This is a genomic window from Autumnicola edwardsiae, from assembly GCF_031846505.1.
Classification (GTDB): domain Bacteria; phylum Bacteroidota; class Bacteroidia; order Flavobacteriales; family Flavobacteriaceae; genus Autumnicola; species Autumnicola edwardsiae.
Genome location: NZ_JAVRHP010000002.1, coordinates 1 through 57,671, shown reverse-complemented (window position 1 = coordinate 57,671; position 57,671 = coordinate 1). Strand labels below are relative to the sequence as shown.

The window sequence follows — 57,671 nt, the reverse complement described above, 5'->3', positions numbered from 1 at the left end:
TGATCTCATGCTCCTCGCAAATCTTAGAGAATTTGGCGTTTTCGGATAAAAATCCATAACCTGGATGGATTGCGTCTGCATTGGTTATCTCTGCAGCGGCAATAATATTTGAAATCTTTAAATAAGATAAATTACTTGGGGGAGGGCCAATACATACGGCTTCATCTGCAAACCTTACATGGAGACTTTCGGCATCGGCAGTAGAATACACGGCCACGGTCTTTATCCCCATTTCTTTGCACGTACGGATAATTCGCAGGGCAATTTCTCCTCTATTGGCAATCAATATTTTTTTAAACATACCTATTGTTTTTTTCTTCTGAAGAAGATTTTTCTTCAGATAAATGGGCAGTAATTATGAAGGATCTACTAAAAATAATGGCTGGTCGAACTCTACAGGAGAGGAATCGTCTACCAGTACTTTTACAATTTTACCGGATACTTCGCTTTCAATTTCGTTGAAAAGCTTCATTGCTTCAATCACACAAAGCACATCCCCTTCTTTAATACTATCTCCTACCTCAACAAAAACAGATTTGTCTGGTGAAGGTTTTCTATAGAAGGTCCCGATAATTGGTGATTTAACCGTAATGTAGTTTGAATTGTCTTCTGACGCTGATTCTTTTTTATCTGAAGAAGATGAACCAGACTGCTGTGCAGGTTCGGGTGCAGGCGAAGGAGCCTGTTGCTGTACCGGCATTTGCTGCGGCATCTGTCCCGCCATAGGTACATGTTGCACTATAGTTTCTTTATCATCTGAGCCGGTTTTGATAGTGATTTTTACATCTCCCGTTTCCAGTTTTACCTCACTGGCACCAGACTTGGCTACAAACTTTATCAGATTCTGAATTTCTTTTAAATCCATAATATTAAAGTGTTGGTTTTTTTAAGAATTATAAGCCCATTTAAGGTAAGCAGCACCCCAGGTGAAGCCACCTCCAAATGAGGCAAAAATAAGGTTATCCCCTTTTTTAAACTTTTTTTCGTAATCACTCAATAATAAGGGCAAAGTTGCCGAAGTTGTATTTCCATACCGCTGAATGTTCATAAGGACTTTATCGTCTTCCAGATTCATCCTGCCGGCAGTAGCTCCAACTATTCTCTTGTTGGCCTGGTGTGCTATTAGCCAGTCTACATCTTCGTTGCTGAGGTTGTTCTGTTTCATTATCTGTTCGCTTACCGCCGCCATGTTAGATACTGCAAACTTAAATACTGTTTTACCATCCTGCCGTACATAATGAAGTTTTTTCGCCACAGTTTCTTCTGTAGGCGGCATTAAAGATCCACCGGCTTCTATTCTTAAAGAATCTCTTCCAATCGAATCGCTACGAAGAATTTCATCTTGTAGCCCAAAACCTTCTTCATTGGGTTCCATAAGCACTGCACCGGCTCCATCTCCAAAAATAATACAGGTTGTTCTATCTGTATAATCGATTATGGAAGACATCTTATCTGCCCCTACCACAAGTACCTTTTTGTACCTGCCGGATTCAATATAAGCTGCACCCGTAGACATTGCATATAAAAACCCTGAGCAGGCTGCCTGTATATCGTAAGCAAAAGCATTAGTGGCTCCTATTTGTGTTGCCACATGAACACTAGTTGCCGCAACAGGTAAATCTGGCGTTACCGTGGCGACCAGTACCAGGTCTATTTCCTGCGGATCAAGATTTCTTTTTTGTAGTAGGTCTTTGGACGCTTCTATAGCCAGAAACGAGGTTCCCTTATTAGGATCTTTTAAAATTCTGCGCTCCTTTATGCCTGTTCTTGAGGTTATCCACTCATCATTGGTATCCACCATTTCCTCCAACATTTTGTTGGTCAAAACATCGTCGGGAACGTATGCACCCACAGCTGTAATTGCTGCTGTGATTTTATTCATAGAATCAATTTTAAAACACCAGTGTGCATGCCGCTGCACATATTAGTCCATTAACAGGAATGTACTAATTTTTCTTTTAAATGTGGTGCAAATTAAGGTCTTTTTAGGACTTATTCAACTAAAAACAAAAAACTCCCACGGCGTGAGAGTTTTCTTAATTTATTGAAGCTCTAAGACATTAAGCCTCTACTTCTTCTGTATTATCAATTAATACCTGACCGCGGTAATATAATTTACCTTCGTGCCAATGTGCTCTATGGTACAAATGTGCTTCGCCTGTTGTAGGATCGGTAGCTATTTTTGGTACCGAGGCCTTATAATGTGTCCTTCTTTTATCTCTTCTGGTTTTAGAGATTTTTCTCTTTGGATGTGCCATGGCTTGCTATTATTTAATCGTTTAGTAAATTCTTAAGTTTATCCCATCGAGGATCTATTTCATCCTCCTTATTTTTTTCTTTTTTGTCGATGCTAAGTTCTTCCAGTTTATCCAGCACGTCAGATTTTAAAGTACCATCTTCTACCCCGGGATGCACCCTCTTAATTGGTAGAGACAACACTATAAGCTCATAGATATATTGTTGTACGTTTACCTCAAACTCTCCATGCGGAATGATAAGTAAATCCTCATCTTCATCATTATACTCATCCCCAAACTTAATCACCAGAAACAGACTGCTGTCTATTGGTTGATCGTAGGGTTCGTTTGTAATGTCGCAATTTACATTTACCGTCCCCGAAGCTTTAAAGGTAAGCTCCATCATGGTGTTTTTCTTTTCAAACAGCAGGTCGATCTTTACATCTACACTGTTGAATTCATCGTACTCAAAATGATCAAAGAACTCATTATCAATATCGTACTCAAACTGGTGCTTCCCTAGCTTTAATCCCACAAAGGGGATTGTATATGCTGCTAATCTCCTCATCTCATACTCAGTTTCGAGCCCCGTGCCGTTAGGCTTAGGCGGGTGCAAAGATAAAAAATATAATTAATTAATTATCTTTTGTAAACAATTTTTTGTTAGTATCTTTTCTACCCTGCTTCTTTAAAGCATTCTGGGTAAGTTTCCTGTATTCCTTTCTGCATTTATAGATCTCAATAGCTTTGAAGACAGCTTCTTTAAAGGAGTTTATATTGGCTGAATTGGTACCGGCAATTTCGAAAGCTGTTCCATGATCTGGTGAGGTTCTCACCTTATTTAAGCCTGCCGTAAAATTCACTCCGTTGCCAAAAGAAAGGGTTTTAAAAGGAATAAGCCCCTGGTCATGGTAGGAAGCAACCACCGCATCAAAATTCTTATAATTCTTGGAACCAAAAAAGCTATCTGCAGAATAAGGACCGTAAACCAGCTTTCCTTTTTCCCTTATTTTATGTAAAGTAGGTTTTAGGATTTCTTCATCTTCTTTTCCTATTACTCCGTTATCTCCGCTATGGGGATTAATGCCCAAAACGGCAATTTTCGGCTTCTGAATTCTAAAATCCTGTTTCAGGGTTTCATGAATGATGTCGATTTTCTTCTGAATTAATTCCGGAGTAATCACGCTGGCAATATCTTTTAAAGCAACGTGATCTGTAAGAAGTCCGATTTTAAGAGTATCGGTGATCATAAACATTAGGCTTTCCCCTTCAAGTTCGCGGGCTAAATAATCGGTGTGCCCCGGAAAATTAAAGTTTTCGCTCTGGATACTGCTTTTATTTATGGGAGCAGTGACCAAAACATCAATATCATCATTTTTTAAAGCAGCGGTAGCCGCTTCTAAAGAAAGAAAAGCGTATTTACCCACTTCGGGATCTTCTTCACCAAAATTGATATTCACATTCTCCTTCCACACGTTCATCACGTTAATTTTTCCGTCTATTGCTTTGGAAGGATCATCTATTCCCTGGAAATTAAGGGACAGTTTATATTGCTTTTTCAGAAACGTTATAATCTTTGCTGAAGCAAAAATAACTGGGGTACAAAAATCCAACATCCGGGAATCGTCAAAGGTTTTAAGTACAATCTCGCTCCCTATACCATTAAGATCCCCTATACTAATTCCCAATTTTATCTTTTGAACTTGTTTCATAAAATTCCCGATATTTTATTTCTATTTTTACAACACAAATGTAACTAATATAATATAATCCATGTTTACGGGGATCATTGAAGAAGTGGGGGAAATCGTTTCGCTACAAAAAGAAGAAGAGAATTTACACATTAAAGTAAAGGCTACATTCACTCCCGAACTTAAAATTGATCAAAGTGTTGCTCATAACGGAGTTTGTCTCACAGTGGTTTCTATTGAAGATGATACTTATAAGGTAACTGCAATTAAAGAAACCCTTCAGAAAACAAACTTTGGGCATCTTAAAAAAGGAAGCTTTGTTAACCTGGAACGCGGAATGAAACTTGGTGACAGGCTGGATGGCCATATCGTGCAGGGACATGTAGACCAAACCGCAATTTGCACAAAAACTGAAGATGCGGGAGGAAGCTGGAATTTTACTTTTGAATATGATCCCGAAATGCAAAACATTACAATTGAAAAGGGATCTATTACTGTAAACGGGGTGAGTCTTACCGTGGTAAATTCAGAAAAAAACCGCTTCAGCGTTTCCGTAATACCTTATACCTATAAACATACCACCTTTGAAGACTTAAAAGAAGGAGATAAAGTAAACCTGGAATTTGACGTAATTGGAAAATATGTAAAGCGAATAAACGAGTTGCGTTAATCTTCTTTTTTCTTCCGAAGATGATAACCACCCAAAAGAAGCCCCGAAGCAATTAATGCTGAAATCCCAAAATCTATAGGAAGACCCGGTGGCGGCGGAACACCAGGTCCGCAATTTCTTGGTGACACACATTGACCATTACAAAGCCGAGTACCATCAGGACACGGCTCTGGAGGGTCTTGAGAAAATCCCTGAAATCCGGAAAAAAACAACACGGCACATAAAAGGAAAGTCCGTAATATTTTAAATTGTTTATTTCGTTCTATCATAATTTTCAAAACCTGCTTTGCAATATTAAGCAATAAAATTTTCTTAAACCGTCTTATTGACGTAAACAGGAGTTCAACTACACAAGTTAATATTCTCTGTTTCATTTATCTAAAGAAAATTCCGACGTTTTAGTTTGCTCTCAAGTACTTCAAAACAGAGGACTAATCTTTATGCAAAAATATTATTCTTAAAGTTTTCGCCAAGATAGCTCTTTCCGAACAAGCTTTGGGCCAAAGACATGATTTCGTAAAGAAACTTAGTCACGCAACCGATTGTTGCATTATCATTTTTAATTATCTTAACAACTTCAACCTAATTCTTAAATGATGAACCCTAAATTATTCCTTTCCTTTTTTGCACTCTGTTTGTGGTTTTTGCCAACAACTGCACAACAGCAAGATTATTTTCAAAACCCGATCCTGGCTGGATTTTATCCCGACCCCGCGATCACAGATGATGGAAATGGCAACTATTACATGGTACATTCCACTTTTGCATTCTATCCGGGCATTCCCATTTTCCACAGTACAGATCTGGTAAACTGGAAGCAAATAGGAAACGTTCTGGACCGGCCTGAACAACTGGAGCTGGAAGGATTTGGAGTTTCACGGGCCGTTTTTGCTCCGGACATCAGTTTTAATAATGGTACCTTTTATGTTACCTGCACCATTGTGGATGGTAAAGGAAATTTTGTAGTAACTGCAAAAGATCCGGCTGGCCCCTGGTCCAACCCCGTTTGGCTTCCCGAAGTACAGGGAATAGATCCCGGATTGTTCTTTGATGAGGAAAAATCTTATATAGTTTACAACGGAGACGCACCAAACAATGAGCCCTTGTATGACGGGCACCGCACCATCCGTATGTTTGAATTTGATAAAGAAAACCTGAAAGTAAAAGGAGAAAACCGTATCCTGGTAAATGGCGGAGTGGATATTTCGCAAGAGCCGGTTTGGGCTGAAGGACCACGAATTTACAAAGAAAACGGATATTACTACCTTATGACTGCAGAAGGTGGTACAGCCGTAAATCATACCGAGGTAGTTTACAGAAACAGGAATATTGATGATGATTTTGTTCCTTACAAAAACAACCCTGTCCTTACGCAGAGACATTTAGATCCTGAAAGGAAGAATCCCATTACCTCCGCCGGACATGCAGATATTGTAGTTGGACCGGATGATAAGTGGTATGGAGTTTTTCTAGCCGTGAGACCTTATGAAGGTGATTATTATAATACCGGAAGAGAAACATTCCTGGCACCGGTAAAATGGGTGAACGACTGGCCTGTATTTGATCTGGGAGGTGAAGAAATTAAATATCAGTATCCTTTACCTGAAGGAGTGGAAATTAATGAAGATATTTTTCCTCTAAATGGAAATTTCTCCTTTACCAAAGACTTCAATAACGAAGAACTTGATTTTCACTGGCTATTCCTTAGAACTGTCAAAAACAAGTGGTACAGTTTAAACGAAAGAAAAGGTTTTCTGGTTATGGAAACCCGGCCCGAGACTGTATCCGGCACTTCTAATCCCAGCTTTGTAGCCCACAGGCAGCAGCATCTTACCGGAGAGGCTTCTGTATCTGTAGATTTTACTACAGAAAAAAGCAATGAAAAAGCCGGTTTATTAGCTTTTCAAAATGAAACACATTATTATTTTATCTGCAAATCTTTTGCTGAAGGCAAAGAGGTAATCGAGCTCTATAAAGGATCTGAAAATGAAGAAGTTTTACTTGCATCCGCTAACCTTGATGCTCCTGAAGCCATAGTAGAATTTAAAGTTGAATTTAATGAGGACAACTACAGGTTTTCTTATAAAACTGAAACTGAATGGAAGAATCTGGGAGGTGATTTAGACGGAAAATATTTAAGTACCCGCGTTGCCGGTGGCTTTGTGGGAGCAGTTTTAGGAATGTACTCCACTTCTAACGGAGCAGATTCTCAGAATAAAGCTGCTTTCGACTGGTTTAAATATACCGGAGAAGATGAGGTTTATAAAAACTAATTTTCGTTAAGGAAAAAGGTGATCTAAGCCTGGCAAAATTTTCAGCTCTTCAGGGTTTAACTGATTTTTTCAGCTAAAGCTCTCTCTACAGCACGAAAATTGCCATTTTTAGATCACCTCTTTATTTCTTATTCAGAAGTAATTTATTTCTCCCACTCGTCTGTTCTAAAAGGAGAAGCGGGAAAGCCTTCTTTATTATAAAGATTTGCTCCTTCAGGGTTATCTGCCCATGCATAACGCACAGCAACGGGATTTTTCACCTCAGGACTTGAAACAATCACCTTGTTACCCTTAATTTCGGCTTTAGCCCAGTAAAATTTCTTATCCTTACCGGCTATCGCAAACTGTTTAAGCTTTTTATCTTCACCTGTGGTTAAACCCTGCCCGGTGTTTTTGAAGGAGATGATAATAGAATCCCCTTTTTTGGCAAATGAAGTGTAAAGCGGCCCTCCGGGAACCACATCTTCATCGTAGGCCACATTTCTTGCTGCCTGCGCTAACCTCTCTCCTACAGATTTTTTATTTAGTGGATGAATATCATTCCACTCTCCTACATCTATTGCTCCCGCCATGCCGGTTTCAGGAACAGCTAGGGTTTCTGTTTGCGCCTCCCTTAAGCGGGCCCAGTTACTGTCTCCAGGCTGGTCCTTGCTTTCCATAAAATTTGTGAGTTGAACATAAAGGAATGGGAAATTTCCCTGATCCCATTTTTTCCTCCAATCTTCTATAAGCGCAGTAAATAACTCCTGGTACTCATCGTAGGAATCGGTATTGGATTCTCCCTGGTACCAGATTGCACCTTTAACCCTGTAATTTGTTAATGGATTTATCATGGCATTATATAAGCCAAGTGGTTTCCAGCGTATAAAAGTTTGACCGCGCAGCGTTGGCATTTCAGCGCCCAGTTTGTACTTCCAGGTTCCGGTGAGATCAATTTCCTCTTCACCTAACACCAATTTATAAGGTTTATCTGGCACAAAACCACCCCTGCCAGATTCGTTAATAACGCGGATACTTATTAAATTCTCTCCGTCTTCCAATACTCCGGCTGGAATTTCATAGCGCCTGGGCGGATACTGATAAGTTGTGTTACCAACAAAAGTTCCGTTAACAAAAACAGAATCGGCGTCCACAATTCTTCCCATTAATAGTTTTACGTCCTTTTCAGTCCAATTTTCAGGAATTTCTATCTTCTTCTGAAACCAAACCGCGCCGTTCTTCTGTCCCAGCTCTTCATCTGCCCAATAGCCCGGAATTTGCATTTCGTTCCACGAGTCGTCCTTTCCTGGCACTGCTTTCCAGTTCATAGAAATACCGGAATCCTTTTTATTCAGTTCACTGTACCATCCCCGGATACGAGCCTGATCGTCTTGTTCAATACTGTCTCTAAGCCGGCTGCTTTTAAATTTTTCTGCTTCTTCAAAATGTTCCGGAAATTTTTTCAAGGATTCTTCGCTAATCCAGGCTTCTACAGGTGAACCTCCCAAACTGGCATTTATTATACCCACAGGAATATTATACCGCTCATAAAGATCTTTTGCGAAAAAATAAGCTACCGCAGAAAAACTTCGGATATTCTGTTGAGATACCGCTTGCCACTCTCCTCCCTCTAAATCTTCATTTGCTTTACTAAAATCATAGGTCTTCGGAACCTGAAAAAAGCGCAAAGCATCATTAGAAGCACTGGCAATTTCTTCAGTATATAAAGGCTCCACACGACCCATAGGAAGTTCCATATTGGATTGTCCTGAAGCCAACCAAACATCGCCTACATAAATATCCTTCAGCTCAATTTCATTATTCGCACTAAGGTTCATTTTGTAAGGACCACCAGGTTTTAAACCTGAAACAGTGACAGACCATTCTCCTTCGGAATTTGCCGTTGTTTTGTATTCTTTTCCCTGGAATGAAATAAGAATGGGCTCCTCTTTAGAAGCCCATCCCCATATTTTTACATCTGCATCACGCTGAAGTACCATTCCGTCATTGATCAGTTGAGGTAAATGTACCTGAGCAAATACAGAATTATATAATCCTGCGAAAAACAGAACTGCAATAAAAAGATATTTCATAAAATTTTCACTTATTCTGCTGTAGCATCCTGTGCGGTTTCCTCTCCAGATTCAACCATAGCATTAATGGTTTGGATGCTTCCGTCTTCATTATAGTTAAGCTCCGTCATTTTAACGCTTCTTAAGTACGTTTTGCCTTCAGAAAGGGAACTATCATGATAAAATAAATACCATTTCCCTTCATATTCAACTATGGAATGGTGGTTTGTCCAGCCTAATACGGGCTCCAAAATCACGCCCCGGTAAGTAAAAGGACCATAAGGATTGTCACCGGTTGCATAAGCTATGTTGTGGGTGTCTCCTGTAGAGTAGGAGAAATAATAGGTGTCATTATATTTATGTACCCAGGCAGCCTCAAAAAATCTTCTCTCGTTTTCCCCGGTAAGAAGCGGCTCTCCATCTTCATCAAGAAGTTGTATTTCTTTTGGCTCTTCTGCAAAGCTGAGCATATCTTCACTCATTCTGGCAATCATTGGTGAAAGTGCAGGTTCGTCATCAGCCGGATAAATGTCTTCTTCTCCCTGATACTCATTGTTGCGGTAATCCTGAAGCTGTCCTCCCCAGATTCCTCCAAAATACATATAATACTCCCCATCTGTATCTTCGTATACCGCAGGGTCTATACTGTAACTGTTTTCGATAGGCTCCTGTTCCGGATTAAAAGGCCCTGCTGGATTATCTGCAGTCGCCACGCCAATTCTGAAAATATCATTTTCGTCCTTGGCTGGAAAATAAAAATAATATTTCCCATCTTTTTCTGCAGCATCTGGCGCCCACATTTGCCTTGAAGCCCACGGCACATCTTCAACATCCAGGACCACCCCGTGATCTTCAACCTCCCCACCTATGCTTTCCATTGAATAAACGTGGTAATCTTTCATATTGAAATGGGCACCTGTATCATCTTCCGGAATTCCGGAATCCCAGTCATGGGAAGGATAAATATAGATTTTGCCTTCAAAAACGTGAGCTGATGGATCTGCAGTATAATTATCAGTCACCAAAGGTTCTGAGGCAGACCTTCTAACGTTGTCTTGTGTTGCAACAGAATCCTCCTGTACAGCATTTTCTTCAGCATCAGTGTCTTTTTTTCCGTCGCCACAGCTCATTATTACAAGGGAACTGAGGATTGGAAGTGTGGAACGTAAAAAGTTCTTATTCATAATTTTTAAAGTTTTAACTTCTTATTAAGTTGGTTTTTAGTGAATATAACAAAAGCTAAATTATGAAAAACTTTACTCAATCGTATTCGCAATATTACATAATTTATTAAAAAACTGTTTTACAGCAATTTATACACTGTATTTTTCTCGTGGAATGTTAAAATTTAAAAAATTCTTCATTTTATCACGCAACCGATTGCGTTAAAACAATATTTATGTATATTTATCAAATCAAAAAATTTTAAGTGTTTATTTACATATATGAAACTTTTTATTACTAATAATTAGAAATACCACATCATGATCAAAAAAAGAGTATTAAAGGGAAAGCAAAATCCTTTAAAAAAAATGGTCTTCCTTTTTATGTCACTACTCAGTATAGCGGTAAGTGCTCAGGAAGTAACAGTATCGGGTACTGTATCTGATGCTATGGGGCCTTTACCAGGTGTCTCCGTTATACTTGAAGGCACCAATCGAGGAGTAGTTACAGATTTTGATGGTAATTACAGTATTACCAGTGTTCCGCCTACCGGAACCCTGACATTTAGTTTTGTAGGTTTTAGAAGTTCAAGTATCCCTATAGAAGGGAGATCTGTTATTAATGTAACTATGCAAGAAGATACTCAATCCCTTGACGAAATCGTTGTCGTTGGGTATGGTACCCAACGTCGTAGTGATGTTACAGGATCTATAGTTTCAACATCTAGTGAAGAACTAAGGGAAGTCCCTGCCGCCAATATCCAGCAACAACTGCAGGGTCGCCTCGCGGGAGTCGAAATACAACCTGTTGGTAACAGACCGGGAGCAGATGCAAGAATCAGGATTCGCGGGAACAGATCTATTACAGGAGATAATAGCCCTCTCGTGGTGGTAGATGGAATTCCATACCAGGGAAGTCTTACAGACATAAGTCCAAATTCCATTGAAACAATTGATGTATTAAAGGATGCTTCGGCCACAGTTATTTATGGTTCCAGGGGCGCAAACGGAGTTATTCTTATTACTACTAAAGATGGTGTAGTAGGAGAAACTACTGTTAACCTTGATACCTATACAGGAATTAATACAGTGGCTAGAAAATACAATGTCTATAGTGCAGAAGAATATCGCGCCTTACGTGATATTTCACCATTTCGCGAAGGTTACAGACCTAGGGAAATTGAAGGTATTGCGCAGGGAAGAGATACAGACTGGCAGGATTTGGTATATCAGGACGGTATAATTACAGATCATAATTTAAATATTTCTGGTGGTAGTGAAACTGCCCGCTTCTCTACCGGGTTAGGATATTTTAAAGAGACTACTGTTTTACCACTACAAGATTTTGAGCGTTACTCATTAAGAGCTAATGGGGATTTTAATGTAGGGGAAAAAGTAAGCATAGGAATTAGTACCCTTAATAATCTAACGATTACCAACGGTTCTCAATTCGGTTTGAACGTATTTCCTCTTTTAACCCTTAGTCCCTTAATGCCTCCGTATGATGAAAATGGAGATATCCTTGTAACTCCAGCCGGAAACATTGATGATCAGGAATCTACTTATAGCCCACTTTTAATAAGGGAATATGAAGGAAGCTGGGATGACAGAGTACGGACTCTTTATACCTTTAATACCGGATATTTTGAATGGGAAATTATTGATGGCTTAGCCTATAGATTAAATGCCGGAGGTTATTATAGGCAGACACAAAATGCACAATTCCAACCTCAGGACATTCCTGCACAACCCTCTTATTTTAGACCCAACCAGGGAAATACAGCATATGTAGGAAATTCGGAATCCTTCGGTTATACCTTGGAAAATTTAATTACTTACAAAAAAACAATTGCAGAGAAACATAGAATAGATGCCACTCTTTTGTACAGTGCACAGGAAGATCAAAATTACAGTACTAATGTCCGGAAAGATTCTATAACAGCCGATTTTGTAAGATTTTACAATCTGGGAATATCTTCCCCTTCCCCAACTGCAGAACTGGGAGGAGGTGAATCTTCCTGGCAACTGGAATCACAAATGGTACGTTTAAATTATGCATATGATGATCGATACCTTCTAACAGTATCCGGTCGTAGGGATGGCTCTTCCAGACTGGGAGAGGGTAATGAATTCCATTCCTATGGTGCATTTTCTTTAGGTTGGAACCTTCACAACGAAGCTTTCATGGAGAATGTTGACTTTATAAATAATTTTAAATTCCGGGGAGGCTTTGGAGAAACTTCCAATCAGGCCATTGCCCCGTATTCTACTTTGGGGGGGGTTAGTAATACTATTAGCGGAGTTCCTGTAAGGTATAACTACGGTCAATCCATAGTACAGGGATTTTATATTCTTAACATCCCGGATCCAAACCTGGACTGGGAATATACCCGGACACTCAACCTCGCAGTTGACTTTGGCTTATTTCAAAATAGACTTTCAGGAAGTGTAGATTGGTACAATGCCCGCACTCACAACATTTTATACGGCCAACAATTACCTGCATCCTCAGGAGCAGTCGGTAGCTTTGTTACAAACGTTGGTGAAATGACCAACCGCGGTTTGGAAGTAACACTTTCCGGAGATATACTTAGACCTTCAGATCCAGATGGTTTTTCTTGGGAAGCCGATATTAACTGGTTTTATAACAGAAATGAACTGGAAAAATTAACGAGTGGTTTTCAACGAGACATAAATGCTGGTCTCCACATAGGAGAACCAATAAGTGCAATTTTTGATTACAATAAATTAGGAATATGGCAACTGGATGAGGCTCAGGAGGCAGCAGATTATGGAGCTGTTCCGGGGCAACTAAAATTGGAAGATATTAATAATGATGGTGTAATTGACCAAAGCGATAAATCTGTTATTGGAAGTGCAGAAGCAGATTGGCAAGGAGGTATCACTAATCGTTTTACCTGGAAAGGCTTTGATCTTTCTGTAGTAACTTATGCAAGAATAGGAGGCACGTTAATAAGTCAGCCTCACCAGACATTATCCAGTTATTTAACAGTTAATGACGGAAGAAGAAATCAAATTAAAGTTGATTACTGGACGCCAAATAACCCTACTAACTTTTTTCCTCAACCTGCAGAGCAAATAAGCCCGCAATCTGATGCCTGGACTACTCTTGGGTATTTTGATGCCTCCTTTGTAAAAATTAGAAGTATTAACTTTGGTTATACATTAAGCCCTGAAGCTCTTGAGAACACCTTTGTAAAAAGTCTCCGTTTATACGTGACCTCTCAAAATCCTTTCTTACTCTATTCTCCCTATGTAGATAAAGGCGGGGTAGATCCCGAACCTACAAGCACTTTTAATAATAGTCAAGGTGTATCCAGTCCGGGGAATTTAAGCGGAAGTGCACTTGTAATTTCAGCCGGAACTCCACCAACAAAATCTTTAATTTTCGGTCTTAATTTTAAATTTTAAAAAAATAATAACATGAAATTGAATTTTAAACTAACTGGAATAGGTTTACTCCTTATAACCTTGTTCACAACAAGTTGCGAGGAGGATTTCTTACAGGAGGAGCCTTATACAAGTTTTACTCCTGAATATTTTAGAACCCAGGTTGGCCTGGAAGATGCTATTAATGCTATATATGCAGGTTTAAGATATGATTTTGGCCCCAACGGAGCCCTGGCCATTACCACAGTAGGTACTGATGAATGGACCTATGGAGATCAGCCCGCTACAGGTCAGGACGGTGATGTATTAAGATTGGGAACATATACGCTAGACGCAAATAATGGTGCTATTCTAACACCCTGGAATCGTAACTTCTCCAACATAAACTTGGCAAATGCCGTACTGGAATTTGCTCCTGAAGTCAATATGTCGGAAAACACCCGGACCCGTATTATGGCCGAAGCACGTTTTCTTAGAGCGCAATATTATATCCTACTCGTTCAACAGTTTGGAGCGGTTCCGGTAAACCTGGGAGCAGGAGATCTGGAGTACAATAACAGCCCTACAAACGAATTCTATCGCCTACCTACAGATGAAGTTCTGGTTAAAGATTATGAAGCGATGATAAGTGACTTAATCTATGCAAGTGAAAACCTACCCGACCAACGTCCCTCCAATGCATTCCGCGTTTCCAAGGCTGCAGCATTACACTTACTGTCTAAGGTTTACTTATTTAGAGGCTATTCTTCTGTAAGCCAATCTGGTGATTTTGAAAATTCTCTTGCAGCATCCGAAGATCTAATTAATAATAGTGGTGCATATGGAACGGGATTATTAGAGGATTTTGGAATGGTACATCAGGAAGGTAATGACTATAACAGAGAAATTTTATTTTCTGTTGAACGTTTACCGCTTAATGACAATGCTAATGAGGTTGCTAATCCCGGCAGTGACTTTTCAAATAAAGTTAATATTGCAAATAATATGTTTAATGCAAACTACACCGCCACTATACCAAGTAACTATCCTAACAGTGCGCTTGCAGGCCAGCAATTAATAGATAGCAGGCCCTTTCAATATGGACGACCTTTGAGAAGATATGCTCCGCTTCCTTATGTTTACGAAGTAGCATTTGCCGACAAAGTTAACGACAGTCGCTATAATAATTCCTTCCGAACTGTATGGTATGCAAGCACGGTAAACGAACAAGGTACAGATGCCTATAACACCTATGCTGAAAGAATAGCTGAATTAGGTCTGGAAGTAGGAGACACCGCTATATATTTGGCGCCTACAGATGCTGAAGCAGACAGATTAAAACCCGTTAAAAACTATTGGGTATTAGGCCCGAGTGACTACTATACCAATCAAAATCCGGCGATACAAGTATATCCTAACTTAAAAAAATATGATGACACACAACGAGCAGCCTTTAATGATGTATCAGGCAGGCCGTTTATTGTAAGTAAGTTTTCCGAAGCCTACCTCCTGGCGGCAGAAGCAGCATTCCAGTTGGGACAGCTAAACAAAGCTGCAGATTATCTGAACGTAATAAGGGAGAGGGCAGCATTTAGACCCGAATTGACTTCAGAAGAGGTAGAGGAACGGAGAGAAGAAATGAGAATCACCTCCTCTAATGTTACCATGGATTTTATCCTTAATGAAAGAACAAGAGAATTGGTTGGAGAAAGTATGAGATGGCCCGATTTAGCCATGAGAGGTATGCTGGTAGAAAGGGTTAGAGAATATAATCCAGATGCAGCACCCAACATTGAGCCATACCATAGGTTACGGCCAATTCCTCAATCTCAGTTAAACAGTATCTCAGATCCAAATGGTGAAGAATACCAAAACCCAGGCTATTAATAAAAATTATTAACAATGAAAAATATTAAATATATTCCAATTATAATGGTATCTCTTTTTACAGGCTTCACCTCCTGTACAGATGATTACGAAGTGAATGTCCTAGATACTGGTGATTACGACGAAACAGAAGGGCAGCTACAGGAAACTGCTGAATTCCCTGTTGGATTTGCTATAAACTATTCCAGTTTTGCGAACAACCCTGAAATTCTTGAAGTAGTAAGTCAGGAGGCAGATAATGTTACCTTGGAATACAATATGAAGCACGGAGCTATTGTAGATAATAATGGCAATTTCAATTTCTCAAGGGCAGATGAAATGGTGGCAGCAGCAAAAAATGCTGGTCTCAATATTTTTGGCCATACCCTGGGATGGCATTCTAATCAAAACGCCATCTACTTGAACAGCCTTGTTGAACAATCCGGTGGTGGTGGTGGCAATAATATTGATAACTTATTGTTAAATCCCGGCTTTGAAGAAGGAGAAGGAGATGAATTCACTAACTGGGGAAAATATAATGGAGGAAGTCTTCTGGTTGCTGCAACAGAACCCGATAACGTTAGAACCGGTGATAGGGCATTGCAGGCCACCGGGGAAGGACAGGATGCCTGGAGAACACAGTTCGTAAGCGACGCCGTAGCCACCACTGATGGAACTACTTATACCTTTAGTATTTGGGCAAAAGCAGAATCTTCAGGAGGAAATATAAGATTTTCCACTACTTCTTCTGTAGGTGCTCAGTATTCAGGAGATTATGAAGTAGGCACAGATTGGTCTCTCCTAAGCTGGACATTTACGGCAAACTCTGCAGAAACCGGTATTGCCTTAGATTTAGGAGCTTCAGCCATGACTTATTATCTCGATGATGCACAATTTTATGATCCTAATGCAGAACCTGAGGAAACTGAAGGTTCTGATACATATCCGGTAAACGGAGGACTTGAAGAAGGGGAAGGAGATGAATTCACTGGCTGGGGTAAATACAATGGAGCCAGCCTCCTTGTGCAAACTACAGATCCAGAAAATGTAAGATCAGGCGATAGGGCACTACAAGCTACAGGAGAAGGTCAAAACGCCTATAGCACTCAATTTGTTAGTGATCCTATTCCTACTACTGTAGGTGAAGAATATACCATGTCTGCGTGGATAAAAGCTGAATCTTCAGGAGGAAATATAAGATACTCCACAAATGCAGCGGCAGGAGCTCAGTATTCAGGAGATTTTGAAATTGGTACAGAATGGACCAGATATACCTGGACATTTCCTGCAAATGACTCTTCCACAAGAATTGTTTTCGATATGGGAGCCTCAAGTATGACTTATTACGTAGACGACATAATGTTTGTTGAAGCAGGCTCTGAAGGAGGTTCTGAAGGAGGTGATGCAGCACAGGTAGTAGACGAAGCATTGAAAAATTTTATCACTGAAACAGTAAATCACTTTGAAGATGATGTAAATGCCTGGGACGTTGTTAACGAACCTATGGCTGATGGCGGGAGCGGTTTACGTACAAGCCTAAACACCACTGTAAATAGTGAGGCCACAGATGTCTTTTTCTGGTCTGACCATCTTGGCAGAGACTGGGCTTTAAAGGCATTTCAATATGCTGAAGAGGCCGATCCTGAGGCCGATTTATTTATTAATGATTATAACCTGGAATCAAATCCCGCTAAGGTAGATTCTCTAGTTGCTTATGTTCAGGAACTAAGAGAAAAAGGAGCAAAGATCGATGGTATTGGAACACAAATGCATATCGGAATCAACACCTCTCAGTCAGGTATTGATGATATGTTTCAAAAACTTGCTGCAACTGGATTACAAATTAAAGTTTCTGAACTGGATGTGAAAATCAATCCTTTTGAAAAACAAGGATTTACTCCTACCCCTCAGCTTTATGGATACCAGGCGGCCATGTATGAATACGTGATTAACTCTTACCAAAGAAATGTACCCGCAGAACAACAATACGGCGTTACCTTCTGGGGAGTATCAGATAAAGATAGTTGGTTAATCTCTGATGGTCGGGCAGAATTCCCTCTACTCTTTGATGAAAATTATGAAAAGAAAGCGGCTTACTCAGGAGTCTTACAAGCATTGAGCGAATAAAATAACTGTGTTTATTAATTACTAGTAAAAGAAAGCCGTCTCATTTATAACGGTGAGGCGGTTTTATTGGCGACAATGTGAGATAGAATTATGCTCTAATTAGAGCAATAATTGAAGGAGCTATTTAAGGATTAATAAAAATGAAGTTTAAGTAGAAAGTAGTTAGTTAGAGTTGAGTAATAGTTATCTCGTGATGAGAGCTGCAAACCGTCTTCCTTAATTGTGGAGGCGGTTTTTAGTTTTATATTCCTATTTAAACATGAAAGAAATTTTATATTTGCAAAAATTTGTACTACATGTCCCTTATTTTCAGAACAATACTTTTTATCTGCTTAATTTTTATCGCAGGTTGTGGCCGGGATGAAGTAAAAAGAAAGACTTCAGACGCAGAAACCCTGTTTACCGAGCTTGACCAATCCAAAACAAATATAGAATTCACTAATACGGTAAAGCAGGATTCCGCGTTTAACTATATCAATTATCCTTATGCTTTCACAGGCGGAGGTGTTGCTGTTGGTGATATAAACAACGACGGTCTTCAGGATGTTTATTTCACTTCCAATCAAAATTCCAATAAGCTCTACTTAAATACCGGCGATTTTAAATTTGAAGATGTAACGGCAGAAGCCGGAGTAGAAGACAGTAATGGCTGGACCAGCGGAGTTACTATGATAGACATTAATAACGATGGCTGGATGGATATCTACGTATGTAAATCTGCCTCTATTGAAAATAGTGTTCTTCGGAAGAACAAGTTGTTTATCAATCAAAAAGACGGAACTTTTAAAGATGAAGCCGAAAAGTGGGGGCTGGATCATAACGGATTCTCTATTCAGGCTTACTTTTTTGATTTTGACAAAGATGGTGACCTGGACATGTACCTGGTAAACCACCGGCCTGATTTTGGGAACACAAACAAAATTGAGTCTACAGGTGAAAAGCAATATTTCCCTGAAACCTCAGATCACCTGTTTAGGAACGACGGTGGAAATTTTACCAATATCACACTACAGGCAGGTATTATCAACAAGGAATGGGGACTTAGTGCTTCTATTGGTGATTTTAATAACGACGACTGGCCAGATGTTTATGTGGCTAACGATTATATTGGCCCGGATTTTCTTTATATCAACAACAAGAACGGAACGTTTTCCAACCAGATCAACACCCGTTTAAAGCACATTTCCTATAACAGCATGGGCTCTGATTATGCTGATATAAATAATGATTTCTTACCCGATCTCCTGGTTCTGGACATGCTCGCAGAAGATCATCAGCGGGGAAAACAAAATATGGCGAGCATGAATACTGAAGGTTTCCGGACTATGGTAAATTCCGGTTACCACTACGCGTATATGTCTAATGTACTACAACTAAACAATGGCAACGGTTCCTTTAGCGACATTGGGCAGTTGGCGGGTATTTCAAAAACCGACTGGAGCTGGGCACCTTTAATTGCCGATTTTGATAATGATGGATTTAAGGATATTTTCATTTCAAACGGAATAGAACGGGAACTCGGGAATCAGGATTACAGGACAAGGGTAAGAGAACTTCAGCAAGAACAGGAAAATGTTACCTTTTCTGAAATGATGGAAATTATGCCTTCTGATGAACTTTCTAACTACGCCTTTAAAAACAACGGCGATTTAACTTTTGAAAATAGCACCACTAACTGGGGATTGGATAAAAAAATAAATACAAACGGAGTTGCTTATGCCGATTTTGATAGTGACGGTGACCTGGATCTGGTTCTTAACAATTCTTCTGGAAATGCAGCTGTCTACAAGAACAATTCTGTAGGTAATTTTATTAATATAAAGCTCACAGGAAGTGAAAATAATATTAATGGTATTGGTACAAAAGTAAAAGTGTACACCCCTGAAAATCAACAATATCAGGTTCTTTATACCTCCAGGGGGTACCAATCCTCAGTAAGTAACATCCTGAATTTTGGGATAGGTGAAGAAACAGAAATTGACAGGATTGAGGTAATTTGGGGAGACAATTCGGTCCTGGCCGCAGAAAATATAGAGCCAAATCAAACAATTACCTTCAGCAAAAAGCAATATAAAGGTGACAAAGAGCAACCCTTAAAGTCCGCTCAAAATTTCACTCCTGTAGATCCGCAAAGGCTTGGGATTAACTTTAAACATGAAGAAAACACATTTAATGATTTTTCGAGGCAGGCTTTACTCCCTCAAAAACTTTCAGAACAAGGCCCTGCACTTCAGGTTGCAGATATTAATAACGACGGACTTGAAGATTTCTTTATTGGTGGTGCAGCAGGACAGCCTGCCCAAATGTATATTCAGCATAAAATAGGTAGATTTGAAAGTATAAATCGGCAATTTTGGGAAAAAGAGAAAGATTTTGAAGATAATGCCGCTCTTTTCTTTGATGCAGATGGTGATGAGGATCTCGATTTGTATGTCACCAGCGGCGGTTATGAACTAGACGAGAATGATCCCCTTCTACAGGACAGACTCTATATTAATGATGGCAACGGAAACTTTACTGTAAGCCAAAAATTGCCGAAAATGAGCACTAGTTCAAAAACCGTACGCGCAACAGATTTTGACAACGACGGAGACCTGGATCTCTCCATTGGAGGCCATCATATCCCCGGAAAGTATCCTTTGGCGCCAAGATCTTACCTCCTGGAGAACGAAAATGGGCATTTTAAGGATATCACCCAGGAAATCGCTCCGGAATTACTGGAAATAGGTATAGTAAACGACCTTATTTTTTCAGATTATGACAATGACGATGATGAGGACCTTATTGTTGTTGGGGAATGGTTTCCAATAAGCATTCTGGAGAACAGAAATGGCAAATTTGCACTTAAATCCATACCAGATTTTGAAAAAACTGAAGGCTGGTGGAATACTGTAAAGGAAGTTGATATTGACAGAGATGGAGATATGGATTATTTAGTAGGTAACCTGGGAGAGAACAACAAATTTCATCCTTCTGAAGAAAAACCACTCCATATCTACGGAAATAATTTCGACAACAATAACACCTACGATATGGTATTGAGCAAGGTTTACCAGGGTAAATTAGTGCCAGTACGGGGAAAGGAATGTTCTACAGTACAAAACCCCTTTGTTAGTGAAAAAATACCGACTTATGAAGAATTTGCATCTTCATCACTACAAGACATTTATGGGGAAGAAGAAATTTCCAACTCCTATCATAAGGAAGTATACACCTTCAGTTCTATTATTGTAATAAACAATGGAGATGGCAGCTTTACGAAAAAGGAGTTACCCACTAAAGCCCAAATTGGCCCTACAATGGATTTTCAGATAACAGACATAAACGACGATGGTTTTCCCGATGTTATTGGTGTTGGAGGAATTTTTGAGGCTGAAGTAGAGACTATAAGGTACGATTCTAACACAGGCTATATTTTAGTTTCAGATTCCGAAGGGAATTTACAACCTGAGAGGGATATAAGTTTCTATAACGGATATAATGTAAAGGGAATGGCAGGTATTAAGATAAGAGAAGAAGCCCACTACATAATGGCCAACAACAACGGTCCACTTACCATCTTTAAAAGGAAATAGGTAAACAGAAAATCTTATCTAAGACCAAAAAATCCTGCCGCCCGCAGGATTTTTTAGTTTGATAACATAGGAACTTTAGGTCTTACAAGCTTGTAATAACCTGTTTTTGCAAAGAGAACAGAAGTCCCAAAAAAATCAAATTGTAATTTTAACCATAGCTTACCGACTTATACTTCAATACTTTAAAATCATAGATGAATATTTGACTGAAATACCTGGAAGTGAAATTTGGCAGATAAACAGCAAATTTATTTTTCATTATATTAGTAAAATTGTTAAGCATGCTTTCGTAACAAATCCATTTAGCTTGAGGTTAAATTAAAACAACCTCCTGATTCCTACGAATCTTATTTGTCCTAATAGTTTTTCAATAAAACCATTAATAGATTTATATTGGAAAAACTTAAATCCATAAAACTTGAATAGTAAAATAAAGATATTCCCGCTTTTTCCTGTTTTGCTTCTTCTATCTTTTGCTTCGGTTTTTGGACAGGAAAAACCATTACACGAATATCACTTTGAAGCGCTAAAGAGCATACCCACACAACGGGCTGTAGCAAGTATTTCTCAGGACCGCCAGGGGTTTATATGGATGGGCACAAATGGTTTAGGGCTTAATAAGTTTAACGGTTTGGATTACACCTCTTACCATTTCAAGGAAGGGGATAGCAGCAGTCTAAGTAATTCCCTTATCCACACTACATATATAGATAAGAAGAACAGGTTATGGATAGGTACCGAAACAGGTCTTGATCTTTACAACAGAGATCAGGACAACTTTTTGCATATTAACCTCCCGGGAAGATCTACCCGTACCAGCGTCGCAGTTCACGCCATTCTTGAAAACAAGAACGGTGATATTTTAGTCGGGACACATCAGTATGGGCTATTTAAGATTAATTCTTCCACCCTGGTGGTTTCAAAAGTGCAAATAAAGGGTATTAGCGAGATCAGGAATTTTCTAATAAACAGCATCGCTCTTTTCGACAACAGGATCGTTTTAGGAACAGATAAAGGCGTCTTTGAATATCATAGAGAGGACGATATTATGGCTCCACTGAGTTTTATTACTTCCAAGGGTAAAGAAAAGATAACCACCCACATTAAAACCACACAAGTAGACAGCAAAGGAACCATCTGGTTGGGTAGCACCACACAAGGCTTATTTAAAGTTGACGGCAATGAAAACGGCCGGTATGTAATCGAGCACTTTCCTATTACCTCCAAAAGAATCCTCTCCCTGTTGGATACCCCGCGTGAGACCATTTTATGTGGAACAGAAAACGACGGTATGTTTGAGATAGATCGAAAAGGAAAAGTTTTAAATCATTATCTCAACAACAAATTTGACGATAATGGTATAAAATCGAATTCCGTTTGGTCCTTATTTCTCGATAATCAGGAACGCATATGGATTGGGTATTACAACAATGGTATAGGCGTTTATGATGAATTATACGACAAGTTTGCTGATCTTGAAAGCAAGCCGAATAATCCCAATTCTTTACAATCAAGTTCTGTCACCGGTATCGTAAAAGATGAAAAAGGCCGGCTGTGGATTGGTATGGATGGTGGTGGTATAGATGTTTACGATCCAGGTTCAGATTCGTTTACACATCTGCTAAACAATAAAAACAAGGTTGCAAATGGCCTGGATTCTCCAGATGTTCAAACCCTTTTTATGGACAGCAAAGGAAACATTTGGGTAGGCACCTGGGACTATGGGATTTATTATTTAGAAAAAGGATCAGATTCGTTTATAAATTATTCTGTTCAAAATACCAACGGAGAAATTGCTACAAATCGCATTTTAAGTTTTTCTGAAGATTCCAAAGGCATCATTTGGATCGGCACATTTTCCAGGGGAATTCATTCTTTTGATCCTGCTTCTAAGAAATTCAACATTTATAATCAGGAGCCTTTTATCAGACAAAGAATAAGCTATAGTGATGTAAGAAGGGTTTATGTAGATAGCCAGGACCACATCTGGATAGGTGGAAATGCGGGTCTTTTCAGGTTAAAAATTACTAATGGTGATTTTGACCTGGAGGTAATGTCACCCAGGTTTTATAAACACCCCGGCAGCCAGTTTCACAATAATCAGATACTGGACATCTATGAAGATTCTGCTAAGAACATCTGGATAGGAACAGATGGTTCTGGCTTATGCCAGTATGATATGAAAAATGATACCTTTTCCTGGATGAAATCTAAGATTGGGTTTAGTAAAGTCACCGTTTCATCTATTATACAGGATGACAATGGCGCCATTTGGACAGCGGGCAATAACGGATTGGCAAAAATTGACAGAAATGAGAACACTATCAGAAATTTTTCGATTAATGACGGTTTGCTGAGTGATGATTTTAATAACAATACGGCCTATAAAGATAATAACGGAACCCTCTATTTTGGATCATATGAAGGAGTCAATTATTTTGATCCGGAGAAACTAACCACTACTAAAAATACGTCCTCAGTTTATCTAACAGATTTAAAGATTTTTAATCAGCCGGTTTCTCCCGGACAGGAAGGGTCGCCACTGGAAAAAGTAATTTCTCAGACTAACAGCATCACGCTTCACCATTCACATTCGGTATTCACCATAGATTATGCTTCTATAGATTTTACAAGACCTGAAAAAATTCAGTTTGCTTATTATTTAGAAGGTTTTGAAGATGACTGGAATTATGTACAAAATACAAGGAGCGCTACCTATACCAATTTACCCGCAGGAAATTACACTTTTAGGGTAAAGGCGACAAACAGTGACGGGATTTGGGAAGATGATCCAAAGACTTTGAACATACAGATACTAAGACCCTGGTGGTTTACCAATATTGCTATTTTATTTTATATAACAGTTTTTCTGGTAATATGTTATGTTTCCTTTCGGTTTATTGATTCCCGTGTTAAATCTAAACGTGCTATAGAACAGGAACGGGCAAGACACCTTCACGAAGAAGCTCTTAACGACAAAAAAATCCAGTTTTTCACGAATATTTCGCATGAATTCAGAACTCCTTTAACGCTTATCCTTAATCCGCTTGAAGATATTTTGAAAGAAGAAAAGCTTCCGGATAAAATTAATGGAAAACTGAATATTATCAATAAAAACACTATAAGGCTAAAGCGCCTGATTGATGAGTTAATGGATTTTAGAAAACTACAGTTTGATAACATCCCCCTGAATATCTCCTGCTTTAACATTGGTGAGCTTTTATCTGAAAGTATTGATTACTTCAGGGAAGAGGCTCAGCAACGAAATATTGTCCTGTCACTGGAAATAGAAGAGGGTATTCCATCTGTATGGGCCGACAGAGGGAAGCTCGAAAAAATTCTTTTCAACATTTTTTCAAACGCATTTAAAAGCACTACTAACAACGGGATAATAACAGCGCTGGTAGCCACAAAGCAGGAACATCTTTTTAAACTGATAGACACCACGACTCCCCTGGAAGCACTCGAAATAAGTATTGAAGATACCGGAAAAGGGATACACCCTAATGAACTTAATAAAATATTTGATCGATTTTATCAAATAAAGGAACGCAATGAACAATATTACAGTGGAACGGGCATAGGGCTGGAGGTTGTAAAAAGTTTTGTGGCGCTACATAGGGGAGATATCCATGTGGAAAGTGAGAGAGGAGTTGGAACAAAATTTCGGATATTCCTTCCTATGGACAAAAATCAGTATAACCCTACAGATATTTCAAATTCAGAAACGATTAAGAAGATCCAGCCAGAAGAGAGAAAGGAAGCTGCTGAACCAGTAGTGACAGACCTTCAAAAGAAAACAATTTTAATTGTAGAAGATAATCTCGAGTTGCGAACCTATATAAAAGAAGAGTTGAATTCTGAATATAAAACAGTAGTTGCAGAAAATGGTGAGGAAGGTTTAGAAAAAGCACGAAAATATATGCCTGATGTTGTAATTACTGATGTAATTATGCCAAAAATTAATGGTTATCAATTTTGTTCATTATTAAAGAAGGATTTGAAAACAAGCCATATTCCTGTACTAATGCTCACAGCCAAAGCAATGACAGATGACTGGGTGGAAGGACTGGAAGCAGGAGCAGACGTTTACTTAAATAAGCCCTTTGAGATGAAAATTATGCGATCTCATCTTAAACAACTCATTACTAACAGGGATCTGTTGTTTTCTAAATACATGGGAAGTTTTAATAAAACAGAAATAGAACCAAACTCCACGTCGCTGGATCAGCAATTTATTTTAGACATTATAAAGCATACCAAGGAAAATATAAAAGAGCCAAATTTAAATGTAGAAAAACTGGCAGATGAATTTAACCTTAGCAGAAGCCAGCTCTACAGGAAAATAAAAGCATTAACAGGTCTTACAGCGAATGAGCTTATACGCAAAATACGTCTTGAACGGGCTAAGGAGCTCCTTGAAGAAAATGGTGTAGCTTCTGTTAGTGAAATAAGTTACAATGTGGGCTTTTCCTCTCCCTCCTACTTTTCTAAATGCTTTAAAGCACATTTTGGGGTGCTTCCTAAAGAAGTTAAAGATGAATGACAGACTTTCTTCCAAAACTCAAATTTCTTACCTTCAAAATTCCGGTTTTCAGCCTATAGTGTTGAAGAGTTAGGAGTGATAAACAGAGTTTTTAAGCCTACCTTCAAAAATCTCAGTTTTCGGTCTTCAGTAGAGGAGTGAATACATCCTGATTCTTCAATAAGATCATTTTATGGGTGTCTGGGATCCATCATTTAAACGTACAAAATGGTGGAGATAAAATTGAAAATAAAAAAACCGGGTATAAAAACCCGGTTCTACCACTTCAAAAAACTGTTAATTAATTCAAAGCTCTAAATTTATTCCAGTTCTCCTGTAAAATCTTCACTTACATCGCGACCGGCTAGACCATCAGCCACTCCTTTGTAAGCATGCTTTCTCTCGTAATTGGCGTCCCATACGTTGGGTGACTCCTCCGGCAACCAAAACTCATGCTCATTTTCGTTATCTGAGATATTCCAAAGTGTTACACCGTACCGTTGAGCAGCAGGAACATGCTCACTATAAGCGTCAAAAATAAATTGATACATATCTGCCTGATCTGCCAACTGCTCAGAGGTTGGTGCCGCTGTTCCAAGTCTCACATCAAGCTCAGAGATTTTGATCAATTTTCCGGTAGCTGCCATTTTTTGAAACATTTCTACAATATTTTCTCTGCTTGTAGTTAAAGAAACATGCATTTGAGTGCCAATACCGTCTACAGTAGCCCCCTCATTTTCTATATATTCAACATAATCAATTAAACCATCTAATTTTGCCATACTGGCTTCCAGATTGTAATCATTGATAAAAAGTACATCTGACGGTTCAGCATACTCACGCGCCAGATTAAAGGCGGTCACAGCATAATCTTTACCAAGGTATTTTTGCCAATAGAAGTCATCGCTTGCCAGATCTGTTACATTCCCGTCACGAAGGGTTCCACCTTCTCTCATTGGCTCATTAACCACATCCCAGGCAGTTACTTCACTTGTATAATGAGTAACCATTCCCACAATCCAGTCTTCCATAGCATCACCTATAACTTCAGCTTTCTCTTCATCTGACATTTCAATAATTACCGGACCGGTTCCTGTGGCTACTTCTCCATCGGTAAACACAACATTGTCTATATAGAAGGTAGCTGCAGAAGCACCAAAATCAAAAATAAATTTTCCACGGTCATCAGCAGTAACCTCTATAGTGCGCTCTACCTTTGCCCAAGTTGTTCCTACTTCAATAGCACCAGAATAATCAGCCGAGTAATCCGGGCTCTGTAATTCTACCTCTAAAGCAGAAGGAACATCAGCTTTAATGAAAAAAGACATAGTATATTCCGTTCCCTGCACCAGAGGCTCGTCAAAAGCATAAACCTGTTGTGCTTCGTAAGATTGCGCTTCAGTAGGATTTGTCAAAACCATGGCATAACCGGTATCACCATATCCTTCTCCTTCAGCTGTTACCGCTCTGGTAGATTCATTTCCATTTCCATTGCCATCCCAGCCATCAAGATTGCCTCCTTCAAAATCTCCATTTGCGATGAAATTCACCATTTCGCTTTCAGCATTCAGATCTACAACGCTCATATTACTTACATCAATGTAATAGGTAACGCCGGGTACATATCCCAGGTCAAAAGATAAATTAAAACTTGTACCGGTAAAGTCACTAACTGTGAATTTCACCTGCTGCCATTGTGAAGTAGTTTCAAAAGCTTCTGTAAAATCTCCTCCTGTGCCGTACCAATCCTGATAAGGATAATTATTCTCTAAGCCACCAAAAGAAATACGCCCCTGTCCAGGTTGATCTGACCTAATATAAAAGGAAACCTCATACTCATGACCTTCTATAACAGGAATTTGAGGTGTTGCCAATTGCAAATCATAGGGTTGTGCTGAGCCAGAACCTGCTATAAGCTCAATAGCTTGTGAATCTTCCGTTAAGCCTTCTCCCTCGACAACTGTAATACCGTCACCGGGATTGTTCTTTGCCCAACCATTAAATGATCCATCCTCTAATCCAGAGATATCCAATGCACTGGCTCCACTAGACCCAGGAATAACAGTAGGCGCTATTAAACTATTTAAATAACTTGCATTTTGATTTGCATGCCATACCAACGTATGACCATAAACATCTACTTCTGCCTGATTGGTTTGCGCAATGAAATCATCAATAGGCTCAAAATTTATCTCCCCTTCGGAATTTACCATGGCACCGTGTTTCATGGCATAACCTACAGTAACTTCATCAAAATTTTCGTCTACAATAGATCGATAAGTTTCATTATTCATATAAAGATCCAGCACAATACCGGCCCCAAGAACATAGTCTGAATAATTATTAAGTGGCTCATACCTACTTATCTTTTCTTCCAGTTCTAAAGGAAGCTCCGCTGTTGTTACCCTCTCATCTTCAGGTCTCTCTTCCCATTCCATAATTTCTTCTTCACAAGATGTAAAAATCATAGAAGAAAGAAATAGGACGGATAAAATTTTTATATTTTTCATCTTTTTTATTTTTAATTAGTTATTCCGGAAAATCAGTAACAATAGGCGCTTCTAAAGAAACGATTCTCCAATTATCTGTATATACCTGAACGGAGGTTTCTGAAGATGGGAATTCAACATCATCATTATATTCAGGAAGATCGCTGAGATTAAAATCAGAATTTTCAAAGAATATTCCAAAGTTCTTATAAGTAGCTGATTCACGATATTGCAGAAGATCTTCAAAGGTATAATCTCCACCATCGTTGAATAAATAAAAGTCTGTAAAAGGAACTGTAACCGTAGTCCATCCTTCTGTCTCAAAAGGAACTGCTTCTCCATCAACGATCCACGGAACGTAATTATAGACTCCACCGCTCCATTCACCTCCATTGAAGTTGTTGATCAACAGGATTTTTAAATATCCGCTGCCTACCCATGGTTCAGGAACATAAATATCGAATTGAAAAGCCACGTCTTCCAACGATGTTGTAGCCGGAATGAAAGGGGTAAATTGTGAGCGCCAGTTCTCATTACCTGAAGTAAATACTTCTGCTACACGATTTCTTCCGGCAGCAAATGAGGCAATGGTATCATTACGAAGAGGCAAATAGTTTCCCTGAGAAACATTTCCTTCACCAATAGGTTCCGATTTTAATTGCCCCTGACGAATTGTATTTCCGAATTCACCAAGTTCCCCCATTCCGTCAAAATTTAGGACGACACCTCTTTCTACATTGAAAAAAGCCGGAGAATAAGCCGCTCCGTTTGCAGATTCTATATACAAAGAGCCTCCTTCGTCCGAAACACCTTCAGGTACGGTAACCGTGAAAAATTCACCATCTTCTTCGTCAAAGGTAATTCCCTCTGTTACCTCTATATCCCCCGGAAATACTACTTTACTTACTTCAATTAAACCTGAACCATAAACCGTAACTTCTTCTCCCGCATTTGGTAAAGTGTGGGAAACATCATTAATGGATGGCGCTGCAGCCCGGATTTCAAAATCAATAACTGTTTCAGAGTTATCCTTTTCAAGACGAATAGTGTTCCGCACATCTTCTTCAGCCTCTATGGTAGGTGTATCTCCCGAAACACGAATCAACATCGAATTATCAGAAACATATACCGGGTTGATCGTTGTTTGATATCCGTTAATGTAAGCTCTTCTGACCCCTGTAAATCCAGAACCTTCGAGACGTAACAGCTGACCTATACGTACAAATGTAACTTCCCTATCGGGAACGTCAGAATTTACATCTTCCAAATATACTGCATCAATTGTTATGGGTTCTCCACTAGCCGCATCATCATCATCTGAACAAGCTGTAAACAACAAGCCGAAAATTATCATCCCTACAAGAGAAATATAGCCCCGGCTTTTCTTAAAAATATTTTCCTTCATCTTAGTTTATTTTATTCATTATCAATTTAATCATTGGAATAATTCGTCAGTTATTCGTTCTTCAGTGAATTCATAAGGTACAGGACCCTCTCTTAATAAGGGATTTTGAACGACCTCAGGTTCTGGATAAGGCAAAAAGAAGATACTCTCATCTGCATTTCCTACAGCGCGCGTGGTTACATCTCTTGTATCATCAATGGAAACGGCATTATTTTCAGCGTCATAAGTAAATGGAGTTATGACAGCTCTTTCCTGATTATCAATGTAATTTATTACTTCTTGTTGCTCATAATATGACCATCTCACCAAATCATACCAAAACTGTCCTTCCATCGCTAGCTCAACCCTTCTCTCATGTAAAATATCTTCAAAAGTAAGACTTGTTTTTGGCGCCAGGCCAGCTCTGTCCCGAAGCTCATTTACATACATTAAAGCCGTTGGATCGCTTGTAGAGCCATCATTGCCCAACACTGCTTCGGCATAATTTAAATAAACCTCACCCAATCTTAACATATAAGTATTTAAACCGGAATTTTGTCTTGTAATATCCGGATTATCTTTATTAGAACCTACTACCCCTTTTTTTACGTTAACGTATGTATTTTCGTGATCAACCAGGTAGCCTCCGTTTGCCTGATTAATTTCCGGGTAAAAATCTCCATCGGCCATCCATGTAGCTTCACGGCGTACATCGTTTCTTTCATATTCCTGCAGGACATCATAAGAAGCCCGGGTGTAATAACCATATGCAGCATTGTCACCTGTGATTTCTGATCCCAGCGCAAAATACGACTGATGTGTATTATTAACTCCATATTCTCCGTTAGGCACCCACTGAAGTGCGAACATAGACTCAGCGTTATTTTTATTTTCTATCATAAATAATTCGGCATAATCACTTAACAGTGCATAGGGCCCATCATTTATAGCCGTCGCTGCGGCCATTTTAGCTAAATTAAGAAGTTCCTGATTTCTTGTACCGCTATTTGGGTTATCGCTTAGTCCGGAATAAGATAAATAAAGACGCGACAGCATTCCATAGGCGGAATATTTAGTTATACGCCCAGCCTGCCCAGCCTGCTCCGGTAAATATTTTGCTGCATATTCTACATCACGTATGGCAAACTCAAAAACATCAGTGCGAGGACTTTTATTTATGATTGGATTATTTATTATTTCTGCCTGGCTTGTAGTAATTATTGCATCTCCCCATAGTGACGCTATGTACCAGTAAGCAACGCCCCTCATAAATCTGGCTTCAGCTATATACTGGCTTTTAAGTTCGTCTTCTACGCTGCTGTCCATTATCGAATTAATAGTGTTGTTTGACTGCTGAATGACGATGTAGAAAGATCTCCATGCCTCTACCAGGGGACCGGTTAAACCGGTTTCTGCCAGATCACTGAAAGGATACACGTAATCAGAAAATGGAGCATAGAGGTTATAGGAACGTCCATCTCCCAACCCAAAATAAAATTTGTCGTTAAAAGAAAACCACACCCTGTTATAGAGAGGTGCCGTTGCCGCCTGAAAATCTTCTTCAGATTGAAAGAAATTTTCTTTGGCAATCCGATCGTTAGGTTCTATCTCCAAATCGTCACTACAGCTATAGGAACCAAAGATTAAGGTTGCCAATAGCAGTTTAAAAAGAATTTTATTCGTATTCATATTATTTTTTTTAAAAGTTAACATTCACACCCAAAGTATAGATGCGAGGAGAAGGATATCTCCCATTGTCTATACCTGATAAAAGAACATTCTGATTAATTGCCCCTACCTCCGGATCAAATCCAGAGTAATTTGTAAAAGTATATACATTCTGTAAGTTCGTATATAATTTTAGATTAAGAAGCCCAAATTTCTCAACAAAATCCCGTGGAAAATTATATCCAAAAGAAATATTCTGAATTCGCAAATACGAACCATCTTCCAGGAATCTATCACTATATCTAAAATTGGAGGTAGAAGCTGCCGAAGAAGCTGCTATCCTTGGCATATATTGATCCCCGTCTACTATTTGAACATTACGATAATCATTTGGCCCGTTGGGATCAATAAGGCCTAGCTCAGCATAACCAAGAGCCGATTGTAATAAGTTCGTATTTTCCCGGGGGTTTTCTAAAAAACGTCTTTGGTAATTCACCACTTCGTTGCCATATAATCCGGAAAGCTGGACATTAAGGTCAAAGCCTTTGTATTTGAAGGTATTTCCGATACCGTAACTAAAATCTGGATGAGGATTACCAATATAGTCCCGATCCTGTTCATTAATTACACCATCTTCATTTACATCATCAAATATATAATCACCAATCCAAACACCGTTTTCACCAATCTCCATGCCTTCAGGTAAAGCGGTAGGTACTACTTCATCATTCTCATTTCTGTAGTAAAAATCTGTGGCCTCTTCAAAACGGCCGATCACTTTATAACCGTAGAACTGACCAATAGGCTGACCAACTGCAGTTCTTGTAACGATAGTTACATCTGAACCCTGCTGTAGTGTCTCGTTTAAAATTCCGGTATCTGTCGCTAATGCCAGAACTTCATTCCTGTTAAGTGTAAATACAAGGTTTGTTCTCCAGGAAAAGTCACCTGTATCTACGTTTACCGTATTTAGGGTTAATTCAAGCCCCTTATTTTCAAGAGACCCTATATTCACAAAAGGTGCAGTAGTGGCCCCTACACCAGTAGTTCCGGAATAATCAGGATATGGAGCACGCAATAATAAATTATCTGTTTTCTTGTAGTATACATCTGCAATAAACTCCAGACGGTTATTAAACATGTTAAGATCCAGACCAATATTACCTGAATATGTTGTTTCCCATTCTAAATCTTCGTTTGCAGTATTGGTAGCTAAAAGTCCCGCTCCAAAAGGAGTAGCTGATGCTCCATATATTGAAGTATAGGCAAAATTAGGAACATATTGGTTACCCACAGCTCCGTAACCCAATCGAAGTTTTAGATTATTAATATACTCATTGTCCTGAAGAAATTCTTCATTGGAAATTTTCCACGCTAATGCAGCAGAAGGGAACCATCCCCAGCGGTTACTCTCGGCAAATTTTGAAGACCCGTCATATCTTAAAGTTGCGGTTAATAAGTATTTATCATCAAATGAATAAAACGTCCTTGCAAAATAAGAACTTAAAGCACTTTCGACACTGGTGTTCCCATTTCTTGCAGTTGATGGATCACCTGCATCTAAATCTGTAGCTCCATTTGTTAAATACCCGGAACGATATCCGTACAGGTTTTCCCAATACGTTTGCTGGTATTCCTGACCAAGTATAGCATTAATACCGTGATCACCAAAAGAACGGTCATAAGTCAAGACGTTTCGGAAATTATAGTATTTATTGTAACTTTTTGTCCTGGAGCCTTCCCTGGTAGAATTTATAATAGCTCCAAATTGATAAGAGGGATTGAAAGTGTAATTATTAGAAACTCCGTAGTCTATAGAATATTCCGATCTTAATTTCAATCCTTCCACAAATTCAATTTCGGCAAATGTATTTGCCCTAATCCCAGCGCTCTCACTTCGGTTCTCCCTGATACTTGCCAGACCTACTGGATTATTTTGAGTAAACTCATCATCAACGGGACCATCAAACGTACCTTCCGCATTACGCACAGCAACGTTAGGTGTTTGTCTTAATGCAGTTAAAATTAAGGACTGCTCAGAAAAAGTTGTTGTTTGATTTATGGTGTTAAACGCAAAAGTTATTCCGGTCTTGAGATAATCTTTTACCTGAGAATCAAAAGTCCCTCTTAAATTGAGCCGGTCAAAATCTGATCCCAGGGCTATTCCCTCCTGGTCTAAATATCCGATACTTAAAGCATAATTCGTTTTCTCATTCCCACCAGATACTGATAGATTATGACTTTGCATCATAGCCCTCGTGAACATTTCATCCTGCCAGTCAGTCCCTTCACCCAACAGTTCGGGACGTATAAAGAAAGGATCTTGCTGAACTATATCCAGCTCTGCTCTCGTATTCTTGTGTATCGCATATTCCCGGAGAGTAAGCATGTCCAATTGATTGGGCAACTCCTGAAAACCTACATAACTATTAAGATTAATAGTAGCTTCACCATTCTGACCTCTTTTAGTCGTAATAAGAATAACTCCGTTTGCCGCCCTGGATCCATAAATAGCAGTAGCAGAAGCATCTTTGAGAATATCTATGGAAACAATATCAGACGGATTAATAGATGCAAACGCATTTTGACCAGTTGAACCAGTCTCACTTTCGACGATTACCCCGTCGATCACGAAAATTGGTTCATTAGTTCCAGTTACTGAACTTATACCCCTAATACGAATGGAGGAACTGGCTCCTGGTGCACCACTATTTTGCTGAATCTGTACCCCGGCAGCACGACCTTGCAAAACCTGATCTACTGTTGTGGGAATAGACTCTTCAATCGCCTCTTCCGAAACCGAAACAACTGCTCCCGTAACATCACTCCTTTTCATGGTGCCGTAACCAACAACAACAACTTCATCTAAGGAAGACACGTCTGTTTCTAAACTTGTATTAATTTCGCTTTGGCCATTAACCGGTTCCTCTTTAGTTTGGAAACCTACAAAACTGAAAACAAGCACCCCATCTGAGGGAACATTATTAATGGCATAATTACCATCAAAATCTGTAACAACTCCGTTGCTGGTTCCCTTTACCATAACAGTTACTCCCGGTACTGGTCCGTTTTCATCGGTAACTGTTCCTGTAATTGTATTTTGTGCAAACGCTGTAAAACTGATCAGACTCATTACAACGAAGAGATGAAAACCTCGAATTTTTGAGCTTAATTCACTAAGTAAAAGATTTGTCATTGTAGAATTTATTTTATTAACGAGTTTTAGATGATTGTGAGAAAAATTAAAATATTTGATGATTTTTGCTATGGATGCCCTTTTTTTTGAAGCCAACATTACGTTGTCCTACGAAATCGATTGATTAAAAATTTTAGTTAAAAACTCTTAATGATTTAATAACAAATATATCTGGCCTCGTCCAATTGCAGTAACAATTTTGTTGCAACTCTCGATAAATTTTGAAGCATTTCCCATCAATACTGCAGTTTGGAAGGTTTTTTTTGAAAACATTTGTGTTTAAAAGTTAGATTAAATAATCTGTTACTCCCGTTCTTCTTTCAGAGCATTTAATCTAGCTCAAAAAGGAAGGTCTTAAATAATAATGCTTATAAAAGGGTTTTCTTCAAACCTCAAAATCTTAAAGAAACCAAGTCTGCAATTAACTCATTTGCGAGATACCAATAGATTACCACGGTTAGCTATGCTAAATTCCTTAAAAATTAAGATTTAAATGTTGTAAATCCTCTCATTAATATTTTCTCCTTTGGAGCAGACTCTTATTTTGTGCAAAGTCTACTTCATAAATATTAAGCTAATAGCATAAGGAAAAGTTGTTTCCGCCTGGTTAACACACAACTGGTATTAAACAACAAGAGCTATATCAGAACATATTATAAAAGTTAAAATTCGATTGTGTAAATGGAACTACAGCAGAAGTTCTTAAATAGAAGTAAAACCTGCGAACGGCTGGATCTTAATTTGCGATCTCATCCAGGAAGAGAAAATAGCTTAATCAATTTTACTGATGCAAAGGCCAACATAACCTGCAGACAATTTAGGTTTAGCTTAAAAGAGGCCGACAAAGAATGTCAGCCTCCTCCTTCAATGTTTCCAACATATGTTCCCTCTCCTATTAATAGGAATTAGCAACAATTTGCTCAAACAATTCCTGTTTTCCACTTATTTGCTGAGGCTCTCCAGCTTCCCTTGCAATTTTACTAAGGTCTTCGAGTGATAAATCCCCTTTTTCAAACTTAGATCCGTTTCCACTGTCAAAAGATGAGTAGCGATCTTTTCGAAGCTTTTTATACTGGGAATTTTGCAAAATGTTATCAGCACAAATCAGTCCTCTTGCAAAAATATCCATTCCGGCAACGTGGGCTATAAATTTATCTTCAAGATCGGTTGAATTACGTCTGACTTTAGCATCAAAGTTAATTCCCCCACCCTGGATTCCACCTCCTTCAAGGATGATAAGCATAGCCTGAGTGATCTCGTATAGATCTATAGGAAACTGATCTGTATCCCAACCATTCTGGTAATCTCCTCTGTTAGCATCTATACTTCCCAACATACCGGCATCAACAGCAACCTGAAGTTCATGTTCAAATGTGTGCCCAGCAAGAGTTCCATGATTTACTTCAAGATTTAATTTAAAATCGTTTTCCAGTCCGTATTGATTAATAAAACGCAAAGAAGTAGCCGCATCATAATCATATTGATGTTTAGTAGGCTCCATTGGTTTTGGTTCGATAAAGAATGTACCTTTAAAACCTTGTTGCCTTGCATAATCTTTACAGGTATTAAGAAAGCGACCCAGGTGCTCCTGTTCTCTCTTCATATCTGTATTTAGAAGGCTCATATAACCTTCACGACCTCCCCAGAACACATAGTTTTCTCCTCCAAGTGCAATTGTAGCATCAATCGCAATTTTAGCCTGTGCACCGGCATAAGCAAGAACATCAAAATTGGGATTGGTCGCTGCGCCATTCATATAACGGGGGTTACTAAATAAATTAGATGTTCCCCATAATAATTTTATTCCGCTTTCCTCCTGCTTTTGCTTGGCATATTCCACCATGGTCTGCAGCCTTTTCTCAAACTCAGCAAGACTTGGAGCTTCATCTACAACATCCACATCGTGAAAGCAGTAATACGGTGTACCCAGCTTTGTCATAAATTCGAAAGCCGCGTCCATTTTATCCTTTGCACGGGTAATGGGATCATCACTTTTATCCCACTCAAAAGTCTCTGTACCAGGACCAAAAGGATCACTACCGGTATTATTAAATGTGTGCCAGTATGCTGTGGCAAACCTCATATGTTCTTTCAGGGTCTTTCCTGCTACAACTTTATTTTCATCATAATATTTAAAAGCTAAAGGATTATCACTTTCCCTGCCTTCATATTTGATTTGATCTACGTTTTTAAAAAATTTACTTTCTGTGTTCATAATTTATTCTTTTTCTATTTTAATATTTTCTTTCCACTGCGCATAAATTTCCTGATATTGAGACGAAAGTTCATGGTTGGGCTCTATTCGCTCTACTATTTCCAAGCCGCCAAAGGCTTCTTCAAGACTACTGAAATAGCCGTAACCATAGGCTGCACCCCGCGCTGCTCCTTCTGCACCAGAAGTGTTGTAAAGCTCAAGTTTGGCTTGCGTAGTATTACAAAAAATTTCTCTAAAGACCGGACTCAAAAATAGATTTCCCTTTCCCGCGCGAACCACTTCTCCAGAAGTTCCCATAGATTTTATAACATCAAAACCATAGTTCATGGCAAACACAATTCCTTCGCAGGCAGCACGTATAAGATGTGGGGGTTGGTGAATATTAAAGTTAAGGTTTTCAATTCCCGAATTAACCCGTTTATTGTTAAAAATTCGTTCCGCTCCATTTCCAAAAGGATAGAATCGCAATCCTTCACTTCCCGCAGCCACTTTCGCAGCCTCGCGGTTAAGCAACTCGTAGGAAATAAGCTCATCATTTCCTAAAGAAATTGTCTTCCGCAGCCATTGATAAAGAATTCCGGAACCATTAATAATTCCCAAAATACCATTGCGCTTCTTTTCTTCACTGTTATTTACATGTAAGAATGTATTTACCCTGTTTTCTTTATCATAGGTATCACTATCAGTCACAGCGTATATAACCGCGGAAGTACCCGCAGTAGTAGCAATCTCACCGGGATTTAATACATTTAAAGACAACGCATTGTTAGGCTGGTCTCCGGCACGGTAGGTAATCATTGCATTAGGATTTAGTCCTAATTCAGTGGCTACCTCTTTATTCATTTTTGCCTGCCGTCCAAAACTCGGAACAATCTCCGGAATATAATCCTTGGACAAACCCATATTCTCCAATACCTCTGTAGCCAACGTGCCTTTTGGGAAATCCCACAGAGCAGCTTCAGATAAGCCGGAAGTAGTAGTCTGCGGAATACCGGAGAGCTTTGCCGCTATATAGTCTCCCGGAAGCATCATGTATTTTGCTTTGGCGTATACTTCAGGTTCATTCTGCTTTACCCACTTTAACTTTGAAGCAGTAAAGTTCCCGGGGCTCCCCAGTATTTGTCTCTGGCAATTCTCTTTTCCAATAGCATCATAAGCTTCATTACCAATTTCTACCGCCCTGCTGTCACACCAGATAATAGAAGGCCTTACCGGTTCCAGGTTCTCATCTGTAAGAACAAGACCATGCATCTGGTATGCTATTCCAATTCCATTTACCTCTTTGAGGTCGATATTGTGCTTTTTCGACACCTCATTAAGTCCCTCTTTTACATAACCCCACCAGACTTCCGGGTTTTGTTCTGCCCAGTCAAACTTTGGTGCCAAAATTTCCATCTCAGACTCCGGAACTGTGACCGCACAAATTATCTTACCCTTTTCAGCATCTAAAACCGACACCTTTATTGAGGAACTTCCTAAATCTATTCCTAAGAAATACATATTTATATTTTAATTACTTTTTTTTCGAATCCATAAATTTTCCATGTCTTCCAAGGTTCTTCCTTTGGTCTCCGGCACAAATTTCCAGATGAATAAACCAGATAGGATAGCCATTATTCCGTATATCCAGTACGAGAATCCATGATGAAAACTCTCCACAAGCGCTTCATTCTTATCCATCATTGGGAATGTCCAGGAGACAATAAGGTTGGCCAGCCATTGGACTGCTACCGCTACAGCCATCACTCCCCTGATCTTGTTTGGAAAAATTTCAGACAACAGCACCCAGGTTACAGGTCCCCATGACATTGCAAAAGCAGCAATATAAAGAAGCATAAGAAGTAACGCAGGCAAACCTTCAACCTGTAAATAAAGCGCGAATCCAAGCCCTATCATACTCACGGCCATTACTGCACTTCCTATCATCATTAATTTCTTCCTTCCAAATTTATCAACCGTCATAATTGCCAAAACAGTAAAGAGCATATTTATCGCTCCCACAATTATTGTTTGCAACATGGACGCATCAGTCTCCATTCCCATTCCCTCAAAAATTTGCGGAGCGTAGTAGAGTACCACGTTAATTCCTACAAATTGCTGAAAAACGGAAAGCACAATCCCTACAATCACTACCGTCCATCCAAAAGAAAGCCAGTGAGATTTAGTACGACTAAAAGATGCTTTAATCTCTGCCAGAATTTGTGATGCTTTATCCGGACCATTCAGCTTTGTAAGAACCTCCATAGCATCCTTCTCATTTCCTTTCATTGTCTGGAAACGAGGTGTTTTGGGAACAAAAAACAAGAAAAGCAAAAACAGGAGAGCCGGGATACTTTCCGATAAAAACATATACCGCCATCCCGTCTGGTTAATCCAGTCTTCCGTCTGTCCACTTACGATAAAATAGTTAACAAAGTATACGACCAGCATACCTGTAACGATTGCGAACTGGTTAAAAGAAACAAGTTTCCCACGAATTCCCGCAGGTGCCATTTCAGCAATATAAACCGGTGCCAGCATACTGGCGAGCCCCACTCCTATTCCTCCAACAATACGGTAAATGATGAATGATGTTAGATCATTACCGGGAAAAATATTCATAATTTCTGGGTAAGAAGAACCGCAAGCGGATAGAAGGAAAAGAAGCGCAGATATAATAAGTCCGTTTCGTCGTCCTATAGAATTTGCAGCATTATCTCCCATAGAGGCACCAATAATACAACCTACAAGAGCACTACTCACCATGAATCCCAAAATTGAATTCCTTAGATTCTCTGTGAGCACTCCCGGCAATGTCAAAAACTGGAAATAATAGATAGCACCACCCAACAAAAGGATGCCCGCTATAATGATATAAGCAGTACTGCGCTTAAAAAACTTTAAAATAAAAGATGCAAATAATAATCCTATGGCCAGGATACATAAACTAATAATAACCTTAAACTGAAAAATACTATTTTCTGCCAAGGTTGTATTGTTTTCCAAAGAAGTAATAAAGGAACTTTCCAAAGCACCTACCGCCCCAGAAATTACCGCCGTGTCATAACCAAATAGTAAACCACCGAGGCTGGCTACTATAGTTATAAGGTACACACTCTTCTGACTAATTTTTGCTGTCGCCATTCTTTTTTATATGATTACTTAAATGAAACTTATAGTTTATATGACCACAAGTTTAAATATTAATTTTTAGTTTAGCAATTAATTAGGGGTATTTATTAAAATATCTTAAAATACAAACTTCAAATTCTGTTTATTCTGAAAAAACATCTCAGAAAAATACGATACCATTTTTAGTATTTTAGTTATAAATGAAAAAAGCATTAGTAAAAGAAGAGTCTGGCGAGCTGGTAGAAACACCGGTAATGAGTTCTATAACAATAGATTGCGTTGTTTTCGGATTTGAAAATGGCAGTCTGGAAATCCTCCTGGTGAAGCATGGAAGAGGGATAAGGAAAGGGGAATGGGGGCTTCCTGGAGGCTGGATAAAAGAAGAAGAAGGTATAGATGCCGCAGCGCACCGGCTCCTGCGTGAACTCACAGGCCTTGACAACATATATCTCGAACAGCTAAAGGCCTTTGGTGATCCCCAGCGCTTTCCTGTAGGCCGTGTAATAACTATTGGTTACAACGCCCTGATAAAACGAGAAGATTATAATGTAAAAGCCGGATTTACAGCTTCAGAAGCCAAATGGTTTAAAATTAAAGAAATTCCGGACTTAATTTATGATCACAACCAAATTCTCGATTACAGCTTAAAGAGATTGAGACGAAGGGTACGACAGGCTCCTATAGGCTTTAATTTACTACCAGAAAAATTCACGCTGTTACAACTCATGCAGTTATACGAAGAAATACTGGATATTGAGATGGATAAGCCTAACTTCCGCAGAAAAATCCTTAGAATGAAACTTCTGGTGGACCTTAATGAAAAACAGAAAGATGTCTCTCACAGAGCTGCCAAGCTTTATCAGTTTGATAATACGATCTATCAAAAATTGACAGAAAAAGGCTTCAGCTTTGAATTCTAAAATTAAACCACTTCTAAAAATTGTGAACTACAATTGTTTTTATAAGTATCTTTTTCACGTCATACCTTCTAACTTCTTAAAATAGTACTGAATTTCTTGTGCAACTTTAAGCAACCAATGTTCTTTACTTTCATTTTTTGAAAAAAAATTCAGCTTCCCCCTTAGCGTTATATCTTTAATGACGTAGTATTCCATAGATTTGCTATATTTGAAGTTCCTCCGCAACAAAAAGATTTGTTGCTGGGTTATTAAGATCCCAATAAATGAAAAGAAAGAAAGAAGTTACGATCTACGACCTGGCAAAAGAATTGAAATATTCCCCTTCAACCATTTCCCGGGCTCTTAATAACCACAAGAGTATAAGTCAAAAGACTACAAAAGAAATTCAAAAAATAGCCGGGCAACTGGGGTACAGGCCCAACTCCATAGCGGCCAGTTTACGTAATAACAAAAGTAAAACCATAGGTATCCTAATTGCCAGAATAAACCGTCCCTTTATTGCTTCTTTGATAAGCGGGGTAGAGGAAACAGCAAGAAAAGCAGGATACAACGTAATTATAAGCCAGTCCAACGACAAGTATGATAATGAGATAACCAACGCTAAGGCTTTGTATGACAGTAGGGTGAGCGGACTTGTTGTCTCCCTTGGTATGGAGACTAAAGATACAAAACACTTTAAGCAATTTGTAGATCAAAACATCCCCATAGTTTTTGTAGACCGGGTACCTGCCGAGTTTAATTCCTACAGGGTGATAATTGACAATTACACGGCAGGATATCGCGCAACCCAGCATCTTATAGACCAGGGCTGCAAAAGGATAGCCCACTTTGCCGGCGCACAACATTTAAATGTTTATAAGCTTCGGAAAAAAGGCTATTTAGACGCGCTAAGGGAGAATAATCTTGAGGTGGCCGAAGATTTAATAATAGACCTTGAAACTATGAGCTTTGAAGAAGGCAGCGAAGCAACAAAAACACTCCTGAATTTACCTCAACCTCCCGACGGACTTTTTTCTTCTAATGATACCGCGGCCGTGAGCGCCATATTAACCGCCAAGGCAAAAGGGATTAAAATTCCCGAAGAGCTAGCTATTATAGGGTTTAATGATGACCCCATGGCCTCTGTAGTAGAACCTGCGCTGTCTACAGTTTCACATCCTGCAATGAAAATGGGAGAGATTTCGGCTAAAAGGATTCTTGATCATTCCTCAAAAAAACTAGCTTCAGATATTTCTGAAATTACCATGCTCGATACCGAGATTATTGTAAGAAGCTCAAGCAATAAAATAAATGCTGACCAACTTTTAGAAATCGAATAGTCCGCATTTAAAGTAGGAAATTAAGAGTTAAGTTTTTTGCGTTGTAAAAAGATCTATTTTTCCGGGAAATTAAAATATTCCTTCGCATTCCTATAACAAATATCCTCTACAATTTTGCCTATCCATTCCATATCTGCCGGCATTGCTTTATTTTCAATGTCATTCCCAAACAAATTACACAAAACTCTCCTGAAATATTCATGCCTCGGATAAGAAAGCAAACTCCTGCTATCGGTCAACATCCCTACAAAACAGCTAATTAAACCCATATTAGAGATTGCATCCAGCTGCCTCTCAATCCCATCCTTCTGGTCCAGAAACCACCAGGCAGCGCCATGCTGGATTTTGCCTTTTTCGGTATCAGACATATAATTTCCCGCCATAGTTGCCATTACCTCATTGTCTGCAGGGTTAACATTATATAAAATGGTCTTAGGAAGGGAATCTGTTTTATCCAGGCTATCCATAAATTTGGCCAGGGGCCTGGCTTGCTGAAAATCCCCAATACTATCTACTCCTGCATTTGCCCCCAATTTGTTCAACAACCGGGAATTATTATCCCTTATTGGTCCAAGGTGCAACTGCATGATCCATTTCTTCTCGGCGTAATATTTACCCATAAAATAAAGAAGTCCGGATTTATAAATCAGAACTTCTGAAGCATTAAGCTCTTTGTTCTGCAGTTTCTTTTTTACAATTTCATTTAGTTCATCTTCTGTAAAATCTTCAGCACAGGCGTAATCCAGGCCATGATCTGAAAGCCTGCAACCTGCTTCATGAAAATAATCGATTCGACTTTCCGTAGCCTGCTGTAGTGAAACAAAATCCGTAACTTCTATCTCAGAAATATTTGATAGTTTCTGAATATAATCTTTAAAGCCTTCTTTTTCTATACCCAAAAGCTGGTCCGGCCTAAATGTTGGCAGTATCTTGATCTCAAATCCTTCCCCGGCAATCTGCTTGTGATATCTCAAATCGTCTACGGGATCGTCTGAAGTACACACTACCTCTACCTTCATCTTCTTCAGCAAATTTCGCGCAGAATATTCAGGGGTGGAAAGAAGCTTATTGCATTGGTCATAGATCCTTTTAGCACTTTCATTATTAAGAATTTCTGTAATACCAAAATACCGCTCCAGCTCCAGATGGCTCCAGTGGTAAAGAGGATTTCTAAGTGCATACGGTATGGTGGAAGCCCATTTCAGGAATTTCTCTTCATCACTACTTTCTCCGGTAATATACTTTTCTTTAATCCCCAGCGCACGCATTGCCCTCCATTTATAGTGATCGCCATGAATCCATATTTCTGTAAGATTCGAAAACCGGCGGTCATTTGCAATATCTTCTACGGCTAAATGACAATGAAAATCTATAATAGGCATAGATTTAGCATAGTTGTGATATAATTCCTGGGCGTACTCGGTCTCCAGTAAAAAATTCTCGTCAATAAAACTTTCCATCTATTTTTGTAAAGCGGTATGTTATTAATTCATTCTAAAGCTGGCTTCCTTAACTTTTGCCATCCCCAGTTCTACATTTCTTTCGTGCGGGGTAGACCCTCCAATATAAATCCTGAATTCCCCTTTTTCTAACACTCTTTCTCCATCTGTATTTACAAGCTCCATCATCCCGGGAGTGATTTCAAACTGAATTTCTTCGGAAGCACCTGCCTCGAGAGAAACTCTTTTTACACCATAAAGTTGATATTTTGGAGCATCTACCGAAGTTTCCACGTCAGAAACATAAAGCTGCACAACTTCTTCAGCCTGCTTATCTCCTGTGTTGGTCACGGTTGCAGTGGCGGTAAGGGAATTACCTCTTTTTACTTTATTTTTATTAAGCTGAACATCAGAATATTCAAATTGCGTATAACTTAATCCGTAGCCAAAAGGATACATTGGAGCTTCGTCCATGTATTTGTACGTTCTTCCATTCATGCTGTAATCTTCATAAGGAGGAAGATCATCCAGCGATTTCGGAAAAGTAATAGGCAACCTTCCTGATGGAGAAATATCACCAAAAATAATATCTGCCACGGCTGTTCCGCCTTCTTCGCCAGGATACCACACCAGTAAAACCGCATCTGCAAGTTCATGCACTTCTTCCAAATTCATGGGGCTTCCCCCGGTAATAACTGCAATTACAGGATTATCTCCGGCTGCTTCATTTAATTTCCTTAAATAATCTATCTGGTTCTGCGGAAGGTTATAATCCAACCTGTCCCCAAAGGTTTCTGAAGCAATAGATTCTCCTTCTTCGCCTTCCAACACACCTGAAATTCCCAGAACAGCTATAGTAGCGTCACTGTTCCCGGCGTTTGGTGAAGCCCAGTCCTGCGGATTCGCATTTGGCCGGTCAAGCAGAGTTCCCTGCCTGTACTGCATCTGGCTCTGCGGTTCTACAGCGCCGGCAAGACCTTCTAAAATTGTCACCAGACTCGGATTTATGCCGTGATAATTCCCCAGCAGCACTTCTATACTCGTCGCATTGGGACCGGTCACAAAATACTTTGAAAGATCGTTCTTAAGCGGCAATGCACCGTTATTCTTCAGCATTACTACAGATTTCTGAGCGGTTTCTCTTGCCAGTTGCCTGTGCTCTTCGGTATTTAAATTCTCTACAGAAAGTTGGGAGTAAGGATTACCTTCTACAGGATCAAAAAGTCCTAATTTAAATTTGGTCTTTAGCAACACCTTTAGCTGCTCATCAATTTCTGCTTCGGTAATTAAACCTTGTTTTACCGCTTCGGGCAAAGCAGGATAGGTACTTCCGCAGTTAAGGTTTACGCCACTCTTAACACCCAAAGCTGCCGCCTCCTCGGGAGTCTCTACTACATTATGGCCTTCATAAAAATCTACCAGCGCCCAACAGTCACTAACGATGTGGCCGTCAAAATTCCATTTCTCACGCAGCACGTCCTGCAGTAAATATTTATTGGCACAACAAGGCTCCCCGTTTGTACTGTTATATGCACACATAATCGTTTCAACATCTGCATCTACCAATGCTTTAAAAGCAGGCAAATAGGTTTCCCACATATCCTTTTGTGTGGCTTCGGCATTAAATTCATGCCGCAATTTTTCCGGACCGCTATGTACGGCATAATGTTTTGCAGCAGCAGCAGTCTTAAGATACTTTGGATGATCCCCCTGCAGGCCTTTTACAAAGGCAGTTCCAAGGATAGAAGTAAGGTATGGATCTTCTCCATAGGTCTCCTGCCCTCTTCCCCAACGCGGATCACGAAAAATATTAATATTTGGTGTCCAGAAGGTGAGGCCGCTATACTGCCGGCGATAACCATTTTTAACCGCTGTGTTATGTGTTGCCCGGGCCTCATCAGAAATTGCTGAAGCTACTTCCAGGATAAGATCTTCATCAAATGTGGCACCCATTCCTATAGCCTGTGGGAAAACTGTCGCAATACCAGATCTGCCAATGCCATGAAGGGCTTCATTCCACCAGTTATATTTCGGGATGCCCAGCCTTTCAATTTCGGGACTGTCGTGCATCATTTGCATCGCCTTCTCTTCCAAAGTTAACCGGTCTATCAAATCGTCTACCCTTGCATCAATATCCAATGCTGCATTTCTGAAGGCATAGGATCCGGATTCGATATTTTCCTGAGCTTGCGCGGGGCAAAAGGCAATCACGGTCAAAAGAAGAATTACCGTTTTTAAAATATTAATATTCATACACTTTAGGTATTAAGAATTAAGGATTTTTTCGAAAGAAGAAGCAATTATGTAAAGATACTCTTAACAAATAAAGAATAAAAATAAATTAAACGCAACCGATTGCGCAAAAATTTTGTTCGTTTGTTTTTTTTACCTAATTTCCCATCGCAATCGATTTATTTCAGGCTTACTTAACTATTTCAACAATTTCCATGAACCAAATAAAAAGTATTCTTCTTGTTCTTATTTGCTGTTTCCCACTGGCAACATTTTCCCAAAACGATTACAAGTTATGGCTCCAGTACGATAGCATTGAGGATTCAGAACTCAAACAATCTTATCTGGATGCTTTTAAAGCAATAAATGTCATGGGAAATTCCCCAAGTCTGGATGTATCGCACAAAGAAATTTCCAAAGCTTATCATTCTTTTTTTAATGAAGAACTTAAAACTGCGGAATCTGGTGATGGACTGCTTATTTTGGCAAATATCGATCAACTCCCTGCAAACATGCGCAGTGATGTAAAGTCAGATATCGAAAATATCAATTCTGAAGGTTATATTATAATGAGTTTAGAACAAAATGGAAATAAAGTCATCTTAATCACAGCAAAAACAGATATTGGAGTGCTCTACGGAAGTTTTCGTCTTATTAAGGAGATGCAACTACATAACGACCTCTCAAATTTGGCAATTATCGACTCCCCAAAAATTCAGAAGCGTGTTTTAAACCATTGGGACAATCTGGATCGTACTGTAGAGCGAGGATATGCCGGTTTTTCTATTTGGGACTGGCACTTGTTACCAGAATTGATCAAGCCAGAATATACAGATTATGCACGGGCAAATGCTTCTATTGGAATTAATGGAACTGTTTTAACTAACGTAAATGCCAATTCACTGATTCTTACAGAACAATACATTGAAAAAGTTAAAGCTCTTGCTGAAGTTTTTCGTCCTTACGGAATTCAGGTTTATCTCACTGCACGGTTTTCAGCTCCATTGGAAAGCGGAGATGTGGATACTGCAGACCCTCTAAATGCTGAGGTAAGACAATGGTGGAAAGATAAAGCTGATGAAATTTATGCTGAAATTCCCGATTTTGGAGGTTTTCTCGTAAAAGCAAATTCTGAAGGTCAACCGGGACCTAATAATTATGACCGGACGCACGTTGACGGAGCAAATATGCTGGCAGAAGCGGTTGCGCCGCACAACGGGATTGTAATGTGGCGTGCCTTTGTTTATTCTGAAGATGATCCCGAAGATCGTGCAAAACAGGCATATTCTGAATTTGTTCCTTTCGATGGTCGGTTTAAGGAGAATGTTTTGGTTCAGGTTAAAAACGGGCCAATAGATTTCCAGCCAAGGGAGCCTTTTCATCCTGTATTTGGAGCAATGCCAAATACTCCGCTGATGATGGAATTTCAGATAACTCAGGAATACCTGGGATTTGCTTCCCACCTGGTATTTCTTCCGAAGTTATTTGAAGAAACCCTGGAGGAAGATACTTATGTGAATGGTGAAAATTCTACCGTCGCCAAGGTTATCGATGGTAGCCTTTCCAATAAAAAACTTACCGGGATGGCCGGAGTTGCCAATATTGGTACCGCAAAAAACTGGACGGGTCATCCTTTTGGCCAAAGCAGCTGGTATGGCTTTGGACGACTTGCATGGGACCCTTACATGAGTTCTGAAGAAATAGCTGAAGAATGGTTAAAAATGACCTTCACCAACGAAGAAGCATTTATATATCCGGTTACAGACTTAATGATAAAATCCCGTGAAGCTGTAGTAAAATATATGACTCCGCTTGGCTTGCACCATATTATGGACACAGGCCATCACTATGGGCCGGGACCTTGGGTTAGCAATCTTTCCAGACCCGAATGGAATCCTGTGTACTACCATAAAGCAGATGAAGAAGGTATTGGTTTTGACCGTACCCAATCTGGAAGCGACGCGCTTTCACAGTACGCAAATCCTATTGCAGAAAAATACAGCTCCCCGGAAACCACTCCGGAGAAATACCTGCTTTGGTTCCATCACCTGCCATGGGATTATGAGATGGACAACGGGGAAACGCTTTGGCACAACCTGGCTACCACTTATCAGGAAGGTGTGGAAGACGTAGAAGAAATGGTGGATACATGGAACAATATGGAAGAATATGTAGATAAAGAACGTTTTGAAAAAGTTGCTATGCTTTTACAGATTCAGCTTAAAGAATCAAAATGGTGGAGGGATGCATGTCTTTCTTATTTTCAGCAGTTTTCAGGTATGGAAATCCCCGAATCTGTGCCACAACCAGAACATGATCTTGAATATTACAAATCCCTCGAATTTCCTTTTGCCCCGGGCATAAGGCCTTCCTGGGAATAAAATAATTTACAGACCCAAATTGGGCATTTAACTAAAGTAGCTATGGTAATGGCAACCCAATGCCTTGCCATGGTTCAACAATATAATTTAATGAAAAACAACCTGACTGCAATTGTAACCGGCGCCAATGCCGGACTTGGATATGCTACCGCAAAAAAGTTTTGTGATAATGGCATTACTACTTATGTAAACGGAAGAAACGAGGAAAAAACCCTGAAGGCCTGTGAAGAACTTGGCCCTAACGCAAAACCTTTTATCCTCGACCTTAATAATCTTAAAGAAATTCCCGAGGCTGTGGCGAAAATTGCCAAAGAAGCAGGGGCTATCGATATTTTGGTGAACAACGCCGGGATTAATATGAAAAAGGAATTTATGGAAGTGACCGATGAGGAATTCCAATCTATTCTTCATACAAACGTTACCAGCGTTTTTGTGATGAGCCGCGAAGTTTCTAAATTCATGAAAGAGAAGAACTCCGGAAGCATTATCAACATTAGTTCTATGGCGGCACAGTACGGAATTCCAAAAGTTATTGCGTATTCTGCAAGTAAAACGGCGATAGAAGGGATGACACGCGCCATGGCCGTAGATCTTGCCGAACATGGAATAAGGGTAAACTGTGTTGCTCCGGGTTTTATTAAAACCAATATGAGCGGCAAGGCCCTGGACAGCGATCCCGAGAGAAAGAACAAGGTACTTTCCAGGACACCAATGGGCAGGCTTGGGGAACCTTCAGATATTGGAGATGCCGTTTTTTACTATGCCACTACCCAGTCAAAATTTACAACAGGAACCATACTGCCTATAGACGGTGGTAATTCAATAGGATTTTAAGATGTATAACATGACGCAGACCATGCGGTGGTACGGGCCGCAGGATATTATTTCTTTAAAAGAACTGAAGCAGGCAGGTGTTACAGGAATTGTGACCGCCCTGCACCAGGTACCCGTGGGCGATGTATGGCAGGTGAAAGATATTAACGAGCGAATCAAAACCATAGAAGATGCCGGTCTGGAATGGAAAGTTATAGAAAGCCTTCCGGTTCATGAAGATATTAAGAGACAAACAGGAAATTATAAACAGCTTATAGAAAACTACAAGCAGAGCATTAAAAATGTTGCTGAATGTGGCCTGAAAGTAATCACATATAATTTTATGCCAATCCTGGACTGGCTTAGAACAGATCATGATTTTGAAAATGAAGATGGTTCTAAGGTGCTGAGGTATCATCCTGCGAAATTTGCCTTTTTCGACCTCTTTCTTCTGAAAAGGGAAAATGCTGAAAAAGATTATTCTGAAGAAGAAATAGAAGAAGCCCGCAAGACTGGTGAAAATCTTTCTTCAGAAGAAAAAGAAAGATTGTTCAGCAATGTATTACTGGGACTCCCGGGTAGTTCTGAAAGTTTTACTCCCGAAGTAATTAAAGAACAGCTAAAAGCTTACGATCATATAGACGACAACAAACTAAGGCAGAATCTTATCCATTTTTTGTCTGAAGTTTCCCCGGTGGCACAGGAAGCAGGAGTGCAATTGGCGATACATCCAGACGATCCTCCGTTTTCTGTTCTGGGACTTCCAAGAGTAGTGAGCACCCAGGCCGATATTGAGCATATTTTGAAGGAGGTTGATATTAAAGCCAACGGCCTTTGCTACTGCACCGGCTCCCTCGGCGGAAGACCGGAAAATGATCTTGTTGAAATATTTGAAAAATCTAAAGACAGGATACATTTTCTACATTTAAGAAATGTAAAGCACGAAACCAACGGGATTTTCCGGGAATCAGATCACCTGGACGGTGCTGTTCCTATGACGGAAGTTGTTAGTCGAATTCTTTCTTATATGAATGAAAAAAAGATCAGTTTGCCAATGCGGCCAGATCACGGCTACCTGCATTCTGCCGAAGATCACAGGAATTACTACCCCGGTTATTCCTTAATCGGAAGATTAAAAGGCCTTGCCGAATTGAGAGGACTTGAAAAAGGTCTCGAAAGAAGTATTCAGCATAAAGACTAAAACCAACAAATGAAGAACATTTATAAAAAAATAAACCTTTTACTTGTTTGCTCCATCCTTTTTGTAGGATGCAAATCGGGTTCTGAAGAAAATAACGAAGTTGCAGCTACAACTACCCAAGAACAGGAACAGGAGAAAGGTCTTAAAGATTATTATTCAGAATATTTTCCTGTAGGCGTTGCGGTTGCCCCTAATTCATTTGAAGGAAAATCCAAAGAATTAATCCTGCAACATTACAACAGCCTTACACCGGAGAATGTGATGAAAATGGGAGAAATTCATCCAGAACAAGACCGCTATTCCTGGGAAGCTGCAGATAAAATTGCCAATTTCGCCCGCGAAAATGATATGAAGATGCGGGGACATGCCTTAGTATGGCATCAACAAACCGGGGATTGGATTTTTAAAGCACAAGACGGCGGGCAGGTGAGCAAGGAAGAACTTCTGCAGCGAATGAAGAATCATATCGACACCGTGGTTTCCCGCTACAAAGGCACAATCTATGCGTGGGATGTTGTAAATGAAGCCATTGCAGATAACCCTGAAGAATTCTTAAGAACATCTGAATGGTATGAGATTCTGGGAGAAGATTTTATCATTAAAGCTTTTGAATATGCACACGAGGCAGATCCTGAAGCAAAACTTTTTTACAACGATTATAACGCCATAATTCCCGAAAAAAGAGATAGAATCTACAAACTGCTAAAAACGCTTGTAGACCGCGACGTGCCAATAGACGGTGTGGGAATACAGGGGCACTGGTCTATTTACAGTCCTTCAGAAGAAGAGCTTAGAAAAGCCATGGATATGTATTCTTCTTTAGGTTTGGAAGTACAGATTACAGAGTTGGATGTTTCGCTTTACCCCTGGGAAAAGGAGCGCCGTGAAATGCGTGAAGACGAATCTGACGAATTTACTCCCGAACTTCAGGAAAAACAGATTGAAAAGTATAAAATGTTTTTTAAAGTATTCCGCGATTATAAAGAAGTTATGACCGGCCTAACCTTCTGGAATATTGCTGATGCCTATAGCTGGCTGGATTATTATCCTGTGCCGGGCCGCAAAAATTATCCGTTGCTTTTTGATGAAGATTACGAGCCAAAAGAGGCCTATTATGAAGTCATAGAATTTGAAGAAAACGAAGATTAATATGAAAATTAAGAGCAGCATCAAAAACTACAATTATCGGCAATATATTTTGCTGGCGATCCTTTTACCGGTTTTTAGTTTTGCACAGGATTCTTATGTAACAAATTCTGAAACTGAAGGATCTTTTGAGCTGGCTTCAGCTTCAGAATTGCCAAATATTTATATTGATTCTGAAGATTTTAAAGGAGTACATTATGTTGCTGAAGATTTTACGCAGGATATTGAAAGGGTAACCGGAAGGCTTCCGCAGTTGAATACTTCCGTAGAAATTAATTCCGAAACGGCAGTTATCATAGGGACGCTGGGAAAAAGCCGCTTGATCGATCGGTTGGCAGGAAGCGGAAAATTAGACGTTTCAGGATTAACCGGAAAATGGGAAACTTTTACCATTCAGGTAGTCGAAAATCCAATGCCGAATGTAAAAAAAGCCCTGGTAATCGCCGGAAGTGACAAAAGGGGAACTATTTTCGGGATGTATGATGTTTCCGAAGAAATTGGCGTTTCTCCGTGGTACTGGTGGGCAGATGTTCCGGCTAAAAAAACCGAAAATTTGTACATAAAATCCGGAAAATATTCTGACGGCTCCCCGAAAGTAAAATACCGCGGAATTTTTATTAACGATGAAGCTCCCGCCCTTGCAGGTTGGGCTACAGAGAATTTTGGCGGCTTTAACAGCGAATTTTACGAGCATGTTTTTGAGCTTATCCTCAGGCTAAAAGGAAATTATTTATGGCCGGCTATGTGGGGAAGGGCGTTTTATGATGATGACCCAAAAAACCCAATTATCGCCAATGAGTATGGCGTGGTAATAGGAACTTCCCACCACGAACCGCTAATGCGGGCGCACGATGAGTGGCGCCGCTATGGTGAGGGAGAATGGAATTATAATACCAATCCCAAAAATCTTCAGCAATTCTGGAGAGAAGGAATGGAACGTATGGGCGATAACGAAAGTGTGGTTACCATTGGGATGCGTGGCGATGGTGACGAACCTATGAGCGAAGGCACGGCTATTAGTCTGCTGGAAAGCGTGGTAGAAGACCAACGCCGTATTATTGCTGAAGTAACCGGAAAACCTACAGAAGAGACTCCGCAGGTTTGGGCGCTTTACAAGGAAGTCCAGGATTATTACGACCAGGGAATGCGCGTACCAGATGATGTTACTCTCTTGCTGGCCGATGACAACTGGGGGAATATCAGGAAATTGCCAAATCCCGAAGAAGAAGAACGAGCTGGCGGCTACGGAATTTATTATCATTTTGATTACGTTGGCGGCCCACGGAATTATAAATGGATCAACACCACCCAGATTTCCAGGGTTTGGGAACAAATGAACCTCGCCTACCAATTTGGAGCTGACAGGCTGTGGATTGTGAACGTGGGTGATATTAAGCCTATGGAATTTCCCACCAGTTTCTTCCTGGATTACGCTTGGGATCCTGAAAAAATTACTGCGGAAGATCTTCCTGAATATACCAGGAAATGGGCAGAAAAGCAGTTTGGGAAAGAATATGCTGAAGAAACAGCTAATATTCTTGAAAAATATACAAAGTACAACAGCCGAAGAAAGCCGGAACTTTTAAGCGCAGAAACCTATAGCATCACCAGCTATAACGAAGCCGAAAGGGTTTTGGAAGATTATTCCCGAATAGAAGAGCAGGCAGAAGAGATTTATGATGAAATTCCGGAGCGATACCGGGATGCATTTTATCAGCTTGTCTTGTTTCCGGTAAAAGCTTCAGCAAACCTCAACAGGCTCTATGTGGCTACCGCTAAAAACAGGTTGTATGCCAAACAAGGCCGGGCGATTGCAAATAATTATGCAGATGAAGTTGAGCAGTATTACCAAAAAGATGCAGAACTCACTGAATATTATCACAACGAGCTGGCCGATGGAAAATGGAACCATATGATGTCGCAAAACCATATTGGCTACACCTACTGGCAACAACCGGAAGAACAAAGTATGCCGGAAGTAAAAAAGATAGAAGTGCCGGAAGAAGCGGCTATGGGCATTGCTGTGGAAGGATCTACAAATTCGTGGCCCACGCAGGCAGCAAAAGGCCAGGAAGCGGTGCTTCCCATGTTTGACCCTTATAACGATCAAAGCTTTTATGTAGACATTTTTAATAAAGGCCAGGAAGATTTCAAATACAAAATCAAGAACAAAGAAGACTGGATAAAACTTTCTTCAGAAAAAGGTAAAGTAGATGATCAGGAACGAGTTTTGGTTAGTGTGGATTGGGACAAAGCCCCAAAAGGAGAGCATGAAGTTCCGCTTATTATAAAAGGCCCGGGAAGAACAAAAGTACAGGTTCTTGCTGCTATTAGAAATCCTTCAGAAGAAATTACAGGTTTTGTGGAAAGCAACGGTTATGTTGCTATCCCGGCAACAAAATATTCAGAAAAAACCAGTGGTGACAATGAATGGCAGTTAGTCCCAAATTTAGGAAAAACAGGTTCTGCCATGTCTTCAGGAAAAATAAAACCCGGAGAAGAATTTAGCGAAAATAATCCGTCGCTTAATTATGATTTCTTTGCATTTAGTTCAGGAGAAGTTGAAATGGAATTTACCTTATCTCCCAGCCTGGATTTTCTAGACAGGGGCGGATTACGTTTTGCGGTTTCCATTGATGGCAAGGAGCCAAAGATCCTGAATTTACAGGAAGGTACTGGCGATAACTGGGATACTTCGGTAGCCAATAACGCCACTGTGGTAAAGACAAATTTCAACCTGGAGAGCGACGGTGCACACAGGCTAAAGGTTTGGGCGGTAGACCCGGGAATTGTGCTTCAGAAAATCCTTATTAAAACGGAAGAAATTGAAGACTCCTATCTTGGCCCGCCAATGAGCGCCAAAGCGGAATAAATAAAAAAACCACGAGTAGCTTAAAATATACCCGTGGTTTCTATATAATTTGATAATGCAGGTCTGCTATTGCAGGCCTGCATTATTTTTGTTTAGAGGTCTATACGTTCGGCATTTTCCACCCATTGTGATAATCGGCTTGTACAAGCTTATTGGCTGCTTCACTTCTTTTAAAGGATCTTTCCTGTTCGTTCCAATAGATTTTCTCGCCCGTCTTATAGGCGATATTTCCCATGTGGGCTGTTACTGCGGCCGCATGCCCTGCTTCTATTCCGCAGTTAAGTTTAGAAGCATCGTTGGTCTTAATACTTTCCACAAAGTTTTTAGTGTGACTATCCAGGGCACTTCCCTGCGCATCCTGCTGTTCCACCCTGTTTAGTTTTGTAATCCATTCACCGTCTTTGTTCTCGCCTTCGGGAATCACTTCCCAGCCGCCCCGGTTTACCACCAGGGTTCCATTATTTCCTATAAAAGCAATTCCCTCATTCCTTCCGTAATTACCACCATCTATTCCTGTAGCGTGCTCCCACAAAAGATTAAAATCTTCAAATTCGTAAACGGTTTGCAGCGTATCGGGAGTTTCTGAAGCATCGTTAGGATAGGCAAATTTACCTCCGGAAGCCAGTATGGATTTTGGAGCTTTTGCCTGCATGGCATATAGCGCGATATCAATTTCATGCACTCCCCAGTCGGTCATTAAACCACCTGCATAATCCCAGAACCACCGGAAATCAAAATGAAAACGATTTTCATTAAAAGGACGGTCTGGCGCCGGGCCCAGCCACATATCGTAATCTACTCCAGGTGGCGGCGGAGTACTAGGTTTTACAGGAACAGGATTCATCCAGCCCTGGTAAGCCCAGCATTTTACCAGTCTTATATTGCCCAGCTTACCAGATTGTACATATTTTATCGCCTCGTCATAATGTTTACCACTCCTTTGCCACTGCCCTACCTGTATCATTTTATCATGCCGGTTGGCTGCACCTAACATCACATCACATTCCTGTATGCTGTTGGCCAAAGGCTTTTCCACATAAACATGTTTCCCAGCCTGCAGGGCATGCACCGTGTTAAGGCAGTGCCAATGATCTGGCGTACCAATAATCACGACATCAATATCTTTATCTTCCAGAAGTTTGCGGTAATCTTTATATTGTTTCGGACTTTTCCCTCCTATTTCCTTCACTCCTGCAGACCTTTCGTCCAAAACCCTTTGATCGATATCTGCAAGTGCAACGCAATTCACTCCGGGAATTTTATAATGGCTCTGCATATCAGCCCATCCCATTCCTTTACAGCCAATAAGTCCAAAATTAAGCTGATCGCTGGGAGCAACTTTTAAAATATCTGCTGAAAAAGGCATTGCAGAAAACGGTAAACTTAATCCTGCAGCCGCTAAGGACGACTTTTTAATAAAGCTCCTTCTTGTGTTTTTGTCGTTCATATTTTCTATTCTTGTTGAATTTTAGTCTAAATCTCTTACCCATATATTCCTGAAGCTTACAGGATTTCCGTGATCCTGAAGACGAATAGGAAGTTTTTCTGCATGAGCAGTATAATGCGGAATCCCGGTGTAAACGGTTGGTCCTTTTATTTCAAAATGCTCCTGGACCAGTACTCCGTTATGCAGCACGGTTACTGTGGCCGGTTTTATCAACATTCCGTCTTTATTAAAACGCGGTGACCTGAAGATAATATCGTAAACATTCCATTCTTCCGGGGATTTTGTGGCGTTTACCAATGGCGGTGATTGTTTATAAATACTCCCGGCCTGCCCGTTGGTGTAGGTTTTGCTTTCATAAGAATCCAGGATCTGCACTTCGTAGTTGTTCATAAGAAATACCCCGCTGTTGCCACGTCCCTGGCCTTCTCCTTTAATTTCCTGAGGTGCCCGCCATTCCAGGTGTAACTGAACATCGCCAAATTCCTCCCGGGTTTTAATTGGTCCTGAACCCGGATTAACGCTAAAATTTCCATCTGAAATATTCCAGTTTGCGGTGCTCCCATCTTCGGCATTTTGCCATGCATCCAGGTTTGTACCATCAAAAAGGACAATAGCGTCTGATGGGGCTTCGCCCGGTTGTGAACCTGCCTGAATTTTCTTAGGAACAGGCTCATAAAATTCGGTAGCCTCAGGAGGAAGATCATTGTCGTTTTGCGAGTTTGCCATAGTTGGAATTATTAAAAGTGCTAAAAAAGCTAACCCAATCCCGTTGGTGGATTTTTTCATTTTCCTGTTGTTTTTTTTAAGAAGATTATCAATAATGTTAAAACTATGTTTATAATCTTTATTATTCAAAATTTCTAAGGCTTTTTTTCAGAAGTAAATAAAAAATTATTCGATTGTACTTTATTGTTTAAGATAAAAAATAAGGAATGGATATCGCGTATTGCAATTATCCTTTTTTCCTCCTAAACTTTATAAGATCACTTGACTTACACACAGGTTTTAAAAAGCTTGCAGGAAAACCGTAGAATATCAGGCAATGGAAAACACAATAAGGCGCTCTTTTACATAAAAATCTGAAAAACCGAATTCTTCCTTAATGTACTTCAGCGTCTCTTCCTGGTATATAAATACATGTGTGCGATCATTTTTATAATACCAGTTTTTAAACTCAATTTTTGGATTATAAAGGTGCGTCATACAAAATAGTTTCCCTCCCGGAAGCAGCAATTGTTTGAGTCTGCGGAATTCCTTCCGCGGAAAATGAAAATGTTCCATCACTTCGCAACAGGCAATAAAGTTGTATTTATGCTGAAGTAGTTCCCGATTATCCTGAAAGAACGGATCGTAAGGAGCAATTTTGAAATCTTTATCCTGAAGCATTTTTGAAATAACAGGACCTGTTCCTGCGCCAAAATCCAGCCCTTTATGCCGGGAGGCATCAAAATGCTGAAGAATTTCCTCTACTACAGGCGAAACAAATTGCCGGTAACCGGGATCTTCAACATCGTTATTGTGCGAAATGTACCTGTTGATTTCGTCCTGGGGCCCAGGAAGCAGGTGTTTGGGAACAAAAATTCCCTTGCAATAAACACACTCGTAATACTGCTCCTTTTCAGACTGAAAAAAAGGAATACCGTTGTTCTCACAAAGCGGACATTGCTGAATTTGCATAACTCGTTCTATTTTTGCCTGAAAATTGCCATTTTCGGCAATCTTCATTCAGAATCTCCCGATTCTGTTTTACAATTTCCGAAAATATTTCTTGTAACCGCACTGCAATTATAATGAAGGCTTTAAGATGGCATTTTTCGACCTGCAGTATTCCGCATAACCGCTAAAATCAGCTAAGAATCTGTGGCAAATACTCTTTGGAGCAGATATTCTTCAGTTTAAGGTCAATTTTTCTGCTTTTTCTTCCGTAGAAAAGAAAAAAGACGATGTTTTAGACATTTTGAACCGATATTTGCCAAAAACAAGCTCAGTTCGAGTATTTTTCAGAATAAGTTAAACAGTAAAGCACGAAAATTGCCAATTTTCGGCATTGAGCTTTTAAGGTGCTAACCTAATTTTCTCAATTCCGAAAATTGCGAAAATTCCCAAGGTGTAGGCAAGCATATCTGCCCATTCAAAATGGCTGCCTAAAACAATCTTGAGTAAAGTATGATCCTCAATCCCTAAAAAACCGATAATGTTAAAATACTGAAGGGCTTCAATAAAATAAGCGAACACCAGTACACTTATAGCCGCGGTTTTTACAGAAATCC

Annotated in this window: 36 protein-coding genes (1 of these 36 running past the window's edge); 14 read left to right on the top strand and 22 right to left on the bottom strand. The window is 39.7% G+C overall.

The genetic code is table 11. The annotated features are described in order from the left end of the window. The 6 genes from accC to pdxA form a co-directional block, all read right to left on the bottom strand. Positions 1-301, bottom strand: partial view of an acetyl-CoA carboxylase biotin carboxylase subunit gene (gene accC, locus RM529_RS00790; protein ID WP_311482840.1) — the beginning only. 1,052 nt of this gene lie to the left of the window's left edge; the window shows 301 of its 1,353 coding nt (coding positions 1-301); the start codon lies at positions 299-301; its stop codon lies beyond the left edge, outside the window. 54 nt (positions 302-355) lie between these two features. After that, the gene (gene accB, locus RM529_RS00785; RefSeq protein WP_311482839.1) at positions 356-865 is read right to left on the bottom strand and encodes an acetyl-CoA carboxylase biotin carboxyl carrier protein; all 510 of its coding nucleotides are present in this window, start codon (positions 863-865) and stop codon (positions 356-358) included. A 21-nt stretch (positions 866-886) separates the two neighbouring features. Continuing rightward, a complete protein-coding gene (locus RM529_RS00780) occupies positions 887-1,882 on the bottom strand; it encodes a beta-ketoacyl-ACP synthase III (protein ID WP_311482838.1) in 996 nt (331 codons plus the stop codon). Between the two features lie 178 nt (positions 1,883-2,060). Next, positions 2,061-2,258 (bottom strand): 50S ribosomal protein L32, encoded by a 198-nt coding sequence (rpmF, locus tag RM529_RS00775; RefSeq protein WP_081208252.1) that lies wholly within the window; start codon positions 2,256-2,258, stop codon positions 2,061-2,063. Between the two features lie 13 nt (positions 2,259-2,271). Further along, positions 2,272-2,805: a YceD family protein gene (locus tag RM529_RS00770; RefSeq protein ID WP_311482837.1), complete on the bottom strand. Its 534-nt coding sequence runs from the start codon at positions 2,803-2,805 to the stop codon at positions 2,272-2,274. Positions 2,806-2,872: 67 nt separating this feature from the next. Continuing rightward, on the bottom strand, positions 2,873-3,949 hold the full coding sequence (pdxA, locus tag RM529_RS00765) for a 4-hydroxythreonine-4-phosphate dehydrogenase PdxA (protein ID WP_311482836.1): 1,077 nt from the start codon (positions 3,947-3,949) through the stop codon (positions 2,873-2,875). A 61-nt stretch (positions 3,950-4,010) separates the two neighbouring features. Here pdxA and RM529_RS00760 point away from each other — a divergent pair, with 61 nt between their 5' ends. Continuing rightward, positions 4,011-4,598 (top strand): riboflavin synthase, encoded by a 588-nt coding sequence (locus RM529_RS00760; RefSeq protein WP_311482835.1) that lies wholly within the window; start codon positions 4,011-4,013, stop codon positions 4,596-4,598. Here RM529_RS00760 and RM529_RS00755 read toward each other — a convergent pair. Continuing rightward, entirely contained in the window at positions 4,595-4,867 is a 273-nt protein-coding gene (locus tag RM529_RS00755) for a hypothetical protein (RefSeq protein ID WP_311482834.1), read from the bottom strand. The genes RM529_RS00760 and RM529_RS00755 overlap by 4 nt on opposite strands. 324 nt (positions 4,868-5,191) lie before the next feature. Here RM529_RS00755 and RM529_RS00750 point away from each other — a divergent pair, with 324 nt between their 5' ends. Then, a complete protein-coding gene (locus RM529_RS00750; RefSeq protein WP_311482833.1) occupies positions 5,192-6,871 on the top strand; it encodes a glycoside hydrolase family 43 protein in 1,680 nt (559 codons plus the stop codon). A 143-nt stretch (positions 6,872-7,014) separates the two neighbouring features. Here RM529_RS00750 and RM529_RS00745 read toward each other — a convergent pair whose 3' ends face one another. Then, entirely contained in the window at positions 7,015-8,943 is a 1,929-nt protein-coding gene (locus tag RM529_RS00745; protein WP_311482832.1) for a sialate O-acetylesterase, read from the bottom strand. 11 nt (positions 8,944-8,954) lie between these two features. Further along, the gene (locus tag RM529_RS00740; RefSeq protein WP_311482831.1) at positions 8,955-10,106 is read right to left on the bottom strand and encodes a glycoside hydrolase family 43 protein; all 1,152 of its coding nucleotides are present in this window, start codon (positions 10,104-10,106) and stop codon (positions 8,955-8,957) included. A 363-nt stretch (positions 10,107-10,469) separates the two neighbouring features. Between RM529_RS00740 and RM529_RS00735 the strand changes: the two genes are divergently transcribed. From RM529_RS00735 to RM529_RS00715, 5 genes are all read left to right on the top strand, one after another. Continuing rightward, entirely contained in the window at positions 10,470-13,517 is a 3,048-nt protein-coding gene (locus RM529_RS00735) for a SusC/RagA family TonB-linked outer membrane protein (RefSeq protein WP_311482830.1), read from the top strand. Between the two features lie 12 nt (positions 13,518-13,529). Further along, complete coding sequence (locus RM529_RS00730; protein ID WP_311482829.1) at positions 13,530-15,362, top strand: RagB/SusD family nutrient uptake outer membrane protein; 1,833 nt, start codon at positions 13,530-13,532, stop codon at positions 15,360-15,362. Positions 15,363-15,377: 15 nt separating this feature from the next. Further along, positions 15,378-17,468, top strand: a complete 2,091-nt coding sequence (locus RM529_RS00725) for an endo-1,4-beta-xylanase (protein ID WP_311482828.1) — start codon at positions 15,378-15,380, stop codon at positions 17,466-17,468. 296 nt (positions 17,469-17,764) lie between these two features. Then, positions 17,765-21,043, top strand: a complete 3,279-nt coding sequence (locus RM529_RS00720; protein WP_311482827.1) for a VCBS repeat-containing protein — start codon at positions 17,765-17,767, stop codon at positions 21,041-21,043. A 418-nt stretch (positions 21,044-21,461) separates the two neighbouring features. Further along, positions 21,462-25,589 (top strand): hybrid sensor histidine kinase/response regulator transcription factor, encoded by a 4,128-nt coding sequence (locus tag RM529_RS00715; RefSeq protein ID WP_311482826.1) that lies wholly within the window; start codon positions 21,462-21,464, stop codon positions 25,587-25,589. 299 nt (positions 25,590-25,888) lie between these two features. Here RM529_RS00715 and RM529_RS00710 read toward each other — a convergent pair whose 3' ends face one another. The 7 genes from RM529_RS00710 to xylE all read right to left on the bottom strand — a co-directional run bounded on the left by RM529_RS00710 (position 25,889) and on the right by xylE (position 39,643). Continuing rightward, on the bottom strand, positions 25,889-28,078 hold the full coding sequence (locus tag RM529_RS00710; RefSeq protein ID WP_311482825.1) for an endo-1,4-beta-xylanase: 2,190 nt from the start codon (positions 28,076-28,078) through the stop codon (positions 25,889-25,891). Between the two features lie 19 nt (positions 28,079-28,097). Beyond that, positions 28,098-29,462 (bottom strand): glycan-binding surface protein, encoded by a 1,365-nt coding sequence (locus tag RM529_RS00705; protein ID WP_311482824.1) that lies wholly within the window; start codon positions 29,460-29,462, stop codon positions 28,098-28,100. 30 nt (positions 29,463-29,492) lie between these two features. Beyond that, positions 29,493-31,130 carry a RagB/SusD family nutrient uptake outer membrane protein gene (locus RM529_RS00700; RefSeq protein ID WP_311482823.1) on the bottom strand — a complete coding sequence of 546 codons (1,638 nt, stop codon included), beginning with the start codon at positions 31,128-31,130 and terminating at the stop codon, positions 29,493-29,495. Between the two features lie 10 nt (positions 31,131-31,140). Continuing rightward, complete coding sequence (locus tag RM529_RS00695; RefSeq protein ID WP_311482822.1) at positions 31,141-34,305, bottom strand: SusC/RagA family TonB-linked outer membrane protein; 3,165 nt, start codon at positions 34,303-34,305, stop codon at positions 31,141-31,143. Positions 34,306-35,200: 895 nt separating this feature from the next. Further along, positions 35,201-36,520, bottom strand: coding sequence for a xylose isomerase (gene xylA / locus RM529_RS00690; RefSeq protein WP_311482821.1), 1,320 nt, complete (start codon positions 36,518-36,520; stop codon positions 35,201-35,203). 3 nt (positions 36,521-36,523) lie between these two features. After that, positions 36,524-38,020: a xylulokinase gene (locus tag RM529_RS00685; protein WP_311482820.1), complete on the bottom strand. Its 1,497-nt coding sequence runs from the start codon at positions 38,018-38,020 to the stop codon at positions 36,524-36,526. 9 nt (positions 38,021-38,029) lie between these two features. Then, the gene (gene xylE / locus RM529_RS00680) at positions 38,030-39,643 is read right to left on the bottom strand and encodes a D-xylose transporter XylE (RefSeq protein ID WP_311482819.1); all 1,614 of its coding nucleotides are present in this window, start codon (positions 39,641-39,643) and stop codon (positions 38,030-38,032) included. 188 nt (positions 39,644-39,831) lie between these two features. Between xylE and RM529_RS00675 the strand changes: the two genes are divergently transcribed. Together RM529_RS00675 and RM529_RS00670 are read left to right on the top strand one after the other, a co-directional pair. Continuing rightward, positions 39,832-40,551, top strand: a complete 720-nt coding sequence (locus tag RM529_RS00675) for an NUDIX hydrolase (protein ID WP_311482818.1) — start codon at positions 39,832-39,834, stop codon at positions 40,549-40,551. Between the two features lie 263 nt (positions 40,552-40,814). After that, positions 40,815-41,870 carry a LacI family DNA-binding transcriptional regulator gene (locus RM529_RS00670; RefSeq protein ID WP_311482817.1) on the top strand — a complete coding sequence of 352 codons (1,056 nt, stop codon included), beginning with the start codon at positions 40,815-40,817 and terminating at the stop codon, positions 41,868-41,870. Between the two features lie 53 nt (positions 41,871-41,923). Here RM529_RS00670 and uxaC read toward each other — a convergent pair whose 3' ends face one another. Continuing rightward, a complete protein-coding gene (uxaC, locus tag RM529_RS00665) occupies positions 41,924-43,330 on the bottom strand; it encodes a glucuronate isomerase (protein WP_311482816.1) in 1,407 nt (468 codons plus the stop codon). Between the two features lie 24 nt (positions 43,331-43,354). After that, entirely contained in the window at positions 43,355-45,562 is a 2,208-nt protein-coding gene (locus tag RM529_RS00660; protein WP_311482815.1) for a glycoside hydrolase family 3 N-terminal domain-containing protein, read from the bottom strand. A gap of 194 nt (positions 45,563-45,756) precedes the next feature. Here RM529_RS00660 and RM529_RS00655 point away from each other — a divergent pair, with 194 nt between their 5' ends. The 5 genes from RM529_RS00655 to RM529_RS00635 are packed head-to-tail and all read left to right on the top strand — an operon-like array spanning position 45,757 to position 53,954. Further along, entirely contained in the window at positions 45,757-47,922 is a 2,166-nt protein-coding gene (locus RM529_RS00655) for an alpha-glucuronidase family glycosyl hydrolase (RefSeq protein WP_311482814.1), read from the top strand. A gap of 48 nt (positions 47,923-47,970) precedes the next feature. Then, a complete protein-coding gene (locus RM529_RS00650) occupies positions 47,971-48,756 on the top strand; it encodes an SDR family NAD(P)-dependent oxidoreductase (RefSeq protein ID WP_311482813.1) in 786 nt (261 codons plus the stop codon). A gap of 10 nt (positions 48,757-48,766) precedes the next feature. Next, the gene (uxuA, locus tag RM529_RS00645) at positions 48,767-49,936 is read left to right on the top strand and encodes a mannonate dehydratase (protein WP_311482812.1); all 1,170 of its coding nucleotides are present in this window, start codon (positions 48,767-48,769) and stop codon (positions 49,934-49,936) included. A 9-nt stretch (positions 49,937-49,945) separates the two neighbouring features. Beyond that, positions 49,946-51,085 (top strand): endo-1,4-beta-xylanase, encoded by a 1,140-nt coding sequence (locus RM529_RS00640; RefSeq protein WP_311482811.1) that lies wholly within the window; start codon positions 49,946-49,948, stop codon positions 51,083-51,085. A gap of 1 nt (position 51,086) precedes the next feature. Then, positions 51,087-53,954 (top strand): glycosyl hydrolase 115 family protein, encoded by a 2,868-nt coding sequence (locus RM529_RS00635; protein ID WP_311482810.1) that lies wholly within the window; start codon positions 51,087-51,089, stop codon positions 53,952-53,954. 100 nt (positions 53,955-54,054) lie between these two features. On the opposite strand, the gene RM529_RS00630 is transcribed toward RM529_RS00635, so the two are convergent. From RM529_RS00630 to RM529_RS00615, 4 genes are all read right to left on the bottom strand, one after another. Then, positions 54,055-55,401, bottom strand: a complete 1,347-nt coding sequence (locus RM529_RS00630; protein ID WP_311482809.1) for a Gfo/Idh/MocA family protein — start codon at positions 55,399-55,401, stop codon at positions 54,055-54,057. Positions 55,402-55,422: 21 nt separating this feature from the next. After that, positions 55,423-56,187 (bottom strand): 3-keto-disaccharide hydrolase, encoded by a 765-nt coding sequence (locus RM529_RS00625; RefSeq protein ID WP_311482808.1) that lies wholly within the window; start codon positions 56,185-56,187, stop codon positions 55,423-55,425. A gap of 249 nt (positions 56,188-56,436) precedes the next feature. After that, complete coding sequence (locus RM529_RS00620) at positions 56,437-57,126, bottom strand: class I SAM-dependent methyltransferase (RefSeq protein WP_311482807.1); 690 nt, start codon at positions 57,124-57,126, stop codon at positions 56,437-56,439. 330 nt (positions 57,127-57,456) lie between these two features. After that, a partial coding sequence (locus tag RM529_RS00615) for a ribosomal maturation YjgA family protein (protein ID WP_311482806.1) occupies positions 57,457-57,671 on the bottom strand: 215 nt, incomplete at its 5' end.

What these genes read in the sequence shown, in the direction of transcription:
- RM529_RS00735 (WP_311482830.1), top strand. Translation starts at nt 10,470, where the DNA reads ATGTCACTACTCAGTATAGCGGTAAGTGCTCAGGAAGTAACAGTATCG.
- RM529_RS00670 (WP_311482817.1), top strand. Translation starts at nt 40,815, where the DNA reads ATGAAAAGAAAGAAAGAAGTTACGATCTACGACCTGGCAAAAGAATTG.
- RM529_RS00635 (WP_311482810.1), top strand. Translation starts at nt 51,087, where the DNA reads ATGAAAATTAAGAGCAGCATCAAAAACTACAATTATCGGCAATATATT.
- RM529_RS00695 (WP_311482822.1), bottom strand. Translation starts at nt 34,305, where the DNA reads ATGACAAATCTTTTACTTAGTGAATTAAGCTCAAAAATTCGAGGTTTT.
- RM529_RS00760 (WP_311482835.1), top strand. Translation starts at nt 4,011, where the DNA reads ATGTTTACGGGGATCATTGAAGAAGTGGGGGAAATCGTTTCGCTACAA.
- RM529_RS00625 (WP_311482808.1), bottom strand. Translation starts at nt 56,187, where the DNA reads ATGAAAAAATCCACCAACGGGATTGGGTTAGCTTTTTTAGCACTTTTA.
- rpmF (WP_081208252.1), bottom strand. Translation starts at nt 2,258, where the DNA reads ATGGCACATCCAAAGAGAAAAATCTCTAAAACCAGAAGAGATAAAAGA.
- pdxA (WP_311482836.1), bottom strand. Translation starts at nt 3,949, where the DNA reads ATGAAACAAGTTCAAAAGATAAAATTGGGAATTAGTATAGGGGATCTT.
- RM529_RS00740 (WP_311482831.1), bottom strand. Translation starts at nt 10,106, where the DNA reads ATGAATAAGAACTTTTTACGTTCCACACTTCCAATCCTCAGTTCCCTT.
- RM529_RS00655 (WP_311482814.1), top strand. Translation starts at nt 45,757, where the DNA reads ATGAACCAAATAAAAAGTATTCTTCTTGTTCTTATTTGCTGTTTCCCA.
- RM529_RS00700 (WP_311482823.1), bottom strand. Translation starts at nt 31,130, where the DNA reads ATGAATACGAATAAAATTCTTTTTAAACTGCTATTGGCAACCTTAATC.
- RM529_RS00710 (WP_311482825.1), bottom strand. Translation starts at nt 28,078, where the DNA reads ATGAAAAATATAAAAATTTTATCCGTCCTATTTCTTTCTTCTATGATT.
- RM529_RS00685 (WP_311482820.1), bottom strand. Translation starts at nt 38,020, where the DNA reads ATGTATTTCTTAGGAATAGATTTAGGAAGTTCCTCAATAAAGGTGTCG.
- RM529_RS00675 (WP_311482818.1), top strand. Translation starts at nt 39,832, where the DNA reads ATGAAAAAAGCATTAGTAAAAGAAGAGTCTGGCGAGCTGGTAGAAACA.
- uxaC (WP_311482816.1), bottom strand. Translation starts at nt 43,330, where the DNA reads ATGGAAAGTTTTATTGACGAGAATTTTTTACTGGAGACCGAGTACGCC.
- RM529_RS00730 (WP_311482829.1), top strand. Translation starts at nt 13,530, where the DNA reads ATGAAATTGAATTTTAAACTAACTGGAATAGGTTTACTCCTTATAACC.
- RM529_RS00725 (WP_311482828.1), top strand. Translation starts at nt 15,378, where the DNA reads ATGAAAAATATTAAATATATTCCAATTATAATGGTATCTCTTTTTACA.
- RM529_RS00640 (WP_311482811.1), top strand. Translation starts at nt 49,946, where the DNA reads ATGAAGAACATTTATAAAAAAATAAACCTTTTACTTGTTTGCTCCATC.
- RM529_RS00745 (WP_311482832.1), bottom strand. Translation starts at nt 8,943, where the DNA reads ATGAAATATCTTTTTATTGCAGTTCTGTTTTTCGCAGGATTATATAAT.
- RM529_RS00720 (WP_311482827.1), top strand. Translation starts at nt 17,765, where the DNA reads ATGTCCCTTATTTTCAGAACAATACTTTTTATCTGCTTAATTTTTATC.
- RM529_RS00780 (WP_311482838.1), bottom strand. Translation starts at nt 1,882, where the DNA reads ATGAATAAAATCACAGCAGCAATTACAGCTGTGGGTGCATACGTTCCC.
- RM529_RS00750 (WP_311482833.1), top strand. Translation starts at nt 5,192, where the DNA reads ATGATGAACCCTAAATTATTCCTTTCCTTTTTTGCACTCTGTTTGTGG.
- RM529_RS00755 (WP_311482834.1), bottom strand. Translation starts at nt 4,867, where the DNA reads ATGATAGAACGAAATAAACAATTTAAAATATTACGGACTTTCCTTTTA.
- xylA (WP_311482821.1), bottom strand. Translation starts at nt 36,520, where the DNA reads ATGAACACAGAAAGTAAATTTTTTAAAAACGTAGATCAAATCAAATAT.
- RM529_RS00650 (WP_311482813.1), top strand. Translation starts at nt 47,971, where the DNA reads ATGGCAACCCAATGCCTTGCCATGGTTCAACAATATAATTTAATGAAA.
- RM529_RS00660 (WP_311482815.1), bottom strand. Translation starts at nt 45,562, where the DNA reads ATGAATATTAATATTTTAAAAACGGTAATTCTTCTTTTGACCGTGATT.
- accB (WP_311482839.1), bottom strand. Translation starts at nt 865, where the DNA reads ATGGATTTAAAAGAAATTCAGAATCTGATAAAGTTTGTAGCCAAGTCT.
- RM529_RS00705 (WP_311482824.1), bottom strand. Translation starts at nt 29,462, where the DNA reads ATGAAGGAAAATATTTTTAAGAAAAGCCGGGGCTATATTTCTCTTGTA.
- RM529_RS00770 (WP_311482837.1), bottom strand. Translation starts at nt 2,805, where the DNA reads ATGAGGAGATTAGCAGCATATACAATCCCCTTTGTGGGATTAAAGCTA.
- RM529_RS00630 (WP_311482809.1), bottom strand. Translation starts at nt 55,401, where the DNA reads ATGAACGACAAAAACACAAGAAGGAGCTTTATTAAAAAGTCGTCCTTA.
- uxuA (WP_311482812.1), top strand. Translation starts at nt 48,767, where the DNA reads ATGACGCAGACCATGCGGTGGTACGGGCCGCAGGATATTATTTCTTTA.
- xylE (WP_311482819.1), bottom strand. Translation starts at nt 39,643, where the DNA reads ATGGCGACAGCAAAAATTAGTCAGAAGAGTGTGTACCTTATAACTATA.
- RM529_RS00620 (WP_311482807.1), bottom strand. Translation starts at nt 57,126, where the DNA reads ATGAAGATTGCCGAAAATGGCAATTTTCAGGCAAAAATAGAACGAGTT.